The following is a 57,528-nucleotide window of genomic DNA, read 5'->3' on the forward strand; positions in this document are numbered from 1 at the left end:
AGGGACGCGTCGGCACCGAGGTGATCCGCCGCGTACGCGGGCGCTACGGTGAGGAGGTTCCCGCGCTGATCCTGACCGGGGAAACCGGCGCCGACACGTTGGCCGATGCCTCGGCCCATGGCGTCGCGGTACTGCATAAGCCGGTGACGCCGCGCCAGCTCCAGGCCGAGGTCGACCGCCAACTGCGGATCAAGCGCGAAAACGGCATTGCGCAGGCGGCGCAGTAGACCGACCTGAGAAGCCCCTTAAATCAGTGCGCCTTGCCGCGCATCCTCCTCCGCCTCGCCGGCCGGGGCGGCGTCGCTGCGGCTATGACCCTCCAGAGCTGTGCGGCCAGCCTCCGTCAGGCGGCAGACCAGCCAGTCCGGCTTCAGCGGGTTGTCGAACCAGCGCTCCGCCCATCCCGCCTTCAGGCAGGCTTCCACTGTCGGCTTCTTCACCCGCTGCCCACGCTCGTCGAACAGGGGCAGCTTGCCGCCCGGCTGGTCCAGACCGCGGCGCAGCCACGCCCCCTGGACGTCGGACGGGGTGCTGCGGGACGAGGAACGGCGGGGCTTGGCCATGGGACGGGCTGCTCTTGCGGATACGGGATCGGACAGAGGGTTGCCGGCCCCGGCAGGGGCTGTGGCAAAGTGCGGGCATCCTACGCGAAAGCGCAGCACAGGTGCATCGAAAAGGAGGGAGCCTTCCCCATGCCGGAAACCAATCCGGATGACAGCAAGGACGATCTGGTCTTCGCCTACATCACCGCCGCTTCGAAGGAGGAAGCCCTGCGCATCGGCCGCAGTCTGGTCGAGGAGCGGCTGGCCGCCTGTGCCAACGTGCTGGACGGCATGACCTCCGTCTATCGCTGGAACGGTGCCGTGGAGCAGGCCGAGGAAGCGGTGCTGATCGCCAAGACCCGATCCTCCCTGTTCGACCGCCTGACCGTCCGCGTGCGCGAACTGCACAGCTTTGACACGCCCTGCGTCGTCGAACTGGCGCTGGGGCGCGGCAACCCGGCTTATCTGGACTGGCTGCGGGTGGAGACGGCCTAAGGCGCCGAAATACGGGAATATCCAAACAGAGCCTTGACGCCGATCAAAGGCCTGGGCTGCATTTGACGATAGGAAGGCCGCCAACCTGCCTCATCCTGGCCCGCCCCATCCCGGCCCATTCATCAAGGACATCGAGATCATGGACGACTGCTCCGCACACGGCCCCATTCCCCTGTCGTTGGACGAGGCGGTCGCGCGCATCGCGCAGGGCTATGGTGCGGTGACCGGGACGGAGGAGGTGCCGCTGCGACAGGCGCTCGGCCGCGTGCTGGCGGAGGAGGTGGTGGCGCCGGTCAATGTGCCGCCGGCCGACGTTTCCGCCATGGACGGTTGGGCCTTCGCCGCCGAGGCGGGGGAGAGCTTCCGGCGGTTGGAGGTCGTCGGACGGGTGCCGGCCGGATCCAAGTTCGACGGCGCGGTCGTGGCGGGGCAGGCGGTGCGCATCTTCACCGGCGCGCCGGTCCCGGCCGGCGTCGACACCATTGCGATGCAGGAGGATTGCCGGTCCGACGGCGATGCGGTGCTGGTCCCGGCATCGCTGAAGCGCGGCGCCAACGTCCGGCTCGCGGGGGAGGACATGGTGGCGGGTGCGGTGGTGCTGCATCCCGGCCAGCGCATGCGCGCGCAGGAAGTCGGGCTGGCCGCTGCGGTCGGCCGCTCCAGCCTGACGGTGCGCAAGCGGCTGTCCGTGGTGCTGTTCTCCACCGGCGACGAGCTGCGGGAGCCGGGAATGCCCAAGCCCGACCACGCCATCTATGACGCCAACCGCTACACGCTGGCCGCCCAGCTCGACGCGTTGGGAGTGGAGGTGCGCGACCTCGGCATCCTGCCCGACCGGCCGGACGCCACCCGCGCCGCGCTGGCGGAGGCCGCCGGCACCGCCGACCTGATCGTCACCAGCGGCGGCGTGTCGGTCGGCGAGGAGGACCATGTCAAGGCGGCGGTCAATGCGCTCGGCTCCATCGATTTGTGGACGCTGGCGATCAAGCCGGGCAAGCCGCTGGCGCTCGGCCGGGTTGGCGACACGCCCTTCCTGGGGTTGCCCGGCAATCCGGTGTCGGCGATGGTCACCTTCCTGCTGGTCGGCCGGCCGCTGGTTCTGCGCCTGTCGGGGGCCAGCAGCATCGCCACGCCCCGCAGTCTGGTGGTCGCCGACTTCACCTTCACCAAGAAGCCCGGTCGCCGCGAGTTCCTGCGCGCCCGGCTGGAGCGGGGCGAAGATGGCCGTCCGGTCGCGATCAAATTCCCCAGCAACAGCTCCGGCGTGCTGACCTCCATGGTGGAGGCCGATGGGCTGGTCGACATGCCGGCCGAGGCCACCGTGGTGAATCCTGGCGATCTGGTCGATTTCCTGCCCTTCACCGGGCTGTTCGCGTGACGCTGGAGCAACTGCGCATCTTCGCCACGGTGGCGGAGATGCTGCACTTCACCCGCGCGGCGGAGGTTTTGCACCTGTCGCAGCCGGCGGTCAGCGCCGCCATCGCCGCCCTGGAGGCGGAGCATGGCCTGCGCCTGTTCGACCGCATCGGCCGCCGGGTGGAACTGACCGCCGCCGGGCAACTGCTCCATGGGCAGGCCCGCGCCATCCTGGCGAAGGTGGAAGAGGCCGGCACCATGCTGGCCGAGCTGTCCGGCCTGTCGCGCGGCGCGCTGCGGCTGGCGGCGAGCCAGACGGTCGGCAATCACTGGCTGCCGCCGCGGCTGCTGCGCTTCGCCGAGGCCTATCCCGGCATCCGCGTGGATCTGTCCATCGGCAACACCGAACAGGTGGCTGAGGCGGTGCGCGACGGCCGTGCCGAACTGGGCATCGCCGAGGGGGTGGTGACCGATTCGGCCTTGGTCAGCGAGCCGATCGACGGTGACCGGCTGCGGCTGGTGGTCGGAGCCCGGCATCCCTGGGCATCGCTCGGACGGGTGGATCGCGACACCCTGATGGCCGGCCGTTGGATCCTGCGCGAGTCCGGCTCCGGCACGCGCGCGCTGTTCGAGGCGGCGATTCGCGGTGTGGGGCTCGACCCCGGCGGGCTGGAGGTTGCGATGACGCTGCCGGGCGGCGGTATCATCCGGTCCGCACTGCTGGCCGGGGTTGGGGTGGGTGTGCTGTCCGACCTGATCCTGGCGGAGGATTTGGCGGCCGGCCGCATCGTCGCGCTGGAGGGGCTGGACCTGCCGTCCCGCCCCTTCCATCTGGTCCGTCACCGCGACCGCCATCGCAGTCTGGCGGAGCGGGCCTTCGTCCGCTCCGCGCTGGAGGCCGCTCAGGCCATGCGAAGTGAGCGGACGCCGTAGGCGGCGGCTTCGATGGCGGCGAAGGCAAGCATCGAAATCCCCACCATCGGGAAGAACAGGCCGGCCGCGACCGTCATAAGGATCAGCGTCTTCGGAACCGTGGTTCCGGCGGGCAGGCGCGGGGCGGCAAGGCTGCCCGCCGGGCGGCGCTTCCACCACATCACCGTTCCCGAAACCACCAACCCCACCATCGCCATCAGTGAAGCCAGCAGGATCAACTGGTTGGCAAGCCCGAAGGCCTGGCCCATGTGGATGCTGATGCCCCATTCCGCCAGCCTGCCGAATAGGCCGAGATCCTTCAGCCGCATGTCGAACAGCACCTTGCCCGAATACTGGTCGAGATGGACCACCCGCTCTCCGGTGATGTCGTTGGGATAGACGGATGCGGTGAAGACGCCATCGGGCGTGGCCGGGAAGACGATGGCATAGCCCGGCGCCATCCCCAGCCCGTCGACCGTGCGTACCACGTCGTCCAGCTTCGCCGGAACCCCGGACGTTGTCGTGGACAGCGGCGTCGGCTGATTCTCGACGATCCAGGGGGCATGGTCGATGGTGTCCTTCAGCGGGACGGTGGAGACCGGGTACTTGTCCCAATAGCCGTCCGGCATTCCCATGCCGACTGCATAGGAGAAGCTGTAGAAGGACTTGCCCCAGTAACCCGACCAGGGCAGGCCGGTCATCGCCAGGAAAACGATGGCGACGCTGACGAAGATGCCGGTGACGGCATGCAGGTCGCGCCAGAACAGGCGCTTGCCCGGCCGTCCGCGCACCGTGACGATACCGCCCTTCTGCTGACCGCGCGGCCACCAGAGATAGATGCCGGAGGCGGTCATCAGCACCATCCAGCCGGCGACGCCCTCGACGATGCGTTCCGCGAACCAGCCGACATATTGCAGGCTGTGCAGCTTGCGCACCACATACATGGACGGCGATCCAGCGAATCCGCCATCCCACAGGCTGCCCAGCACCCGGCCGTCATAGGGATCGATATAGACGATGTCCTTCAACCCGTCGGATCCGAGGATCCTCACCTCGGCGGCGCGGTCCGGTGCCGCCGGCGGGGCATAGCCCTTGAGCGTCCCCGGATGGGCCTCCAGCGCCCTGGCGACCAGGGCGGAGGGCGCCAGCCGCTCGGTGCTTCGGGGGGAAACGATGCGCAGGTCGGCATGCAGGCTGTCGTTGATCTGGTCCTTGAACAGATAGATGCCGCCGGTGACGGCGAGCAGGATGACGATGGGGGCGCAGATCAGCCCGGCGAAGAAATGCCAGCGCCAAATAGTACGATAGAGGGCAGAGCCGATCGCTCCGCCTTGCAGAGTTTGAGTCATGATTTGCCCAGTCGGTCGTCGCGACAAAGATCGCCCGGCGAGCGGGCGGTTCAGTGCTTCGGATGGCGATCAGATGGCGGGGCCTGGGAGTGGAAGGGCTTCAGACTCTGCGGGCGATATGTCTCGTCCGGCTTCGGCTGTTCCGGAGGCAGCAGGCCCTCGGTGGGCAGGAGGAGCAGCTGGAGGACCGGCAACACGACGACATACTGCCCGAGCCAGTTGCAGGGCAGATGAAGCGGGGAGAGGTCGGGCTGGTCGGGCGCCTTGCCGTCCGGCAACGGGACGCCGTCCTGGTCCACCGGCAGATAGACGAGTTCGCTGCCGGTACAGATCGCGACGTAGCCGTCATGGTCAGCCGCGCCGGCATAGGGTGCGGCAAGGCGGACGAACAGGCTCAGGGTCAGCGCGATCGCAAGCGCCAGCCCCCACCGTTCCTGCAGCCTGCGGCACCGTGCCAGCATCGGTTTGGATCATTATGCAGCCCCGAGGATCGGATCGTTACCCGATCCACCGGCTGTGGACAAGTGTTGGTGGAAAGGAATTAGCCGGCAAGCGTCCCGGGACCTATACGTTCGAACGGTGCATCGGCGGTTCGGCCTATCGCAACCCACTGATTATCGGCGTTATAACCGGAGCGCTCCTGCTTACGGTTGTAAGGCGATAAAATGGCACGGCTGCTGACGCTCTTCTGGGTTCTGGTGGTGATGGCTATCGCAGCCGGTCCGGTGCGGGCCGACTACACCCCGCCGGGGGCGCTGGCCGATGCCTCCGCCTATGCCAACAGTTTGCTGCTGAAATCGCCGCCACAGCCGAAGCCGCAGGTGATCGCCGATCTGCTGAAGCAGGCCCGCGCCGCCCGCGACCGCAAGGACATGGCCGGCGCCATCCAGGCCTATGAGAAGACCATCACCCAGGGTGGCGGATCGCCGTCGGTCTGGCTGGAACTGAGCGCCGCCTGGCAGGCCGCCACCCCGCCGAACAAGGACCGCGCGCTGCAAAGCGCCGTGATGGCCGGGCAGTTCAACCCGAAGGACGAAGAACGCGTCGCAATTCTCTGGCGCATCGCCACCCTGATGGACGAGGCGTTCGGCAAGCCGGACGAGGCGGTGAAGGCGCTGAAGGCGATCCAGGAAATCGCACCGAAGATGGAAGCGGCGACGCTGGACACCCAGGCGCCGAAGCTGGAGGAGCGCATCGTCGCGCTCCGCCGCAAGGCCGGGCTGGTGATGACCGGCGTCACCGTCAACCCGGAAGGCAGCAGCCCGCGGGTCTGCTTCCAGTTCAACGACCGGCTGAGCGGCAAGCAGGGCGTGCGATTCGACGACTATATCCGCATCGAGCCGCCGACCAAGATCGCGATCGAGACGCGCGAGAACAGCCTGTGCCTGCGTGGCGTCACCCATGGCGCCGGCTATGCCGTCACCTTGCGCCAGGGACTGCCCGGCGAGGACGGCGTGAACCTGAAGGCCGACGAGACCCAGCGCGTGCGCGTGCCCGACCGGCCGTCGATGGCTGCCTTCCGCGGCTCCGCCTACATCCTGCCGCGCAAGGGCGCCGATGGTATCCCGGTGGTCAGCGTCAATACCGACCGGTTGGACGTGTCGGTCTACCGCATCGGCGATAGGGCTCTGGTCTCCAACAAGTATGAAGGCAACATCTTCAACGAGCTGACCAGCTATTCCGCCGACCGGCTCGCCCAGGAGAATGGCGAGTTGGTCTGGTCCGGCTCGCTGGACGTGAAGGGGGAGCGCAACCGCGACACCACTGCGGCGATCCCGTTCCGCCAAGCCGTGGGCGACGATCCCAAGGCCGGCCTGTATGTCGTCACCGCCCGTCCGCATGATGTGGAGGACGCTGACCGCTGGGAGGCGCTGGCGACCCAGTGGGTCCTGCTGTCCGACATCGGCCTGACCAGCTTCCGTGGCGCCGACGGGCTGACCGTGTTCGCCCGCTCCTTCGGCAGCGCCAAGCCGCTGCCGGGGGTGGATGTCGCTCTGGTTGCCCGCAACAATTCCGAACTGGCCCGTGCCAAGACCGACGAGTTCGGCCGCGCCCGCTTCGCGCCCGGCCTGCTGAAGACCGGCGGCAACGCGCCCGAGATGGTGATGGCCTATCTCGGCACCGATTTCGCCATGCAGGATCTGACCGGCGCCGCCTTCGACCTCAGCGATCGCGGGGTTGGCGGTCGTCCGGCGCCGGGGCCGATGGACGCCTTCGTCTATGCCGACCGCGGCGTCTACCGTCAGGGCGAGACGGTGAACCTGTCGATCCTGCTGCGCGACGACAAGACCGAGGCGGTCGACAACTTCCCGCTGACGGTGAAGGTCCTGCGCCCCAGCGGCACCGAATATTTCAGCGGCGCCCTGAAAGGTCAGGAGGCCGGCGGCTTCTTCCTGCCGCTGAGCCTGACCCGCACCGCGCCGCTCGGCGGCTGGGAGGTGCTGGTCTACAGCGACCCGAAGGGCGAGCCGATCGGTCGCGGATCCTTCCAGGTCGAGGATTTCGTGCCGATCAAGCTGGCGCTCGACGTGACGGCCAGCGCGCCGATCCTGGTGCCGGGCCAGCCCTTCGAGGTGACGGCGCAGGGCCGCTTCCTCTACGGCCCGCCGGCTGCCGGTCTGGACGGCACCGCCGAGGTGGCGCTGAAGACGGACCCGATGCCCTATCCGGCCTTCAAGGACTATCGCTTCGGCCGGGTGCAGGACAATCCGACCGAGCGGCTCGACCCGCTGGAATTCCCGACCACCGACGAGCAGGGCGTGTCGCACGTCGCCGTGACCCTGCCGGAGGTGCCGGATACCAGCAAGCCGCTGCGTGCCGATATCCGCGTTACCCTGTCGGAGCCGGGCGGGCGCCCGGTTCGCAAGTCGGTCAGCGTGCCGGTGCGGCCGAAGACCCATGCGCTGGGTCTGCGCCCGCGCTTCTCCGATGGGCGCGTCGGCGAGGGCGGCGACGCCGCGTTCGATCTGGTTGCCGTGGCGCCGGACGGCAGCGCCATCGCCAAGCCTGGCATCAAGTGGGAACTGGTGGAGGAGCGGGTTTCCTTCGTCTGGTTCCGCCGCGATGGCCGCTACAGCTACAACGCCACGGTGCGTGACGTGCCGCTGGCCTCCGGCACTGTCGATGTCGGGGCTGACAAGCCGGCGCTGGTGGCGCTGGGCAAGCGCGACTTCGGCCGCTACCGGCTGGAGGTGACGGACAAGGCGGCGGGCGTCGCCAGTTCCTACCGCTTCTATTCCGGCTGGGCGAGCGGCGACGAGACCGCCGATATCCCGGACAAGCTGGAGGTTTCGACCGACAAGCAGTCCTACAGGCCAGGTGAGACCGCCCGTATCCGCGTGGCGCCGCCCTTCGCCGGCGAGATGCTGGTGACGGTGGCGACCGACCGCATCTTCGACGTGCGGACCATCTCGGTTCCGGCCGAGGGGGCGACGGTGGAAATCCCGGTCGATGCCGCCTGGGGGCCCGGCGCCTATGTCACCGCCACCGCTTACCGTCCGCCGGTCAAGGGCCGCGAGCGTCAGCCGGTGCGCGCCATGGGCGTCGCCTGGGTCGGCGTCGATCCGTCGGTGCGCACGATGACGGTGTCGCTCGACGCACCGCAGGTGATGCGGCCGCGCAGCCGGCTGGAGGTCGGGGTGAAGGTCGCCGCCGCCGATGGCGGATCGATTGAAGACACTTATGTCACGCTGGCCGCGGTGGACGAGGGCATCCTGCGCCTGACCGACTTTGTCAGCCCGCAGCCGGAGAAGCATTATTTCGGCAAGCGCCGGCTGGGGCTGGACATCCGTGACGATTACGGCCGGCTGATCGACCCGCTGGACGGCCCCTATGGCGCCATGCGCCAGGGCGGCGATTCCAGCGGCGCCGGGCTGCCGGTGGTGCCCTTCACCGTGGTCTCGCTGTTCCATGGGCCGGTGAAGGTCGGCGCCGACGGCACCGCCCGCATCGGCTTCGACGTGCCGGACTTCAACGGTGAGCTTCGGCTGATGGCGGTCGCCTACAGCCGCGGCCGGGTCGGTTCCGCCGCCGGGCCGGTGACGGTGCGTGATCCGCTGGTGGCTGATGCCATTCTGCCGCGCTTCCTCGCCCCCGGCGACGACAGCCGGGTCACCCTGTCCCTGCACAATGTCGAGGCGGCGGCCGGCACCTATGAGGTCGCCGTCACCGCCCAGGACGCAGTGGCGGTGGAGGGAGGCAACCTGTCCGTCCCGTTGGCGAAGGGCGAACGCAAGACGCTGATCGTGCCGCTGAAGGGCGTTGCCGCCGGCATCGGCCATGTCGCCGTGGCGGTGAAGGGACCGGAAAATCTGGCGCTGAACCATGACTACGGCATCACCGTGCGCCCGGCGCGCGCGGTGGAGACGCAGTTTGTCACCCGCCAGATCGCACCGGGCGAGAGCGTCCGTTTCGACGGGGCGGAGCTTGCCACCTATCTGCCGGGTACCACCAGCTGGTCAGCAAGCTTCACCACAGCACCACCCTTCGATGTCGCCGGCATCCTGCGGGCGCTCGACCGCTATCCGTTCGGCTGCCTGGAACAGACGGTCAGCCGCGCCCTGCCGCTGCTGGTGGTGCGCGACGTGGAACTGGCGCTGGGCAAGGACCGCAAGCCCGACGACGGGCTGGAGGCCCGCGTCCAGCAGGCGATCTCCCGCACGCTGGACAAGCAGCGCTTCGACGGCGCCTTCGGCCTGTGGGGCGCCAATGACGAGGCCGACGGCTGGCTGAGCGCCTACGCCACCGAGTTCCTGGTCCGCGCCAAGCAGAAGGGCGAGGCGGTTCCCGACAAGCCGCTGACCGACGCCCTGAACTGGCTGCGTCAGCGCGCGATCGCCAGCGCGTCGGAGCCGAACGAACTGGCGGTGCGCGCCTATGCTCTGCACACGCTGGCGCTGGCCGGCGTGTCGCTGCCGGGGCCGGCGCGCTACCTGCACGACACGGCATTGGAGAAGCTGCCGACGCCGCTCGCCAAGGGGCAGCTGGGGGCGGCACTGGCCCGCATGGGCGACCAGGAACGGGCGGCCAGCGCCTTCGACAGCGCGGTCGGCCATCTGGCGCGCGAGGAATGGCATGTCGATTACGGCTCCACCGTCCGCGATGCCGCGGCGCTGGTGGCGCTGATGACCGAGGTCAACATGGCCGGCAACCGCATTCCGGCCCTGATCGACCGCCTGCCGGCCTCGGCTACCGCCGCCAACCGCACCAATACGCAGGAAAAGGCGTGGTCGGTGCTGGCCGCCGATGCGCTGCTGCGCGGCGCGCCGGCCAAGGCGGAGATGACGCTGGGCGGTGCGAAGAAGGACGGCGCGCGGGTCGATCTGACCCCGACGCTGGCCCAGCTGAAGGCCGGCATCCCGGTCGCCAATTCCGGCAAGGCGGCGGTCTGGCAGGCGGTGTCGCTGTCCGGCGTGCCGGTGGCGCCGCAGCCGGCGGCGCGCGAAGGGCTGCGCATCAAGCGCAACTTCTTCACCCGCAAGGGCGAGGTGCTGAACCTCGACACCATCAAGCAGAACGACGTGTTCGTCGTCGTGCTGGAGGGCGAGGCCAACACCAAACTGTTCCACCAGGGCATGGTGACCCATGCGCTGCCCGCCGGCTGGGAGATCGAGAACGCCAAGCTGGGCGGCGGCACGCCGGAGGAGATGGCGTGGCTGGGCGACCTGAGCTACACCCGCACGACCGAGGCGCGCGACGACCGCTATGTCGCCGCGGTGGACCTGACGGAGGACCAGCAGACCTTCAAGCTGGCCTTCATCGTCCGCGCCATCACCCCCGGCACCTATGAACTGCCGGGTGCGACGGTGGAGGACATGTACAAGCCGCGCTTCTTCGCCCGCCAGACCACCGGGCGGATCACCGTCCGTCCGGCGGAGTGACGATTGGCGCGGGTTTGGGTGCGTAACGTCTGGGTAAGGCGGGTGGGACTGGCGGCGGCAGGTGTCGCCGCCCTGATGGGGACGGCGCTGCTGCTCGACCGGCTGTTCCCGCCGCCGCTCGACCGGCTGGCCGACCTGTCGGTGACGGTCACCGACCGCAAGGGCCAGCCGCTGCGCGTCTTCACCAACGGGGCGGGCGTATGGCGGCTGCCGGCGACGGTGGACGATGTCTCGCCGCTGTTCGTCGAGCTGCTGCTGGCTTATGAGGACCGGCGGTTCGAAAGCCATGCCGGCGTCGATCCGCTGGCGGTGCTGCGGGCGGCGGGGCAGAATCTGGGGGCGGGGCGGGTGGTCTCCGGTGCCTCCACCATCACGATGCAGGTCGCCCGCCTGCTGGAGCCGCGACCGCGTACCTTCGGCGCCAAACTGATCGAGGCGGCGCGAGCGGCGCAGCTGGAATGGCGTTACAGCAAGCGCGACATCCTCGGCATGTATCTGACGCTCGCCCCTTATGGCGGGAACATCGAGGGCATCCGTGCCGCCTCGCTGATGCTGTTGGGCAAGGCGCCGACGGAGCTGGACGCGGCGGAGGCGGCGCTGCTGGTCTCATTGCCGCAGTCACCCTCGCACCTGCGGCCTGACCGCTACCCGGAGCGGGCGCAGGCGGCGCGCGACAAGGTGCTGGACCGGGTGGCAGAGGCGAGCGCGCTGTCGCCCAAGGCGGTAGCGGAGGCCAAGACGCTGCCGGTTCCCTCGGCCCGCCTGCCGCTGCCGGCCTCCGCCCCGCATCTGGCCGACCGGTTGCGCAGTGCGACCCCCGGCCGGGCGGAGATCGCCACCACCATCGACGGCACCCTGCAACAGGCGGTCGAGGCGTTGGGGCGGCGTGCGGCGGAGACGCTGAACCCGCAGGCCGGGCTGGCGGTGCTGGTGGTCGACAACCGCGACCGCTCGGTGCTGGCCTATCTCGGCAGTCCGAATGCGCTGGACGAGACGCGGCAGGGTCCGATCGACATGGTGCGGGCGGTGCGCTCGCCGGGCTCGGCGCTGAAACCCTTCATCTATGGGCTGGGCTTCGACGATGGCATCATTCATCCGCTGACCCAGATCGCCGACGTCTCCACCCGCTTCGGCGACTGGGCGCCACGCAACTTCGACCGCAGCTTCACCGGCGACCTGACGGTGATGGAGGCCTTGCAGCGCTCGCTGAACGTGCCGGCGGTGCTGGTGCTCGACCGGGTCGGGCCGCTGCGCTTCGCCGAGGCTCTGCGCAAGGCCGGCGCCCGGCTGGTGCTGCCGGGCCGGACGGCGCTGCCGGGGCTGCCGGTGGCGCTGGGCGGGGCGTCGATCAGCCTGTGGGACATAACCATGCTCTACAGCGGGCTGGCGCGCGACGGGCTGGTGGCGCCGCTGCGCACCAGGCTTGACGAAGCCGGCGGGATGGAGCAGCGGTTGCTGTCGGCGACCGCGGCGCAGCAGGTGAGGGCGATCCTGGAGGGTTCCCCGCCTCCGCCGGGGGTGGTGCAGGCGCAGGAACTGCGCGGTAGCGGTCCGGTGGCGCTGAAGACCGGTACCAGCTATGGCTTCCGCGATGCCTGGGCCTTCGGCGTCACCGGGCGCTACACGGTCGGCGTGTGGGTCGGACGGCCGGACGGCACGCCCAGCCCCGACCATTACGGCCGCAATACCGCGGCGCCGTTGCTGTTCGAGGTGTTCGACCGGCTGCCGGCCGAGCGTGGCCGTCCCGCCGGCCCGGTCAGGAACGAGGCGCCGCCGGAACTGCTGCGCCGCCTGCGGCCCGGCGAGCTGGAGCTGGCCGGGCCGCGCCAGACCGACAGGCTGCACCTGACATTTCCGGTCAGCGACATGGTGCTGGAGGCGCTGGGACCGGACGGCAAGGGAGAGCCGATGACCCTGACCGCCAGCGGCGGGCGGCGTCCGCTTTCCTGGCTGATCGATGGGCGTCGCATCGCCCAATCGCCGATCGCGCGGGAAGTCGTGTGGCGTCCGGACGGGCCGGGGGTGGTGAGGGTCACCGTGCTGGACGCCGACGGCCGCAGCGACAGCGCGACCGTCGAGATACGCTAAGGACTAAGAAGCGCGGCGCAGGCCGAAGGGGGAGTCGTCGCGCTGGCTCCACACCCGCGTGCGGACGCGCATCTGCTTCTGGCAATCCACCGAGCAATAGAGCGGTGCCGGCCCCCGCGTGGATGGGCGGACGAAGGGGCGGCCGCAGCAGGCGCAATGCAGCTGGCGGGTCGCGGTGTGCGGGGTGGTTGCCGGACGGGCGGAGGCGGACATCTCGGAAACGGTCTGTTGGTTTCAGGTGAGCGCCAATATAGGGGCGGTGTGTTGCAGTTCCATGTTCGGGAAAACGCCTAGGACTGAATGGTTAGTGGCTCTGTCCGGCGGTTGGAAGCGGTTGACCGGCCCCACCCGAGGACCTATCTGAAAAGGCTGAGAACTAGCGGGAGCGGTGCGGGGCAGATGTGCGTCGTCGACTGGATGCGGAGGCTGAGCGGGATTGCGGGGGCGCTGGTCCTCGTGATGCTTGGCGTTCTGCTGTGGTCGGGGGACACCGCTGCTGCCTGTCCGCATGACGCGCCGGCTGCCGTCGCGATGCACGGCGTGTCGCACGCGACCGACATGGATGGAATGGATCACGGCCGTCGTCACACGCCGGGCCGGACGCATCATGCGATGCAGCCCTGCTGCGCCGGCATGGCCTGCGCCACCATGGTTGTCGGTTTGCCGAGTGCCGGGCTGTTGACGCCGGCCGGCTCTCTGGGGCTGCTGTTGCGCTGGGCAACCGGGCCTCTGCGTGAGGGGCTGGGGGTGCGGCCCGACCTGCCGCCGCCGCGTCTGGGATGATGCTTTTGCGCCGCTGAGCGTTCGCGGCGCCGTCCACCGTCCCCTCTGCATTCGATCATCCGGAGTCCGTCATGACTCTCGCGCTTTCGCGCCGTCATTTGCTGTCGACGGCGGTTGCCGGTGGCTGTGCCGCCTTGCTTCCCGCCTTTCCCCGCTCCGTCATTGCCGCCAACCCGGTGGACGAGACGGTCCGCCTGACCGTCGACCGCCGCACGCTTGAGGTGAACGGCAAGGCGGCCAGCGTGTTCGGCATCCGCCAGCCCGACGGCACCCCCGGACTGACCCTCGACCCCGGCCGGCGCTTTGTGGTCGATCTCGCCAACCGCGCGGGAGAGGATGCGGTCATCCACTGGCACGGCCAGACTCCGCCCTATGTCCAGGACGGCGTCATCGACCGGAATCGTCCGGCGATCCGCAACGGCGAGTCGGTCCGCTACGACTTCACGCCGCGCAGCGGAACCCATTGGATGCACTCCCACCATGGGATGCAGGAACAGCTTCTGATGGCGGCCCCGCTGGTGGTCCGCAGCGCCGAGGATCTGCGCGCCGACGAGCAGGAGGTGACCATCCTGCTGCATGACCTTACATTTCGCGACCCGGCTGAACTGCTGGCATCCCTGGGCGCGCCGGCCGGCGGAATGGCGCATGGCGGGCATGGCCAAATGGAGCATGGCCAGATGGGCCATGGTTCCATGGATCACGGCTCCATGGGCACGGGTTCGATGGACCATGGCGGGATGAACCACGGCTCCGCTCATGATATGTCCGGCGGTATGGCGATGGACCTGAACGACGTGGATTACGACGCCTATCTCGCCAATGACCGCACGCTCGCCGACCCGGAGGTGTTGCGGGTGGAGCGGGGCGGGCGGGTGCGGCTGCGCGTCATCAACGGCGCCACCTCGACCGCCTTCCATCTCGATCTCGGGCGGATGAGCGGGCAGGTGATCGCCGCCGACGGCAATCCGGTGCAACCGGTGACGGGCAGCCGCTTCGGGATGAGCATGGGCCAGCGGCTGGACATCCGCCTGACCATCCCGGCGGAGGGTGGCGCCTTCCCGATCCTGGCCTTGCGCGAGGGGGCGGTACAGCGCACCGGCATCATCCTCGCCACCCCCGGTGCCACGGTGGAGAAAATCGCCGCGACCGGACAGGCGGCGACCGAGCCGCTGGACCTGTCGCTGGAACGGCAACTGGTCGCCGTGACCCCGCTGGCGGCGCGGCCGACCGACCTGACGCGGCGGATGCAGCTGACCGGGTCGATGATGCCCTATGTCTGGAGCCTGGACGGACTGACCTTCGGCTCGCATCGGCCCCTGGTGGTCCGCCAGGGCCAGCGGGTCGAGCTGACCTTCGAGAATGCGTCGATGATGGCGCATCCCATGCACCTGCACGGCCATCATTTCCAGGTGCTGGCCATCGACGGACGGCCGGTGACGGGGGCGGTGCGCGACACCGTCCTGGTGCCGATGATGGGCAACGTCACCGTCGCCTTCGACGCCGACAACCCCGGCCGCTGGCCGCTGCACTGCCACAACCTGCTGCACATGGCGACAGGCATGATGACGGAGGTGGTCTATGAGGGGTTCGTCTGAAGGCTGACGTGGCGGGGGGCGCTCGCAACGCCCCCGTCCGGACCGTCGTCAGTAATGCGGCGGGGGCCGGTCGTCCTGCGGGGAGGCGATGGCATATTCAGCCGCTTCCATCCGGTCGCGCATGCGCCTCAACTGGGCGGTCAGGCGGTCGATGGTCTGGCCCTGGGCGAAGATGACTTCCGACATCTCCTCTGCCATGCGCTCGTGATGGGCAAGGCGGCTTTCCAGGTCGGCCAGACGCTCTTCGAAAAGGCGTTGTTCGGGGGCGGGATCCATAACGGTACCGATCACATGAGGGAAAGCGGGGAATGGCCCGCAAGATGGACCATTCCCCGCTCCGGGTCGAGGTGCCTTTCCGCTCACACCATCGCAGTGGTGCCGGCCAACCAGCCGGACAGGCCGGTCAGGACCAGAACGGTCAGGCTCGCCAGCCGCAGGGTCAGCGGTGCCATCGCCAGCCGGCCCATCAGCTTGTCATTGCGCAGCAGCAACAGCATCGGGATCAGGATGAAGGGCAGGGTCAGGGCCAGCACCACCTGGCTCAGCACCAGCAGCCCGTCCACCGCCCCGTCGCCGGCGCTGCCCAGCACCGCCAGCGCCGGGATCAGCGAGGCACCGCGGGTGATCAGCGCGCGGGTGACCGGACGCAGCCGCAGGTTCAGGAAGCCCTCCGTCACCATCTGCCCGGCCATCGTGCCGGTGGTGGTGGAGCTTTGGCCGGCAGCCAGCAGGGCGACGGCGAAGACCAGGGCGGCGACCCCGCCGATGCTGCTGCCCAGCAGGGCGTGGGCGTCCTCGATGCCGGGAGACGTGCTGGCCGCCGCTCCCTGGAATGCCACGGCGGCGACCGCCAGGATGGCGCCGTTGACCAGACCGGCCAGCGCCAGGGCGGTCGACAGGTCGATGGTCAGCCAGCGGGCGGCCTGCCGGCGCTCCTCCATCGTCTTCACCTCGGCCAGCCGGGCCTGCACCAGACCGGAATGGAGAAACAGGTTGTGCGGCATGACGGTGGCGCCGATGATGCCCAGCGACAGGTACAGCATCTCCGGATCGCGGGCCAACTCGACGCTCGGCATCAGGCCGGCCAGCAGGGCGGTGGGGTCGGGGCGGGCGATCACCAGTTCCCAGGCGAAGCAGATAACGACCACGCTCATCAGCGCGCCGACCACCAGTTCGGGGGCGCGGCCACGGGCGCCGGGCAGGGCCAGGATGCCGAAGGTCAGCACGGCGGAGATCACCACGCCGGCCATGATCGGGATGCCGAACAACAGCTTCAGCGCGATGGCGCTGCCCAGCAGCTCTGCCAGATCGGTGGCGATCATCGCCAGTTCCGACACCGCCCACACCAGCATCGCCACCGGCCGTGGGAAGCGCTGGCGGATCAGCCGAGCCAGATCAGTGCCGGTCGCGAGCGTCAGCCGGACGATCAGCCCCTGCAGAAAGATGCCAGCGAGACTGGCGATCAGCACCGCCGACAGCAGAGCGAAACCGAAGCTGGAGCCTGCCGCGATATCCGTCGCCCAATTGCCTGGGTCCATGTAGCCGACCGCCACTACGAAACCAGGGCCGAGCATGGTCCAGAATCGGCGTCCCACTGCAGAAGTGCGGGTGGGTGCAGGGGTGGGGACGGTGTCGGCCATGGTAGGGGATGCGGTCTTCACGCCGGTTGCTCCTGAACGGGACGGCCAGAGGCTTGGCCGCTGATGCAACAATGGCAGGGTCGTTTGATAGTGTCCAATCGACGTTTCCGAACGTCTCAATAGACAGTGGCTATCGATATGGTGGCGCTGCCAGGGCAGGTCCAGTTCAGAACAGCATGGCCCTCACTTCGTTCGCAGTGCAGCAGTGCCATGCGGACAAATTTCGCCGGGAACCAATTCTGCGCCCTCAGCGGCGACGCGGGCCGAAGCGCTTGCGGGGTGCGCCGCGGAAGCCGGCGGCGGGTGGAGGCTCGCGTCGGCGGGCGCGGGAGGCGAGCGCTTCTGACAGGCGCTGGCCGATGGCATCGCGGGCATTGCGTACATGGTCGCGGTCGGGCAGGGCATCGGGAAACTTGCGCGAGGCCCAGAAATAGAGGTCACAGGCCCGCGATGCGGCTTCCAGCACATCGGCCGCCAGCCCGTCGAAGCGCGCCGGGATCAGCCGGGCGAGCGGCAGGACCTCCCCGGCCTCCACCGCATCGAGGATGGCGGCAAAGACCTTGGCGTCCTCCGCATCCTCCAGGTCGGCGGGGGCGAGCAGCAGGTCGAGCCTGGCGGCCAGCGCCAGCCGGCGGGCGTCGAGCATCGGGGCGGCACGGCGCAACGCCGACAGGTCGGCCAGCCGGAAGGGGGAGCCACCGGTGGCGGCGCTGCCGAAGCACTCCACCAGCAGACGGGTTTCGTCGCTATCGATGTGGCTGGCGAGGCGGGCCAGCATGGCGCGGCTCGGGCGGACGGGCAGGGGAGCGTCGGCGCGCAGCCGCAGATCGGGCGCCTCCAGCAGGCGTTTCAGGGCGGCGGGAGTGCCGCGGGCGACGACGCCGAAATACCCCTCCTCGAACTGGCCGAAGCGACCGGCGCGGCCGGCGATCTGCTTCACCTCGGTCGCGGTCAGCGGGCGGACGCCGCTGCCGTCGAACTTCTCCAGGGCGGTGAACAGCACACGGCGGCAGGGCAGGTTCAGCCCCATGCCGATGGCGTCGGTCGCCACCACCACGTCGGCCTCGCCGGACAGGAAACGCGCCGCCTCACGCCGCCTTACCGCCGGGGCCAGCGCGCCATAGATGGCGGCGACCGACAGGCCATGGGCCAGCAGCGTGTCGCGGACGCTGTGGACCTCGCGGCGGGAGAAGGCGATCAGGGCGTCGCCCCGTTCCACCTCCGCCCACTCCAGTCGGCGGTCGAGCATCGACAGCGGGGTCTTACGGTCCAGCTCCACCACCTCCAGCGCTTCGCCGAGATGGGCGGCGGCACGCTCCACCAGAGGACGGACCTCCGGGGCGCCGAGGATATAGACGGTCTCGGCTGGGACGCCCATGAGGGCGGCGGTCCAGGCCCAGCCGCGTGCCGGGTCGGCCAGCATCTGGATCTCGTCGATCACCGCGACCTCGACCGGGCGGTCGGGGTCCATCACCTCGATGGTGGAGGCGGTGTGGCGTGCGCCGGAGATGCGGATTTCCTCTTCGCCGGTGATGAGCGTGGTGGGGGTGCCCTCGGCGTTCAGCCGCTCCATTACCTCCAACGCCAGCAGGCGCAAGGGAGCCAGATAGACGCCGTCGCGCGCCTCCCGCAAGGCGCTGATGGCGCGGTGGGTCTTGCCGGAGTTGGTCGGGCCGATCACCAGCACCAGCCTGCGGTTCATGCCGCGCGCTACCGGAAACAGCCGTTCGAAGCGGGAAAAGTCGAAATGGCGGTCGACATACAGCCGGCCGCGCGACTCCGCCCGGTCGCGGCGCCACTGGTCGTACTCGCGGTCCCAGCGGTCGAGCAACTCATCGGCGTCGGTCCGGTTGCGGGCGGCCTTGTTCAGGCGCTCGGTGAGGCTGGCGAAGCCCCAGTCGGGGTCGTCGCCGGCCCACTCCGCCAGATCGCGCAACCGGGCTGCGACGCGCGACAGCGCCTCGTCCAGGGCGGTGCGCAGGGCGGGGTCATGGTCAAGCCGCGACGACAGCTCGGCATCGGACAGGTCCGACAACTCCAGTGCGTCGAAGGTACGCGACACCTGCAAGCGGACGGCCGGGGACAAGCCGGACCAGGGCAGTTCGTCGCTGCGGACGGCACGGACTCGGGTGCGGTCCTCGCAGGACAGCAAGGCGGTGTGGCTGCCGGCCAGCGCCCGGCGGCCCTGGGCGAGCAGTTCGTCACGGCGCCGGGCGCGGTCGATGCGGCCGGTGATCTCCAGCAGAATGGCCTCGCGCCGCTCTGCCGGAACCAGCAGGTCGCGCTTGCCCTTCGGCAGCGGCAGGCCGAGCGGCACCAGACCGCGTGCCTCGGCGTCGGGCATCCGCAGCAGGCCGGCGGCCCCCAGCGTCGTTACCTCCGGATGGGCAACGGCGAGGTCGTGAACCAGATGCGGGTCGGCGGCAGGCGTGTCGGTATCGTCTGTCATGAAGCCTGTCCGGAGGCGATGTGGTGCAGCACGATGCCGCTGGTGGTCGCCACGTTGAGGGAATCGAAGCCGCCCGCCATCGGGATGCGCACGCCGCGGGCGCGGGCCAGCAGGGCCGGCGGCAGGCCCGGCCCCTCCGATCCGAACAACAGGGCGGCGCGGCGGGGCGGGGACAGGGCGGCCAGAGTCTCGGCACCGGCGGGGCTGAGCGCCACCGCCTCGAACCCGAACCGGTCGAGCAAGGCGAGCGGGTCGTCGTCCGGGGCGAGCCTTGCCGTCGGCACCAGCAGGGTTGCTCCCACCGAAACGCGGATCGCCTTGCGGTAGAGTGGATCGCAGCAGCCGGGATCGAGGATCACCGCATCGGCGCCGAAGGCGGCGGCGTTGCGGAAGATGCCGCCCATGTTGTCGTGGTTGCCGATGCCGAACAGCATCACCACGCGGGCGACCGGGCCGCAGGCGTCCAAGAGGTTGGCGACGGTCGGCACGGCAGTCTTCTCGCCCACAGCCAGGATGCCGCGGTGCAGGGGAAAGCCGGCGATGCGGTCGAGCACCGCTTGAGTGGCGGTGTAGACGGGGGTGTTCGCAGGCAAGGCGGTCAGCATCGGCTCCAGCGCCGCCAGCCGCTTGTCGGCGATCAGCAGGGAGCGGGGGCGATAGCGGGGGGACTGGACGAGACTGCGGATCACCACCGCCCCTTCGGCGATGAACAGCCCGTCACGGCCGACGAGGTCGCGCTCCCGCACCTCGCGGTAGGGTTCGATGCGGGGATCCTCGGGGTCGGTGATCGGGATGACTTGATAGAGGGGGGTGGGCAAGGGGCGGCTCGGCATTCGGGATGTGCGCCTAATTAGTGCACGTGGCCGCGGCTTTCCAATGCCGTTCCCTGCTTGCCTCCATGGATATAGCCCCTTGCCGATGCACAAGGCCCTGCTCATGTTGCGATGCAGCATCAGAAAGTTGGAGACGTGCCGGCCATGACCATGATCCGAAAGCTGTGGAACCGCATGCGCGGCAGGGTGACGCCGGCCCCGCGTGCTCTGCCGGCGGAACCGCTGGAACTGTCGGGGCCGGGGCCGATGCTGGCCCTGCCGCCGCCCAAGCCGACGCTGGCGCTGGCGTTGCAGGGCGGCGGTGCGCATGGCGCCTTCACCTGGGGCGTACTCGACCGGCTGCTGGAGGAGGATATCCGGCTGGTCGGGGTCAGCGGCGCCAGCGCCGGGGCGATGAATGCCGCCATGCTGGTGCAGGGCTGGGCACGGGGTGGCTCCCTGGGAGGACGAGAGGGAGCGCGTGCTGAACTGGCGAATTTCTGGGAGCGGGTCAGCGCCGCCGGGAGGCTGGGACCGATCCGGCCGAGCCTGACCGACCGGCTGCTCGGGCGCTGGAACGTTGACCATGCGCCGGGAACCCATCTGGTGGATTGGGCGCGGCGCTGGATCAGCCCCTATCGGACGCAGTCGGCGGACTTCCACCCGCTGCGTGGGCTGCTGGGCGAGATGGTCGAGCCGGAACTGATCCGGCGGAGCGGGCTGCGACTGTTCGTCAGCGCCACCAATGTGCGGACCGGAGCCCTGCGGCTTTTCGATGAGACCGAGGTGGAGGTCGATCACCTGTTGGCCTCGGCCTGTTTGCCGAACCTGTTCCGGGCGGTGCGGATCGACGGGCAGGACTATTGGGACGGCGGCTATCTCGCCAACCCGCCGCTGTCGCCGTTGGCGGAGGCCTGTCCCGGCACCGATCTGATGGTGGTGGCGATCAATCCGTTCACCTGCGCCACCACGCCGGAGGACCCGGCCGGCATCGCCGCCCGGCTGAACCAGATCACCTTCAATGCCGCCCTGTTGCAGGAGATGCGCTGCCTGTCCGCCCGCGCCGACGCCCCCCGCCTGCACCTGATCGGTGCCGACGAGCATTTGCAGGATCTGGGGCTCTATTCGAAGCTGATGACCGACTGGAGCTTCCTGAACTGGCTGCGCGACGCCGGGCGCGAGGCGGCGGGGCGCTGGGTCGAGGAGAACATGTGGGCCGTCGGCATCGGGAGTTCGGTGCGGTCGCCGGCCCTGGCCTGACGCTCACTCCGCCGGATGCTGCCCCGTCGGGTGTCGTTGGGCGTCGGGGTCGGTGCGGGCGAACCAGCGCTTCATCCGACGCGACAGCCCGTCGAGATAGGTCAGCGCCACCGGCACCACCAGCAGCGTCAGGATGGTGGAGGACAAAAGGCCGCCGATCACGGCATGGGCCATGGGCGCGCGCTGCTGAGCCCCCTCGCCGATGCCGAGCGCCAGCGGCAGCATGCCGAAGATCATGGCGGCGGTGGTCATCACGATGGGGCGCAGGCGGATGATGCCGGCCTCGACCAAGGCGTCGTGCAGGCCGGCGCCGCGCTTGCGCGCCTGGTTGGCGAAATCGACCAGCAGGATGGCGTTCTTGGTCACCAGACCCATCAGCATGATGAAACCGATGGCGCTGAAGATGTTCAGCGTCGATCCCGCCGCCAGCAGCCCCAGAAACACCCCGACCAGCGACAGGGGCAGCGAGGCCATGATGGCGAGCGGTTGCAGGAAGCTGCCGAACTGCGAGGCCAGGATCAGGTAGATCAGGATGACGGCCAGCGCCAGGGCCTGCGCGGCATAGCCGCTGGTCTCGGCGATGTCCTTGGTCGAGCCGCCGAAGACGATGCGGTAGCCGGGCGGCAGCTCGATCTTCGCGAGCGCCGCCTGCAGGTCGCGGCCGGCATCGCCGGCGGCTCGGCCCTGGACGTTGGCCTGGACGTTCACCTCGCGTTGCAGATCGCGCCGGTTGATCTGCGAGGCGCCGAGGGTGGTCACCACCTCCGCCACCTGGGAGAGCGGGACCATGCGCGGCGTGCCGTTGGCGTCCACCCCGCCGGAGAAATAGATGCGGTCGAGGTCGGCGCGGCCGGCGCGGTCGCCTTCCGGCAGGCGGACCAGCACATCGTAGCTCTCGCCGTCCGGCGCCTTCCAGCTCGACACCGTGTCGCCGGCGAACAGCGGGCGCAGCGTGTCGGCCACTTTGGCGGTGCCGATACCGAGATCGCTGGCGAGGTCGCGCTCCAGCCGCACAGCCAGCGTCGGCTTGGCTGCCTTCAATGTGCTGTCGACATCGACGAAGCCGGGGATGGCGCGCATGGCGCCGATGACCGTCTGCGACAGCCGGTCCAGTTCCGCGATGTCGCGGCCCTGGACCGAGACCTGGATCTGTTTCTGCACGCCACCGACGCCGGGGATGGCGATGCCGATGGTGACGCCGGGGATCGCCGACAGCCGTTGCCGCAGCAGCGGAGCGAGGTCGTTGGGGGAGCGCTTGCGCTGGTCGATCGGGGTGTAGCGCAGATAGATGCTGCCGCGGTTGTGGCCGATCGACACGCCGGTGTTGACGGTGCTGTAGGTGTAGGCGATCTCCGGAAACTCGCGGATCGCCGCCTCCACTTGCCGGGTCTTGGCGGTGGTGGTGGCAAGCGACGAGCCGACGGGAACCTCCACCTCCACGATCTGCTCGCCCAGGTCGGCGGCGGGCACGAACTCCACGCCGATGCGCGGCACCAGCAGGAAGCTGCCGAAGAAGATCGCCAGTGCCGCGATGACCACCAGCCAGCGCCGGCGCAGCCCCCAGCGCAGCAGGCGGCCGTAGCCGTGGGAGACGGCGTCGAACCCGCGTTCAAACCCCGCGGCGAAGCGGCCGAAGATGGAGCGGCCGTGCCTGCCGTGGGCGGCCGGGTCGTACCACAGGCTGGACAGCATCGGGTCGAGCGTGAAGGAGACGAACAGCGAGATCAGCACCGCCGCGGAGACGGTGATGCCGAATTGCAGGAAGAAGCGGCCGATGATGCCGCCCATGAAGGCGACCGGCAGGAACACCGCGACGATGGTCAGCGTGGTCGCCAGTACCGCCAGCCCGATCTCCGCCGTGCCGTCCAGCGCGGCCTGCCGGTGGCCCTGGCCGCGGGCGAGGTGGCGCATGATGTTCTCGCGCACGACGATGGCGTCGTCGATCAGGATGCCGATGGCGAGCGACAGCGCCATCAGCGTCATCATGTTCAGCGTGAAGCCCATCGCCGCCAGCATGCCGAAGGTGCCGAGCACCGCCACCGGCAGGGTCAGCGCGGTGATGACCGTGCTGCGCCAGGATCCCAGGAAGACCATGACGATCAGGATGGTCAGGATGCCGCCCTCGACCAGCGTTTCCTGCACGTTGCTGAGCGAGTTGGTAATGCCGCGGGAACTGTCGCGCACCACCGCCAGCGTCACGTCCGGCGGCAGGGAGCCGTTGGTCCGCAGATCCTGGATCGCCGTATGAAGGCCGCGGGCGACCTCCACCGTGTTGGCGCCCTGGACCTTCACCACATCGACGGCGAGCGCCGGATTGCCGTTCAGCAGGGCGGCCGAGTCCTGCTCCTCCTGCCCGTCGATCACCTCGGCGACCTGGGAGAGGCGCACCGGGCTGTTGCCACGCCGTGCGACGATCAGGTCCAAAAGGTCGCGTGGGTTGCGCACGCGGCCTTCCACCTGCACCACGCGCTCCCGCCCCTGACCGGTGACGGTGCCGGCGGGGACGTCCTGGTTCTCACCGGAGACGGTGGCGATCACCTCGTCGACGCCGATGGTCAGAGCCTCCAGCTTTTCCGGCTTCAGGCGAACCAGAATCTGCCGCTTCACCCCGCCGGCGATGGTCGCCTTGCCGACGCCGCGGACATTCTGCAGCCGCTTCAGGATGATCTGGTCGGTCAGCGTGGTGAGGTCGCGCAGACTGCGCAGGTCGGATGTGACGGCGATGGACAGGATCGGCTGGTCGTCCGGGTTGAAGCGGGTGATCTGCGGGTCCTTCACCTCGTCGCGGAAGGTGGCGCGGATGGCCGAGACCTTCTCGCGCACGTCCTGAAGCGCCTGGACGGAGGAGGTCTTCAGGTCGAACTCGGCGATCACCACCGACTGCCCCTCGTATGAGCGCGAGGTCAGCGTCTTGATGCCGGCGATGGTGTTGATCGCATCCTCGACCGGGCGGGTGATGTCGGTCTCCACCGTCTCCGGGCTGGCGCCGGAATAGGCGGTGCTGACCACCACCACCGGGAAATCGACGTCGGGAAACAGGTCGACGCCCAGCCGGTTGTAGGAAAAGAGGCCGAGCACCATCAGCGCCACCATCATCATGGTGGCAAAGACCGGATTGTCGACGCTGATGCGGGTGATCGGCATGGGGCTGGTCCGGGTCAACTGCCGGCAATCGAGACGCTGCGGCCGGCGGTCAGGCCGGGCAGGTTGCCGGTGACGACACGGTCGCCCGGCGCCAACCCCTCCACCTGCACCAGATCGCCGCGCGCCCATTGCGCCACCCGCGTAACCGGCTGCCGAACGGTATGTCCGTCGGCGATCACCAGGACGAAGTCGCCTTGGTCGTCATGGCGCACGGCGACCGGCGGCACGGCGATGGCGTTTGCCGCCTGCGCTACCAGAACTTCGCCGCTGGCGAACATGCCGCCGCGCAAGGCGCCGTCCCTGTTGTCGATCGTCACATAGACCGGGATGGCGCGCGATCCCGTTCGCGCCATGGGGTTGATGCGGGCGACGCGGCCGGCGAACTCCCGCTCGCCGAAGCCCTCCACCCGGAGGGCGGCGGTCTGGCCGACGGCGAGGCGCGCCACCTGCTCCGCCGGGACGGTTGCTTCCACCTCCACCCGCGACAGGTCGACGATGGTGAACATGGCGGCGTTCACCGCCAGATTCTCTCCCGGATTGACCGAACGCGTGGCGACCATGCCGTCGATCGGGCTGACCACCACCGCGTCACGCAGGGCCTTGCGCGCCAGTTCCACCTGCGCCGCCAGCGCATCGACCTGGGCGCGCTGGAAGCCGAAGCTGCTTTCGGCCTGATCCAGGCTGGTGTCGGAAACGATGTTGCTGCGGTTCAGCGTGCGGTTCTTGGTCAGCGTCTTTTCGGCCAGCACCAGCTGGGCGCGAGCCCCTTCCAGATTGGCCTGCTTCTCGTTCAGGCGGGCGGTCAGCTCCACTGTGTCGAAGCGGGCCAGTACATCGCCGCGGCGGACCGCCTGACCCTCGCGCACCAGCACCTCGGCCAACCTTGCCGCCACCTCGGCCTTCACCGCCGACTGTTCCATCGGCGAGACGGAGCCACTGAGCCGGACCGTTTCCGTCAGCGCGCGCGGGGCGACCGCCGTGACCTCCAGCGCCGTCAGTTCCACGGGACGCTCCGCCACCGGGACGGCCGGGGCGGAGGGGGCCGCCGGGCCGCGGACGCGCCACAGGGCGATCCCACCGCCAGCCACGAGCAGAACCAGCAGGACCAGCACCAGCCGGCCGATCCGCCGGTGCTGGCGGGGCGGGGGCGGTGCGTCGTCCTGCGGAGAGGGCCGCGGCGGCTGCACCGGCTCGGCCGGCTGAGGGGCCTGAGGGAAGGTCCGTTGTGGGGCGGTCATGATCGTCGATCCAGTTCGGCCGGCCCTGCGGAAACGGAGCGGCGTCGGTTGAGGGCGCAGCCGGCGCCTTCCATTAGGGGTGGCGTGGATGTTCCGTCAAGGTTCTCAGTGTCGCGCTTTGAGACGGCGGGATGATGCTCAGATGGGCAGCGAGGATTGGCATAGGGACATTTGACGAAAATCCTAATTGCCGACCTCTTCACAAGAGATAAATCGGGCAACTTTAGGGCATCTTCGGGACAGGAATCAGCAAACGGCCGTGATGTCGCTTGACAGGCGTGGCCTATACATTGAAAAGCGATCCATCTCTTGTCCCGCCTGCACCAACTGCACGGAAATCCCCTCGTGGTCAAACGGAACCTCGCGACGATCCACGCCGCCGGAGCAATGCTGTGCCTGGCTCTTGGTCTGGCCGGCTGCGCCTCCGAAGCGCCGCAGGTGCAGACGGCTCCACCGGTCGAAGCCGCCTATGTCCCGGACCCCAACGATCCGCTGTCGCGCTGGGTCCCGCATATCCGCGAGGCCTCCCAGAAATACGACATGCCGGAGAAATGGATCCGCGCGGTGATGATGCGCGAGAGCAATGGCCGGGCAACGACCAACAGCGGCAAGGTGCTGACCAGTTCCGCCGGGGCCATCGGCCTGATGCAGGTGATGCCCGGCACCTATGAGCTGATGCGGGTGCAATATGGCCTCGGCCCCAACCCGGCCGACCCGCATGACAACATCATGGCCGGCACGGCCTATCTGCGCGAGATGTACGACCTGTTCGGCGCTCCCGGATTCCTGGCGGCCTACAATTGCGGCCCGGCCTGCTATGCCCAGCATCTGGCTGGTAAACAGCGGCTGCCGCGCGAGACGAAGATGTATCTGGCCGCCCTGACGCCGGTGCTGCGCGGCACCGGTCCGCGCGAACCGTCGCAGGCGGCCGGCGCCTCTGCCATCGAGGTCGCGGTCGTGCCGGATGACGCGCCGAAGCCGCGCGGCGGCCAGCCGGCCGCCCCGGCGCCGCAGCGGTCGGAACCGGCGCCGATGGTCGTAGCTTCCGCCGCGCCGGAAACCCGCGCTCCCGAATCCCGAGCGGTCGAGCCGCGGCGGATGGAGCCACGTCCGGCCGAGCCGAAGGCCGCCGAACCGGCCCCGGCCCCTGCTCCGGTGGTCATGGCTTCGCTGCCTGAACCCGCCCCTGTTCCGGCCCCGGCTGTTGCTCCCGCCAAGCCGGTTCAGGTCGCCAGCCTCGAACCGCCAGCGACGACGCATCGGGTCAACCCGCAATTCACCACCCAGGTCGCCGAGGCGCTGCTTCCCCCACAGTCGGTCGGCAAGGGTGAGCGCGTGGTGATGCGCTTCGTTTCCCAGCGCGCAGACGGATGCGGCAGCCTTGCCGGCCGCGATCGCGCCTGCGTCACGCTGGCCGACGCGCGGTAGGAAGGACCGGCAACGGGCCCCATTCCCCGACCTGCAAGGGATGGGGCCGTCACCTTCCGTCGTTCCAGCTTGAGCGGAACAATTTTTTCTGCTCCTGCGGTCCGATTTGATCCGCATCACTTACGGATCGCCTCACCACTGGCATAATGGTGGGATGGACCGGTTCGAACACACATCCAGCCCATATCCGCCCTGCACCTGCTGCGGCGAAGAGGTTCTGCTCGGCGAGCCCATGTATTGGACGCCAGAGCGGCCCGGCCACGTCTGGCACGACCTGTGCGCGCAGAGGGAGGGCCTTCTGCCTGCCAGCCCCAAAGCTGTCCGCGGCAAACAGCGCAAACCCAAGACGCAGGCGGTTGAGTCACTGTTCTGAGCGGTCGCTGAATGGACAAAAGAAAAGGGGCGGTTTCCCGCCCCTTCGTCTTTGATCAGCGAAGCTTTTTCCCTGCCTCATTCCCACTCGATCGTTCCCGGCGGCTTCGACGTGATGTCGTAGACCACCCGGTTGACGCCGCGGACTTCGTTGACGATGCGGTTGGACACACGTGCCAGGAAGTCGTGGGGGAAGGGGTACCAGTCGGCGGTCATGCCGTCGGTGGAGGTCACGGCGCGGAGCGCCAGCACATGGTCATAGGTGCGGCCGTCACCCATCACGCCGACGGTGCGGACCGGCAGCAGCACGGCGAAGGCCTGCCAGATCGCGTCATAGAGGCCGGCGTTGCGGATTTCCTCCAGATAGATCGTATCGGCCTTGCGCAGGATCTCCAGCTTCTCCGGGGTGATCTCGCCGGGAACGCGGATGGCGAGACCCGGGCCGGGGAAGGGATGGCGGCCGATGAAGGCTGGCGGCAGGCCGAGTTCGCGGCCAAGCGCGCGGACCTCGTCCTTGAACAGCTCGCGCAGCGGCTCGACCAGCTTCAGCTTCATCCGTTCCGGCAGGCCGCCAACATTGTGGTGCGACTTGATGGTGACCGACGGACCGCCGGTGAAGGACACGCTCTCGATCACGTCGGGATAAAGGGTGCCCTGGGCCAGGAACTCCGCACCGCCGACCTTGGCGCTCTCCTCGTCGAAGACCTCGATGAACAGGCCGCCGATGATCTTGCGCTTCTGCTCCGGGTCGGTGACGCCGGCCAGCTTGCCCAGGAACAGGTCGGCCGCTTCACGGTGGACCAGCGGGATGTTGTAATGGTCGCGGAACAGCCGCACGACCTCTTCCGACTCGCCGGCGCGCATCAGGCCGGTGTCGACGAAGATGCAGGTCAGCTGGTCGCCGATGGCCTCGTGGATCAGCACGGCCGCAACCGACGAATCGACGCCGCCCGACAGACCGCAGATCACCTTGCCCTTGCCGACCTGGGCGCGGATCTTCTCGATCGCTTGGCTCTTGAAGGCGGCCATGGTCCAGTCGCCCTTGATGCCGGCGACGTGGTGGACGAAGTTCGCCAGCAGCTGGGCGCCATGCGGGGTGTGGACCACCTCCGGGTGGAACTGCACGCCGTACATGCGGCGGCTGTCGTTGGCGATGGCGGCGAAAGGTGCGCCGTCGCTGACCGCCACGGCACGGAAGCCGTCGGGCAGGGCGGTGACGCGGTCGCCGTGGCTCATCCAAACCTGTTCCTTCGACCCGACCTCCCACAGCCCGTCGAACAGGGCGCAGGGCTCCTTGATCTCGATGAAGGCGCGGCCGAATTCGCGATGGTCGGAGCCGGAGACGTTGCCGCCCAGCTGATGGCACATCGTCTGCTGGCCGTAGCAGATGCCGAGCACCGGGACCTTCAGGTCGAACACCGCCTGCGGCGCGCGCGGGCCGTTCGCCTCGGTGACGGAGGCCGGGCTGCCCGACAGGATGATCGCCTTCGGGTCATACTCGCGGATGCGCTCGTTGCTCATGCCGAAGGGGTGGATTTCGCAATAGACCCCGCTCTCGCGCACACGGCGGGCGATGAGCTGGGTCACCTGCGACCCGAAATCGAGAATGAGGACGCGTTCGGCGGAAAGGGAGGCGGCGCTGGACATCGGCGAATCCTGATGCGTGGGGACTCAGGGCCCCTCACTACCGCACCTCCGGCCCCGCCGACAAGCGTGCAAGCGGCGTCAGGTCGCGCCAGCCATAGGCGATCTCCACCAGATCGCTGCCGGCGAAGCGGATCGGACGTTCCGCCACCTTGATTCCGCCCAGCCGTTCATAGAACCAGCGTGACGGGTTGTCGCGCAGGCACCATACCGCGGCGGAGCGGATTCCATCCGCCAGGAAACGGTCGGCCATTGCCGCCATCAGCCGCCGGCCGATACCGTAACCCTTTGCATCATCTAGCAGATAGAGCGCGTGGAACTCCCCCGCATGGCCTTCCACCGCGACCCGTCGCGTGCCGAAGGAGGCGATGCCGACGATCGCGCCGGGACCTGCGATCCGGCCGGCGACATCCTCGGCGACGAAGGCACCCTGGCCGGGGCCGCGCGTCTCGGCGATGGCTGCCCAGCGCTGGGCGGCGGGCGGTTCTGACAGGTTGACCAGGAATTGCGCCGGGATCAGGCCGGGGTAGGTGGAGCGCCAGCTCTGCACATGGACTCGCGCCATGCCGGCGGCGTCCGACGCGCGCGCCTGGCGGATTGCGACCGTGGTGTCCGTCATCGACCGACCCTCCCGTGCAGCCTCTCCCCAACAGTTTGGAGTGCCGGCGCAGGAAGTCCAGACGGAAAAGGAGGGAGAGGTCCGACGCCGTCGATCCGCCGGAGGGTGGATGGGTGGGCGCTCTGCCACGGCTCCGGTCGCGGCTCCGGTTGTCATCGCGCCGCAACAGAGGTAAACAGCGGGACTTGTTCCGGCGGGGGCCCGCACCGATCCTATCGGGCGGGGCCGCGCCAGTCCGTCCCAGGCGCCATGGCGGCGCCGCGGGCGGGGCTCCGGAGACCGGACACCGCATGTATTCCTCGCCTACGCTTTCCCGTTACATCGGCCGGCAGTTCGTCGTCTGGTTCTGCCTGCTGATGGTGATCCTGCTCGCCATCGTGCTGCTGCTGGACACGGTGGAACTTCTGCGCCGAGCCGGCACCAAGCCCCACGTCACCTTCGGACTGGTGGTGGAGATGGCTCTGCTGAAACTGCCGGAGATCGGGCAGCAGATCTTTCCCTTCGTCATCCTGTTCGCGGGCATGTTCACCTTCTGGCGGCTGACTCGCAGCGCCGAACTGGTGGTGGCCCGCGCGGTCGGCGTATCGGCCTGGCAGTTCCTGATGCCGGTGATGTTCGCCGCCGCCGCCATCGGCGTGGTGAAGGTGACGCTGATCAACCCGGTCGGCGCCGTGTTCATCGCCAAGTACGAACAGTTGCAGGACCGGTACCTGAAGCTTCAGTCCAGCACGCTGAACATCTCCCGCTCCGGCCTGTGGCTGCGCCAGACCAACGAGACGGAGCAGTTCTTCATCCATTCGGAACTGGTGAACCCAGTGACCTTCGAGCTGTCGAACGTCATCGTCTTCCTGTTCGACGCCGACCAGAATTATCTCGGCCGCGTCGATGCGCCCAGCGCCGTTCTGAAGGACCGCAAATGGGAGTTGCAGGAAGCGATCCTGAACCGGGCCAAGAAGGATCCGGAGAAGCTGGACAGCTACACCATCCCGACCGAACTGGACATGGCGACCATCGAGGAGAGCTTCGCCCCGCCGGAGACGATCTCCTTCTGGGAACTGCCGCGTTTCATCCACACGCTGGAGACCACCGGCTTTCCGGCCGTGCGCCACCGGCTGCATTACCAGTCGCTGCTGGCCCAGCCCTTCCTGTTCCTGGCGATGGTGCTGTTCGCCGCCGCCTTCTCGCTGCGGTTGCCGCGCCGGGGCGGGACGATGGCGATGGTCACCGGCGGCGTGCTGACCGGCTTCGTGCTGTTCGTGATGACCGACGTCGTCCGCACCTTCGGCATGTCGGAGACCATCCCGATCCTCATGGCCGCCTGGAGTCCGGCCGGCATAAGCCTGCTGCTGGGTACCGCAGCGCTTCTGCATCTTGAGGATGGTTGAGGGAAAATAGCGGGGCGGGGTGAGGCCATTCGCCGCAAAGCAGGCGGTTATCCCCATCGGTCATAATTCCGCCCTCTTGGTTTAGCACTGGATTGCAGGGTCCGATTCCGTTTGCAAGGGGCACCGGCCCCACCGTAATAACGGGCGACCCGTTTTTGGAGCTTGAGCACCATGTCGAGTTTGCGAGCCGTCCGGACCACCGTCGCCGTGGCGACCGCCTGCGCGCTTCTGGCCCTGCCCGCCGTGGCGCAGTCGAGCAAGGCTGCCGCCGGTGCCGCCGCGCCGCGGACGGGGGACGAGGCCACGCGTCCGGCCCGTGCACCGGGGTCGGAGGGCATCGCCGCGGTGGTGAACGACGAGGTCGTCTCGGTTTCGGACGTCAATGCCCGCATCCGCATGGCGCTGCTGAACGCCGGCGCCGCAGCCAATCCGGAGACGGCCCAACGGCTTATGCCGCAGGTGATGCGGCTCCTGATCGACGAGCGCCTGCAGATGCAGGAAGCCAAGCGCCAGGGCGTCACGGTCTCGGCATCCGAGATCGACGATGCCGTCAAGCGTATCGCCGAGCAGAACCGGATGAACGGCCAGCAGCTTCAGGACATGTTGAAGCGCCAGAATGTGCCGTTTTCCACCCTGAAGGACCAGATCCGCGCCCTGCTCGCCTGGCAGAAGGTGATGCAGCGTCGCATCCGTCAGGAGGTCGTGGTCGGAGAGGACGAGGTCGACGCCGCGATGGAGCGGCTGAAGGCCAACATCGGCAAGCCCGAATATCTGGTCGCCGAGATCTTCCTGGCGGTGGACAGCCCCGACCAGGACGACGAGGTGCGCCGCAATGCCGAGCGTCTGGTGGAAGAGGTGAAGCGCGGCGGCAACTTCGCAGCGCTGGCCCGCCAGTTCTCGCAATCCGCCGGTGCCGCCTCGGGTGGCGACCTCGGCTGGGTGCGCAGCGGTGAGTTGTCGCCGGAAGTGGACAAGGCGCTGTCGGGCATGCGCGGCGGCCAGCTTTCCATGCCGGTCCGCACGGCCACCGGCTATCACATCCTGCTGGTGCGCGGTCAGCGGCCCTTCGGCAGCAGCGGCGGCGAGGTGCCGATGCCGGCGGCCCAGCCGGTGGCCCCTCGTCCGCAGCCTCGGCCCGACTTGGCCAAGGCCACGGTCAACATGAAGCAGATCATCCTGCCGATCGAATCCAAGGAGCAGGCCAAGGCCGTCAAGGAACAGGCCGAGAAGCTGCGCAAGTCGATCAAGAGCTGTGGCGACTTCCAGGCCCGCGCCAAGGAAAGCGGCATGCCGGAATCGGGCGACATGGGCACCATGCGCGTCAAGGACATGGCGCCCGGCCTGCAGAACCTAGCGCTGGGCATCCCGCTGGGGCAGGCCAGCCCGGTGCTGATGAGCCCGGCCGCGGCGGTCATCCTGATCGTCTGCAAGCGTGACGTGCCGATGATCCAGCCGCCGCCGGAAGCCCAGCCGGCTCCGCCGCCGCCACCGGCCCCGACACCGATCAAGGAAGCCAAGCTGCCCGGCCGCGACGAGATCGAGCGCGAGCTGGTCAACGAGCGGTCGGAACTGCTGTCGCGCCGTTACCTGCGTGACCTGCGCCGAACGGCCTTCATCGAGACCCGCCTGTGACCGCCGCCCCGCCGGACAGTCTGCCGCTGGCCCTCACCATGGGGGAGCCGGCAGGTGTCGGCGGGGACATCACCTTGAAAGCCTGGGCAGCCCGGCGCGAGGCCGCCCTGCCGCCCTTCGTCGTCCTGGACGATCCCGCAAGACTGGCTGCGCTGGCCGTTTCGCTTGGGCTGGCGGTGCCGGTGCAAACTGTTTCCTCTCCACAGGAAGGGGCGGCGCTGTTCGTCCGTGCCCTCCCGGTCCTGCCGGTCGCACTCGGCAACCCGGTCGCCGCCGGGCGCCCCGACCCGGCCAACGGTGCGGCTGTGATCGCCAGCATCGACCGGGCGGTGGCTCTGGTGCAGGGGGGACAAGCCGCCGCCGTGGTCACCAATCCGATCCAGAAATCCTCGCTCTACGCCGCCGGCTTCCGCCACCCCGGCCATACAGAATATCTGGCGCATCTGGCCGGTCTGACCGACGAACCGATCATGATGCTGGCTGCGGCCGATCTGCGGGTGGTGCCGGTGACGATCCATGTGTCGGTGCGCGACGCGGTGAACCAACTGACCACCGAAGCCATCATCCATGCCGGCCGCGTCACTGCGGCATCGCTGACGCGAGACTTCGGCATCGAGCGGCCGCGTCTGGCCGTTGCCGGTCTCAATCCCCATGCGGGGGAGGGAGGGGCGATGGGACGCGAGGAGATCGACATCATCGAGCCGGCTATCGCGGTTCTGCGCGCCGATGGCATCGATGTGTCCGGGCCGCGCCCGCCCGACACCATGTTCCATGCCGCCGCCCGTCGCGGCTATGACGCCGCGCTGTGCATGTACCATGACCAGGCGTTGATCCCGGTGAAGACGGTGGACTTCGACGGCGGCGTGAACATTACGCTGGGCTTGCCCTTTGTCCGCACCTCGCCCGACCATGGCACCGCGCTGGACATCGCCGGCACGGGCAAGGCCAACGCGACCAGTCTGATCGCGGCGCTGAAGACCGCCGACCATATGACGCGGAACCGGCAGCGGACCTCCGCTTCTTAAGGCGGGCATCCCCTGAAATGAAAAAGGAGCGTCAGTGCGCTCCCTTTTTCATGCCGGCTTCCTGTACGCTCAGCCCCGGTCATCGGGGTCGTACATGGTCGGGCCACTCTGATGGTCGTGGTGAGAGGGCGCCTGTTCGCGGTGATGGTGGGCACGGGCGATGAAGGGCGCCAGCTCCTGCAACTCGATGAAGTTGTCGGCCTGCCGGCGCAGTTCGTCGGCGACCATCGGCGGCTGCGAACGGACAGTGCTGACGACGCTGAAGCGCACGCCCTTGCGCTGAACCGCTTCCACCAGCCGTCGGAAGTCGCCGTCGCCGGAAAAGAGCAGGATATGGTCGACATGGTCGGCCATTTCCATCACGTCGATGGCAAGCTCGATGTCCATGTTGCCCTTGATCTTGCGCCGGCCAGAGGCGTCGGTGAACTCCTTGGTCGGCTTGGTCACCATGGTGTAGCCATTGTAGTCGAGCCAGTCGACCAGTGGGCGGATCGGGGAATATTCCTGATCCTCGACCAGGGCGGTGTAGTAGAAGGCCCGCACAAGCCGGCCTTCCCCGGCAAAGCCGTCACGCAACCTTTTGTAATCGATGTCGAAGCCCAATGAGCGTGCAGCGGCGTAAAGGTTGGCGCCATCGATAAAAAGGGCGAGACGCTCTTCTTTGTAAAACAACTTGCTGACATCACGCGGCAAAGTCGAACTGCGGTCCAATGTGAGGATCCTTTCGTCGCTGCTTGGTAAAAATTGACGGAACAAGCGCAAATGCCCGCGTTCCAATTTTGAAATCTAGTGTATCATGGGCAAACATACAAGAGGGCAACAGTTGCCTACTGTCCGCGAGGGGCATGCCGTCACGGATGGGAAAGCTTCTCGCGGCTTTCCCCTGGCGCAATGCAGCAACGCTGTGGTTCGCGCTTGCACCTATCGGGCCACATCCATATAGTCTAGAGCCTCCTTTGAATCCGGAGTTCGTCTGGCATGGCCCGCGTTACCGTTGAAGATTGCGTCCTGAAGGTTCCGAACCGTTTCGAGCTGGTCATGATGGCCGCCCAGCGCGCCCGCGAGGTTGCGAGCGGCGCTCCGCTGTCGATCGACCGCGACAACGACAAGAACCCGGTCGTGGCGCTCCGCGAAATCGCGGATGAAACGGTGTCGCTGGAGTATCTGAAGAACGCCCTGATCAAGGGCCATCAGAAGCATGTCGAGCCGGACGAGCCTGAGGAAGAGATCGTCGAGCTGATGGCCGGCGAGAATGACTGGGCTGCCCGCGGCAACAACTCGCTGGGCGACGAAGACGGCATGAGCGAGAGCGACGGCGAGGAGCTGGGCGAGGAAGACGACATCGCCGCCGACATGGATGCGGAGCCGGGCGCCGGTTTCGCCATGACCGAGGATCCCGACGGAGACCTCTAATTCTGGACAACGACCGCAGGACCCGGAGGGGGCGCAACGCCCCCTCGCCGAACAAAAGGGTGGGGAGCATCCTGCTCCGCTTTGGTTCGCTGAGAACCGCCCAGAATACTGCCACGCACACATTTGAGGCGCCGCGCGCGCCGGGTCGGGCTGCATGATCCGGCAGTATGAGCTTGTCGAGCGCGTCAAGGCGTATGATCCGTCCGCCGACGAGGATCTGCTCAACCGCGCCTATGTCTTCTCGATGAAGGCGCATGGGTCGCAGACGCGCGCGTCGGGCGATCCCTATTTCCTCCACCCGCTGGAGGTCGCCGGCATCCTGACCCAGATGAAGCTGGACGCCGGCACCATCGCCACGGCACTGCTTCACGACACGGTCGAGGACACCGTCGCCACGCTCGAAGACATCGAGCGGGTATTCGGCAAGGAAATCGCGCGGCTGGTCGACGGCGTCACCAAGCTGTCGCGGCTGGAATTGAACAGCGAGCAGGCCAAGCAGGCGGAGAATTTCCGCAAGCTGGTCATCGCCATGTCGGAGGATATCCGCGTCCTGCTGGTGAAGCTGGCCGACCGGCTTCACAACATGCGCACGCTGTTCCACCTGAAAAAGCCGGAAAAGCGCCGCCGCATCGCCCGCGAAACCATCGAAATCTACTCGCCCCTGGCCGAACGCATCGGCATGCACAAGATCAAGGACGAGTTGGACGATCTTGCCTTCGCGGAACTGAACCCCGACGCGCGCGACAGCATCCTGGCCCAGCTGGCCCGCCTGCGCAGCGAGGGCGAGAACCGCGTCCAGACCATCATCACCGAACTGCGCGAACTGCTGGCGTCTGAAGGGCTGCCCGACGTATCGGTGTCGGGGCGCGAGAAGTCCGCCTATTCGATCTGGCGCAAGCTTCAGCGCAAGAATGTAAGCTTCGAACAGCTGTCCGACATCATGGCCTTCCGCATCACGGTTGGCTCGGTCGGCGAATGCTATCAGGCGCTGGGCATCGTGCATGCCCATTATCCGGTCGTGCCGGGGCGTTTCAAGGACTACATCTCCACGCCCAAGCCCAACGGCTACCGCAGCCTGCACACCGGCGTGATCGGTCCCGGCCGCAACCGGATCGAGGTGCAGATCCGCACCCAGGACATGCACGAGATCGCCGAATTGGGTGTGGCCGCCCACTGGGCCTACAAGCAGGACCACCAGCCGCGTCCGAACGGCGGCGAATACCGCTGGCTGCGCGAACTGCTGGACATCCTGGAGCATGCGCAGAAGCCGGAAGAGTTCCTGGAACACACCAAGCTGGAGCTGTTCCAGGACCAGGTGTTCTGCTTCACGCCGAAGGGCGACCTGATCGCGCTGCCGCGCGGTGCCACGCCGGTCGACTTCGCCTATGCGGTGCACTCACAGGTCGGCGACCATTGCGTCGGTGCGAAGATCAACGGCCGCATGCTGCCGCTGCGCACGCAGTTGCAGAACGGCGATCAGGTCGACATCGTCACCTCCAAGGCGCAGACGCCGGTCCCGGGCTGGGAGCGCTTCGTCGTCACCGGCAAGGCGCGCGCCCGCATCCGCAAGTTCCTGCGCACCCAGCAGCGCGCCCAGTATATGGAACTGGGCCGCGGCATGCTGATGCGGCAGTTCAAGTCGGAAGGCTACGAGTTCGCTGAAAAGGCGCTGGAAAACGCCGCCAAGATTTTCCAGCAGCCGACCGTCGATGATCTGATGGCGGGTGTCGGCTCCGGCCTGCATTCGGTGCGCGAAGTCTTCCACGCCGTCTTCCCCGGCCATAAGGCCCAGGCCGCCCCCGCCGTCCGCGAGGCGGAGGAGAGCGCGCCGAAGCCGAAGGCGAAGGCCCGCAAGGAATCGGCCCTGCCGATCCGCGGCCTAATCCCGGGCATGGCCGTGCATTACGCCCGCTGCTGCCATCCGCTGCCCGGCGACCGCATCGTCGGTATCGTCACCACCGGCAAGGGCGTGACGATCCACACCATCGATTGCGAGACGCTGGAGAGCTTCCACGAATCGCCGGAACGCTGGATCGACGTGTCGTGGGAGACCGGTCCGGATTCGCCGGAGGAGCATGTCGGCCGCATCAGCGTCGTCATAGCCAATGAACAGGGCTCGCTCGGCACGCTGTTCACGGTGATCGGCAAGAATCAGGGCAACGTCATCCATCAGAAGATCACGAACCGCAGCACCGATTATTTCGAGCTGCTGATCGACATCGACGTGAAGGATGCCAAGCACCTGACCAACATCATGGCCGCCTTGCGCGCCACTCCGGCCATCCACTCGGTGGAGCGGGCGCGGGGGCGGTGATGCTCCCGCAGGCACGGAACAGGTTCGCAGCGCCAGGACACCCCATGGTGGTGTGCGATGGGAGAAGAGGACATGCAGCTCGATAAGCTGCTCCTGCGGTTTTCGGTTGCCGCCTTATGCTTGACGCCACTTCATGGTGCCCACGCGGACAACGGGGAAAGGTTGTTCGTGGAGAGATGCGCCATGTGCCACGGGGCGGATGCGAAGGGCTCGGGCCCGCTGGCGCACAAGAGCAACCCCCCGACTCCCGATTTGACGACGCCGGCCTTCAGGAAGCGCTTGGCGGACTATCCCGGCGTTATCGTGTCGTCGGTCATACTCCGCCCCAACGGGGATCTGATCCCGAAGACGCTGAAGGAAAACGGTTATCGGGTGCCGCCGCATGCATGGACCGTCAAGGATTTCCGCGATCTGAACGACTACATGAACAACCTGATCCGCAAATCCAGGTAAGGAAATCCGCCACCACCTGGGCTGCCTTTCCTGTCCGGCCATTCGGCCGGGTGGGTGTTGGGACGGTAAATTCCCTGTCATCCGCGATTGCGTCGGTCGGTTCGGCGTGACGGATGGCGGACGCACCGCTATATAGACGGAATCGCCCCCGCCCGTTCCGGCGGGCGGCGGCGCTTTGGAGTCCTTGCATGTCCCGTCTTCTCCGCCTCGGCGTGAACATCGACCATGTGGCGACCGTCCGCAACGCACGCGGCGGGACGCATCCCGATCCGGTGCGCGCGGCGCGGCTGGCCGTCGAGGCCGGGGCCGACGGGATCACCGCCCATCTGCGCGAGGACCGGCGCCACATCGTGGATCGCGACATCGAACGGCTGATGGCCGAGATCGACCGTCCGCTGAACTTCGAGATGGCGGCGACCGACGAGATGCTCGCCATTGCTCTGCGCCATAAGCCGCATGCCGCTTGCCTTGTCCCGGAAAAGCGCACCGAGGTCACCACCGAAGGCGGGCTGGACGTGATCGGCCAGTACGACCATCTGGTGCGCCGGGTGGGGGATCTCGGCTCCGCCGGCATCCGCGTCTCGCTGTTCATCGATCCAGAACCGGCGCAGCTTGATGCCGCCAAGCGTCTTGGTGCGCCGGTGGTAGAATTGCACACCGGCGCCTATTGCGATGCCCATGACCCAGCGGAGCGCGAAGTGGAACTGGCGCGCATCATCCGCGCAGCTGCCCATGCCGAGGCGATCGGGCTGGAATGCCATGCCGGCCACGGCCTGGGCTATGACACGGTCGGTCCGGTGGCGGCGATCCAGACCATCGTCGAACTGAACATCGGCCATTTCCTGATCGGCGAGGCAATCTTCGTCGGTCTGACCAACTCGATCGCCCGTATGCGCAAGGCGATGGACACGGCGCGAAACGCCGCTGCCTCCGCATGATGATATCCGGCACCATCCTTGGCATCGGCAACGACCTGATCGATATCCGGCGGGTCGAGAAGTCGCTGGAGCGCTTCGGCAAGCGTTTCATCGATCGTATCTTCACCGATGTCGAACAGGCCAAGTCCGAACGCCGCGCCGGCTCTGCCGCGAAGAACAATGCTCGCGCCTCCACCTATGCCAAGCGCTTCGCCGCCAAGGAGGCCTGCTCCAAGGCGCTGGGCACCGGCTTCCGCGACGGGGTGTTCTGGCGCGACATGGGGGTGGTGAACCTGCCGTCCGGCCAGCCGACGATGCGCCTGACCGGCGGGGCGCTGGCCCGGCTGGAGGCGATTACGCCGCCGGGCATGCGCGCCAGAATCCATGTGACGCTGACCGACGAATACCCGATGGCCGAGGCGTTCGTCGTCATCAGCGCCGAGCCGATCGAGCCCGCCTCCATCCAGTCCGAAATGCCCACCAAGACGGCGACCCCAGAATGACCTTTCAGAAAGAAGCGGCGCCCGGCGCCAAGACCAAGGAATCCGGGTTCGCCGAAACCGTCAAGACGGTGATCTTCGCCGTGCTGATCGCCTTCGGCGTACGGACTTTCGCCTTCGAGCCGTTCAACATCCCGTCGGGGTCGATGATCCCGACCCTGCTGATCGGCGATTACCTGTTCGTGTCGAAGTTCAGCTACGGCTACAGCAAATATACGGTCGGCTTCGGCCTGCCGCTCTTCGATGGCCGCATCCTGGGCTCCGAGCCGGAGCGCGGCGACGTGGCGGTGTTCAAGCTGCCGCGCGACAACAAGACCGACTACATCAAGCGCGTGATCGGCCTGCCGGGCGACAGCATTCAGATGATCGGCGGCATCCTGCATATCAACGGCCAGCCGGTGAAGCGGGAGCGGATCGAGGATTATGTGACCACGGATTCGCTGGGCCGCAGCATCCGCACCGCGCAGTTCATCGAAACGCTTCCCAACGGCCGCACCCACCGGATCATCGAGGAGTCGGACAACGGCCCGCTCGACAACACGCCGGTGTTCAAAGTGCCGCCGGGCCATCTGTTCATGATGGGCGACAACCGCGACAACTCGCTGGACAGCCGCGTGCCGTCGCAGGTCGGTTTCGTTCCCATCGAGAATCTGGTCGGCCGCGCCGAGTTCCTGTTCTTCTCGCTCGACGAGGGCACGCGCTTCTACGAGATCTGGCGCTGGCCGGTCGACCTGCGCTTCAGCCGCCTGTTCAACGGAGTCCGGTAAGTGTCCACCGTCACCAAGGCGCCTGCCGATCCGGGTGCTGGCTCTGATCCCCAGCCCGACGGTGCCGTCCAATCCGCGGACGTTGCCGGGCTTGCGCATGCACTGGGCTACGGGTTTTCCGACCTGTCGCTGCTGCGCGATGCCGTGACCCACCCCAGCCTGATGGGGCTGGAGCGGACCGGCCGCAAGTCGCACAAGGGGCCGGGCATCGCCTATGAGCGGCTGGAGTTCCTGGGCGACCGCGTCGTCGGGCTGGTCGTCGCGCAGTGGCTGCTGGAGCGCTATCCGAACGAACGCGAGGGGGCGCTGGCCAAGCGGCACGCCGCGCTGGTGCGCCGGGAGTCGCTCGGCCGCGTCGCCGACGCCATCGGGCTGGGCGCCTATCTGCGCCTGTCGCCGGCGGAAGCGCAGAGCGGCGGACGCGAGAACCGCACCATCCTGGGCGACGCCTGCGAGGCGGTGCTGGGGGCCATGTATCTTGATGGCGGTCTGGAGCCGGTGACGCGCTTCGTCCGGCAGGCGCTGGCCGGCGAGATCGACAAGGCGACGCCGCCGCCGCTGGACAGCAAGACGACCTTGCAGGAATGGGCGCAGGGGCGTGGCAAGCCGCTGCCCCGTTATGAACTGATCGAACGCAGCGGCCCGGCGCACGAGCCGCTGTTCGTGGTTGCGGTGCATGTGGCGGGCATGGAGCCGGTCTCCGGGTCGGGCTCGTCCAAGCGCATCGCGGAAAAGAAGGCGGCCAGCGCTTTGCTGCGCCAGGTGGGAGTGCAAGTCGATGACTGACGGTCGCGACGACATCGACAAGAACAAGATTCAGCCTGGATCCGAGGCTGCGGAGCCGACTCCGGAGTCCGTGACGGACGACGAGGCGCTTGAAAATGAGGAAGCCGATCTCGAAGGCGAGGACGCCGAAGAGGGCGACTTCGACGACGAAGACGGCGAGTACGAGGACGAGGAGTTCGACGATGAGGATGTCCCGCGCGGGCAGTCCATCTCCGTCCTGCCGCCCCTGCCTGCGATGCCGGAGCATCCGCGCTGCGGCTTCATCGCCCTGGTGGGGGCGCCGAATGCCGGCAAGTCGACGCTGCTGAACGCGATGATCGGCAGCAAGGTGTCGATCGTCAGCCCGAAGGTGCAGACCACGCGCACCCGCGTGCTGGGCATCACCATCCAGGGCGACGCCCAGATGATCTTCGTCGACACCCCCGGCATCTTCAAGCCGAAGCGCCGGCTGGATCGGGCCATGGTGGCGGCGGCCTGGCAGGGTGCCGAGGACGCCGACGTGATCGGCGTGCTCTATGACGTGTCGCGCCGCTCCATCGATGAGGACACCCGCAGCATCGTCGCCCGCCTGAAGGAGCAGGGGCGTGAGGCGATCCTGATCCTGAACAAGATCGATCTGGTGAAGCGCGACGTCCTGCTGGGTATCGCCGACGCCTTCCGGCAGGAAGGCATCTTCTCCGACATCTTCATGGTGTCGGCCTTCACCGAGGACGGCGTCGCCGATCTGAAGCAGTTCCTGGCCGACCGGCTGCCGGAAGGGCCGTGGCATTTCCCGGAGGACCAGATCTCCGACATGCCGATGCGCCTGCTGGCGGCGGAGATCACCCGCGAGAAGCTGTTCCTGCAGCTTCACCAAGAGCTTCCCTATTCCGCCACGGTCGAAACCGAGGTGTGGGAGGAGTTCGAGGACGGCTCGGTCAAGATCTCGCAGGTCATCTTCGTGCAGCGCGAGAGCCAAAAGGCCATCGTGCTGGGCAAGGGCGGCCAGCGGATCAAGGCTCTCGGTTCCGCCGCGCGGAAAGAGCTGACGGAGATGCTGGAACGCCGCGTCCACCTGATCCTGTTCGTGAAGGTGCGCGAAGGCTGGGTCGATGATCCGGAACGTTATTCGGCCTGGGGGCTGGATTTCGGGGCGTCTTGACAACGAAAAGGCCCTCTCCCGCGGGAGAGGGCCTTTCACTTTTGAAGGGCTTCGCCGGCCTTATGCGGCCAGCAGGCGCAGATGGCCGTCGAAATCGTCGAGCGCACGCATCAGGTCCATCATCGCCTGATCGGCCTGGGCACGGGCGAAGGGCCAGGCGTCGTCGTCGGCCAGATGGGCGGCCTCGATGCGGGCGATGGCGCGATTGTTCAGGCCGCGAAGACGGTCGAGCGTGCGTTCCCACGTCTCTCGCCGGTCGCTGTCCGCACGTTCCACCATGGACCGCAGGGTTTCCATGCGGTCGGTGGCGCGCAGCACCAGATCACGGCTCAGCGTGTCGAAGGCTTGCCGGTTGCGGCGGCTCATGAAGTGTCCTCCTTTGATCCTCAACCGTTTTTGACCTCTCGGCCGATTGGCAGGATAGCCCCGTGCCGATACTGCGAAAACGCACCCGAAGCGCAGTTGGCACAGCCCGATTGGGAGATGCCGTCCTGTTCTTGCAGTGCGATTTAGCAATTGCGGAATGCCAGCCTGAATCCAAATCCCGCCGGGCTGCCCGATCCGTCAAGGACAAGGCAAACCCGGAGGCCAAGGAAGTCTTCCTGGTTGGATTGCGTTTCCTCCAGGGCTGGTTTCACCCGGCCCATTGGCGTTCTTATACGCCGTCATTTTGACGGCGTTCTTTTGTTTTGGTGACGCTTTTGTGCCGGATTGGCGGGGCCGGGTCAATCCGCCCAAAAATCATAGACGGCGCGCAATCTGTCGCAGCCTAAAGGCGAGGTTGTAGACCCGATATTGAGCGGAAAGTCGGAAGTGGTAGAGCCGGAGGAGAGCAGTCCTAGACTGATGTGCGCGCGGTCACTCGGCCGCGACGGCATAGGCGGGAATGGCCTCGGCGTTGGCGGCTTCCGGGATCGCGGTGGTGCAGCAGGGGGCTGACACCGGTGTCGCAGTGACGGTGGCGGCGGCCTGCTGGGCGCAGACGGCGCGGTGTTCGCTGGCCATGCTGCGCATGGTGGACACGCATTTGCCGCACTGAACCTGGCAATTGTGATGGCGGAACACCGAGGCCGGGGTCGTGGCGCCCTGATCGAACGCAGCCTTGATCTTCTTATCGTTCAACGCGTGGCAGATGCAGACGTACATAAGCCCTCGGCGACGGTCGGTTTCAGAAAGATGTCCCGAGCCCAGCAATAGCTGAGAGTGAGAATCGTTGTCAATGCAGCAATTGCGAGCCAATCGCATATAAGAGTTTCCGAGACGCTTTGTCACAGCCCCCTTCGCGTGACGCCGAAAGGGGTGGTCGGGGAAGGCGGTCGCATCCTTGCGCTTGCATTCGCCGGCCGGCGGCGGTAGCCCGTGTGGCATGGACGACAGCAGCCCCCAAAACGCACCCGGTACCGCTCCGCAAGCCCCTCCCGGCGCGGCGGTGACCCCGCTCGGCCAGACGGTCTATCTGGCGGCGGACGGCTTCCTCGACGATCTGGTGGCGGAACTGGGGGACGTCGCGACGGTCGACGGCCGGCTGGTCTTCGTCGACGGGCCGGCGCGGCCGGCGGCCTGGGCGCAGAACATCTGGTACGACCCGGTGCGCATCGAATTCGCCTCGATCAAGGGCGGGGCCAAGGCCTTGCGCGGGATCCAGCGCAATTGGGCGCTGTGGTCGCAACGGTATCACCGTCGCGCGGCTCTCATTCAGGAAAATCTGCCGCACGTCTCGGCAAAGCCGGTGGTCTTCCCGTCGCCGCTGCCGACCGCGCCTCTGGGGTCCTGGACGCTGACCGACGAGTCCACCATCATCGCCGCAGCGCGCTGCTCCAGCCCCTTCCGCAACGGTGAGGTGACCTTCGTCGAGAACCGCACCGCCCCGCCCAACCGTGCCTATCTGAAGCTGTGGGAGGCGCTGACCCTGTTCGGGGAGCAGCCGGGGCCGGGCGACCGCTGCCTCGACCTCGGTGCCTGCCCAGGTGGCTGGACCTGGGTGCTGCACGAGCTGGGGGCGTCGGTGGTCAGCGTCGACAAGGCGCCGCTTGATCCGGCCATCGCGGCCTTGCCGCGGGTGGAAATCCGCCAGGAGAGCGCCTTCGGCCTTAAGCCGGCGACGGTCGGGCCGGTGGATTGGCTGTGCTGCGACGTGATCTGTTATCCGACCCGGTTGCTGCGGCTGGTGAAGGAGTGGATGGACAGCGGGTTCGCCAAGCGCTTCATCTGCACGCTGAAGTTCCAGGCGGAAACCGACCATGAGACCGCCCGAGCCTTCGCCGAGATCCCCGGCGGCCGGGTGCTCCACCTGCACCACAACAAGCACGAGTTGACCTGGATATGGCCGGCGAAGTGACCGGCGCTCAGGCCCGTCTGTTCAGGCCACCGCCCGTCCCTCGGCATAGCCGAAGCTGACGTAATGCTGCTTGGCGGCGGTCAGGTTGCCGCCGACGGCCGTGTTGACGTCCGGGTTGGCGGCCAGATAGGCGGCGGCGTTGAAGCGGGTCAGCGAGCGGCCCTCCAGTCGGCCGCTGACGATGTAATGCAGCTCCGCCGCCTCGCGGTTGCTGCCGAAGGCGGCGATCAGGTCGGGGTTGCTGGCCTGGTAGGACAGTGTGTCGAACAGGGAGGAACTGCGGCCTTCGCGGTTGCCGACCTCGATGTAATGGCGGGTCGCGGCGGTGACGTCGCTGCCGAAGCTGCTCAGCAGGTCGCCATAGCCGGCGAGATAATTGTAGGGGTCGAAGCCGGTCAGGCTGCGCCCCTCATAGACGCCGGCGCCGACGAGATGCTGCGTTGCCGCTGCCGCGTTGGTGCCCAATGCCGCGATCAGGTCGGTGTTGGAGGCGACGTAGCGCAGCGCGTCGAAGCTGCCCGACACCATGGACGACAGCGCGGTGCTGCCGTCGGAGAAGCGTAGATACTCGATGTTGGTCAGCAGGTCGTTGCCGTCGGCGCCGCTGACGATATAGCGGCCGGCGTCCAGCAGTTGGACGCGGTACTGCGCCCGGCTGCCGCTGAAAACGGCGGTGTCGGTTCCGGCGCCGCCATCCAGGACATTGCCCAGATTGTTGACGGTGAAGCTGTCGTTCCCGCTGCCGCCGGTCGCCAGCTGTACCCTGGTGCCATAGGCCAGCGCCAGGAAGGTGGTGCTGCCGGCGCTGCTGAACTGGCCGGTGCGGAGGTCCAGCGACAGGGACAGCGTCTGGGCGCTGCCGTTCAGGCTGTTGTGGCCGTTGGGGTCCCACAGGGTGGTGAAGGTTCCGGTGTTCAGCGTGTAGCCGGTGTCGCCGGCTCCGGTCGCCATGTTGGCGCCGTAGAGATACTGGATCGCGGCGATGTCGTAGAGGCTGGGGCCGGTCAGGTAGGTGCCCGAGGGCAGCGCGTCGTTCTCGTTGTAGGACATGATGCTGTAGGCATAATTGTCCGTCGCTGCCGGCAGATAGGGGCCCTCCGTCCCGTCGTCGCTGCCGGCATTGTAGTCGCCGGGATGCTTCAGGCCCAACGCATGGCCGATTTCATGGATGACGGTCATGTAGCTGTAGCTGCCGACCGTCGGGTTGGCGTTGCCCGCGCTGTCGTTGGCCAGGAACACCTGACCGCCCTGGGTGCTGGTGGACGGATAATAGGCGTAGGCCGCCGACTGGCCGCTTTGCCGGTTGGTTCCGAAGGCAACCGCGGCGCTGGCGGCGTCGGAGATCTCCACGAAGCTGATGTTGGCGACGGCACTCCAGGCCGCCAGCGCCTGCCGGACGGCGGTGCGCTGGGCGGTGTTCATGGCGGCGAAGCCGGTAGAGTCGGTGGAGGAAACCTGCCGCGAACTCGTCAGGAACCCATAGGTGACGGTAACGGCGCCGCCGACGGAACTGCCGTCCAACACCGTGCCGTTGCTGCCCCAATGCGGCGTCCCGCTGGCGAGAAGGGTGGCGACGGTGTCGGACGGCGCAGATTGGCTCATGGGCGCTGGCTCTCGCGGCAGTCGGGGAGGGTGCCCGGGCGGACGCCGGGTCACTGCGGATATCGGACTGATACGGAAGACCAGAACGGTCTCCAGCGCAACCGGTCAGGCGCGGCGCAGGGCCAGTTCGATGGAGGGGCGCAGCATGGAGGCGGCGGCATGGCCGATCTCCACCGCTTCGGCGGCGCGGTCGAATTCCAGGATGCCGATATGGGCCAGCCGCGGCGCGATCAGCACGTCCGGCGGTTCGCCGGCCAAACGGGACCGGGTGATGCGGTCCTGCATGATATCGATGGAACCGGCCATCACCTCCAGCGCGTTGGGCATCTGCTTGTGGGCCTGGGCGTCGTCGATCTGGTCGGCCAGGAACTGGGTGCGCCGGCTGGGCTTGCGGCCGAGCCAGGTGGAGATCTGGCTGGTCAGGTGCGACAGGGCGGGGGAGGTGGCATCGCCGCCGGCCACCACCGGCTCCGGGGCCTTGGCCGTCACTGTCTTGCCATTGCCGCGGCCATTCGGCCGGCCCAGCGGCGACAGTTCGCTGTTCAGGTTGACCGCGACCACCACATCGGCGCCCAGCGCCCGGCAGAGCGAAACCGGCACCGGGTTGACCAGCGCGCCGTCCACCAGCAGGTGGTGGTCGCGCCGCACCGCCGGGAACAGGCCGGGCATTGCGGCCGACGCCAGCACCGCCGACATCAGGGGCCCGTCGCGCAGCCAGATCTCGCGCCCGGTCGACAGGTCGGTGGCGACCGTGGCGAAGGGGAAGGGCAGATCCTCGATCAGGACGTTGCTGCGCTCGTTGTCGAAACGCCCGAACGCCTTCTCCGCCGCCACCAGACCGCCGCGGCGGAAGGTGAGGTCGATGATGCCCAGCATGCCGAGCCAGCCCATCTTCTGTGCCCAGGCCTGAAGCTCGTCCAATTGGTCGGTCAGATAGGCCGCCCCCACCGCAGCGCCGATGGAGGTGCCGCAGATGACGTCGGGCCTGATCCCGATCTCCTCGAGCGCGCGCAGGACGCCGATATGCGCCCAGCCGCGCGCCGCACCGCTGCCCAGCGCAAGCCCGATCTTCAGGTCGGTTCCCTTCGCCATCCGCATCTCCCATCGGCGCCCCCGGCATCGGAGGCCAGATGCCTCCGGCATCGGAGGCTTGATCTAGAGCTTATCATCTAGGCATCGCCGCCCGGTATCGGAAGCGGCCGTAAGTGGCACGCCGCCGGAGACGGGCTCATCGCCGCCCGCGAGATGGGAAATATAAAAAATTTGACCGATGTTTGACCTGGATCAGGAGTCTCACCCCCGTGACTGTGGCATTTCTGTGCCAGTGGTCAGGGATGATCGCACCGGATGGCGATTTTAACCATGCGTCAACTGGACCCGATGCAGTTTCGTTGCGTTGCAATGTAGTTCTCGAACCCCGGAAGGTTTGTCATGGCCGACGAACTGAAAAGCTTCAGAAAGGACTGGAAACGCTGGTCGACGACGGAGCGGCTGATTGCCGTCACCGTGCTGGTCCTGATCGCGCTTCTTGGTGCGCCGGCCGCCGCCGGTCTGTTCTGATCCAGGTCCCCGGCGATGCCCGCGCCGATGCGGTCGCGCGGGCCACAGTGTGACGCGCTGGCAACTCAGGCGCTGTGACAGGACCATCGGCAGGGTCATCTTTACGGGCTCTTAACCCTCCCGCCATAGGCTTGGACGGCTCGGACAGTTCCTGGGACGGTTGGGCGCCACAAGCGGTCGGAGCATCGAACCTCCGGCCACGAAAGGCACCGACGGTGCGCTCGCTGGAGGGCGCGGACCGGGGAGGTTCCGGCATATTCCGCCAAGGCTTTGCCCCTCTCGCTGGACACGCCCGATGACCTTCTCCGCCCAATCCGCCGTGACGGAACAGAAGCTCCTGAGACAGCGCCTCGACACCGCTTTCGCCGAGGCTGCGCAGCCGCTGTCGCGTGAGGAGGTGACGGACATCGTCCGCAACATCCTGGGCAGCCTGGACGGCGACATCTCCGCCACCGACCTGCGCCTGTACAAGGAGGTCGTCGACCTCGCCAAGTACATCGAGACGGCCAAGCAGGAGATCGCGGCGCTCCAGCCGGCCGAAATCCGCGACGAGCACATCCGCACTGCGACGGACGAGCTGGACGCAGTGATCGGTGCGACGGAGAAGGCGACCTTCGCCATCTTCGATGCCTGCGACGCCATCGGTGCCATCGCCGGCCAGTCGGACGCCGACACCTCGGCGAAGCTGAACGAGCAGATCACCGCGATCTACGAAGCCTGCAACTTCCAGGATATTACCGGCCAGCGCATCAGCAAGGTGGTGCGCACGCTGAAGCACATCGAATCGAAGGTCGACATGATCGTCGCCGCCTTCGGCAGCGAGGTGCGGCAGAACCACGCCCCGCGGCTGGCCAAGCTGGCGGCGGAAGAGGCGGAGGCCGCTGCCCATTTCGAGCCGATGAGTGCGGAGGAAGCGGATCAGCAGCTTCTGCACGGCCCGCAGCTGCCCGGCAACGCCATGGACCAGGACGAGATCGACCGTCTGCTGGCCAGCTTCGACTGACGCCATGCTGCCCGGCTCCCTCATCAGCAGGTCCGGCGGCCACGCGGCCCAAGGTGCTGGAACCGGCACCGGGACCACCGCTGGCCCGGGGGCGGGGAATGCCGGGCTGCCGCTGCCGCTACGGGCCGGGCGTGCCGCAGGTGCGGATGGGCATGCCAACCCGAACAACGGCAGCATTCTCCTTCTGCTGTCGCTGTTCCTGCTGCTTCTGGTCTTCTTCATCGTGCTGAACGCCCATTCGGTGCAGACGGTGCAGAAGGTGAAGGCGGTCGCCGCCTCGCTGGAGCGGACCTTCCCCAGCTTCGTCATCGATCCGCGCCTGCGCGAGGGATCCGAACCGGTGGCCTCGCGTGCCGGGACCGTCTTCGCCGTACAGCGGCTGGAGGATGTCGGGACCCTGTTCGCCACGACCGTCGCGGTGTCCAAGGTGGAGGTGGTCGCCCCCGGCCAGTTGCTGGAGGTACGTCTGCCCGCGGACGACCTGTTCCTTCCCGGTACCATGACCCTGCGGGCGGACCGCCAGGGGCTGATCGACCGCATCGCCGATGCGTTGCGCCAGTCGCGCCAGGGCGAGCGGGTGGAACTGGACGCGCTGCTCGGCATCGGCCCGACGGGAACGCCGAGCCAGCCGCCGGGGCCGGTCGCCCGTGCCGGCGTGCTGGCCCGCGCGCTGGTCGAGGATGGGGCGCCGGCCCGCAACGTCACCGTCGGGATCGAACGTGGCGAGCCCGGGGGGGTACGGCTGCTGTTCTCCCTGCGCTGGGACGATGAGGGGGCAACCCGGCCGGCCGCAAAGCCGGCAGCGGCGAAGATGGCTGCGGCGAAGACGGCACCGACTGGTGGCGAGGTGCGGAAATGATCCGTGTTCCCGGGATCGCCGGCAAGGCAGGATCGGATGATCGCGGTGGCCATCGCAAGACGCTGTGGCTGATCAGCTTCACCGACCTGATCTCCTTGATGCTCGCCTTCTTCGTGCTGATGTATTCGATGAGCGAGCCGGAGGCCGAGCGCTGGACCCGTCTGGCGAAGGGCGTGTCGGAGGCGATCCCCGCCGCGCGGTCCACCGCCAGCACGCCGTCCGACCGGCCGAACGACCCCGGTGCCGCCTTCAACGCCATGGCGGTGGAGGCAAGGGCGGCCATCGACCTGCATTATCTGGCGGCCTTGTTGGGAAGTCACCTGCGGTCGAATGCGGAGCTGGCGGTGGTCGATGTCCGGCGCGAGGATGACCGGGTCGTCATCCGCCTGCCCGGCGAGCGGATGTTCGATCCCACCGGCGCCGCCTTCACCGAGGAGGGGCGACGGGTTCTGTTCCTGCTGGGCGCCGTCATCGGCCGCATCGGAAACCGCATCGAGCTGGTCGGCCATGCCGAGCACGAGGATGCGACCGGTGGCGTCGCCTGGGAACGGGCTCTGACCCGGGCGGTGGCGGTATCCGCGGCTCTGCGCGAGACCGGCTATCGCCGCGATCTGGTGGCGCGGGCGGTGATGATGCCGGTGGACAGGGCGGGAATTGCCGGTGGTGGGCGCCTGCCGGTGGACATCGTGGTGCGAGAGGAAGGAGCTGATTGAGGTGACGGACCGGTCGGCCCATCGAAGGAAGCGCTGGCTGCGCGGCTGTGCCGCCGCGGTGGCGCTGCTGGCCGTGCCGGTTTTGCTGTCGCCCATGGCTGCTGACGCCGCCTCCGTGCCGGTGCGGGGCGGCACCCACAAGGATTTTGGCCGCTTGGTCTTCGACTGGCCGGGCAAGGTCGATTTCACTGCGGCGGTAGAGGGCGACCGGCTGGTCATCAGCTTCACCGAGCCGATCGACGCCCCGCTGGACCGGCTGGTGCGGGCGCTGCCCGACTATCTCGCCTCCGGACGGGTGGAGGCCGACGGCAAGACCGTCTCCTTCGACCTGAAGCGTCCGGTCGCACTGAAGAGTTTCCGCAACGGCAACGCCGTCGCCATCGACCTGTCGCCCGCGGCGGCGGGAGCCGCGTCGCAACAGGCCGCGGCGGCCGCCAAGAGTGAGAGTGCGACACCCGCGCCTGCGCCTGCGAAGGCGGATTCCGCGAAGCCGGTGGCGTCCGCCGGCCGGCTGCGGGTGCAGGGGACCGACCAGCCCGACCAGAGCCGCCTGAGCTTCGATTGGCCGGCACCGGTCGGATACAAGGTGAGCCGTGACGGCGCCGCGGTGACGGTCGCATTCGAGAAGGGCGGCACCGCCGACCTGTCGGCCCTGTCGAAGGCGCCGCTGCGCAACATCCGGAACATCGAATCCTACCGCCAGCCCGACGGGTCGCTGGCGGTGACGCTCGCCGTGCCGCAAGACGCCGAGGTGGCCGACAGCGTGTCCGGCAAGTCGATGGTGCTGTCCGTCGGCAATCCGGGCTCCCGCGCCGGGTTGCCCAAGAGCGAAGGGGCGTCCTCCCAGGGCGCTCCGACCGGGCCGGGGAATGCCGGGGGGAACGCTGGGGCAAGCCAGGGGACCAGCCAGCCGGTCCCGGCGAAGGATGTGGTTAAGGAAGGTGGCAAGGACGCACCGACGGTGGCGTCGGCGACTTCCGGCCGCTCGGCCGCAACGGCGAATGCCGCCGCAGCCACCCCGGCCGCCACCCCGGCAACTCCGCCCGCCGCCGCGCCGCCGGCCGACGTCAAGGCGGCGCCCGCGGTGTCTGCGGATGCGAAGGCCCAGCCGGCGGCCGGTCTGAAGGGGCCGGTTCTGACCTTCGACACCGGGGGGCCGGCCTCCATTGCCGTCTATCCGCGGGCGGGGCAGCTGTATATCGCGTTCGACCGGCCGATGCCGATCGGCGCCGGCAAGCTCAGCGGCCCCGGTTCCGAACTGATGGGGGCGGTGGAGCCGGTTCCAGCGACCGGCGGCAGTGTCTTCCGCACCAAGATCGGCCCGATGGTATGGCCGACGGTGGAGCGGCAGGGTACCACGTGGCGCATCCTGTCCTCCGCCCGCCCCGCCAACATGGGCAGCGCCGGCGATCTGCGGGTGGAGCCCGACCCCGATTTCCTGCTGGGTGCCCGGCTGCTGGTACGGGCGCCCGACGCAGCCAACGTGGTGCAGTTCGCCGATCCCGACGTCGGCGACCGCATCCAGGTGGTGCCGCTGCCCAGCCCGGGGCAGGGTGTGCCCGAACCCCACCGCTACCCCGATCTGGAGGTCATGGCTTCCTATCAGGGCGTGGTGGTGCGGCCGATCTCCGACAATGTGACGGTGCGGGCGATCAAGGAGGGGGTGGAACTGACCACTGCCGGCGGCCTGCACATCTCGCCTGCCGCCGATGCCGGCAACCCGGCCGTTGCACCGCCGCCCGCCCAGGCGTCCGCTCCGCCGCAGGCGGCGCCCCAGCCGGTTCCGGCGCAACTGGCTGCGGCTCCGGTTCCGGTCCCGCCGACCGGCGGCGCATCGGCCGCGATGGAACCGCCCAAGGCGCAGCCGGCCCAGATGCAGGGCCGCCGGCTGTTCAACCTGCCGGCCTGGAAGCGCGGCGACCTCGACCATTTCACCGAGGCGCGGCAGGATCTTCAGCTTGCCGTCGTCAATGCCCCGGAATCGGAGCGGGCCAAGGCGCAGCTCGACCTCGCACGCTTCTATTTCGCCAACGGGTTCGGGCAGGAGACGCTCGGCCTGCTGGACGTGCTGCAACAGAACCAGCCCGACCTGGAAGGCTGGCCGGAGTTCCGGGCGTTGCGCGGTGCCGCCCGCGTGCTGACCGGCGATCTGGATGGCGGCGAGGCCGACCTGTCGATCTCCGCGCTGGCCGGCAATCCGGAGGCCAACCTGTGGCGCGCCGCCATCGCCGCCGACCGCCGCGACTGGCCCAAGGCGATGGCTGGATTCAAGGCGTCCGGCCAGATCCTGAACAGCTACCCCGACCCGATGCTCGGCAAGCTCGGGCTGCGGGCGGCGGAGGCGGCGCTGGAAACGCGCGATACCGCCACCGCCAAACGGCTGTTCGACCGCGTCATCGAGCATGGCGGCCCCGATCAGGAGGAGAACCCGCAGACCCAGTATCTGCGCGGCCTGCTCTATGCCCAGACCGGCGAGATCGATCAGGCGCGCCAGCAACTGACTGCCGCCTATAACAGCTATGACCGGCTGTACCGCGCCAAGGCCGGGCTGGCGCTGACCAATCTGGAACTGTCGGAAGGCAAGATGTCGCCGACGGCGGCGGCGGAGCAGCTGGCCGGTCTGACCTTCACCTGGCGCGGCGATGATCTGGAGATGCAGATCCGCTCGCGCATGGGCGAGGTGCTGATCGCCGGTGGCGAATATGCCAAGGGCTTCAACACGATGAAGGAAACGGCGGCCCTGGTCGCCGACACGCCCAGGGCGGAGGCGATCACCAAGGAGATGTCGCGCATCTTTGCCGACCTGTTCAAGGATGGAGCGCAGCGCCTGCCGACGCTGGACGCCATGCAGCTCTACGACCAGTTCCGCGAGCTGACCCCGGTGGGCGAGGCCGGCGACGAGATCATCCGGCAGCTGGCCGAACGGCTGATTTCCATCGACCTGCTGAACCGGGCGGCCGACCTGCTGCAGCATCAGGTGGAATACCGGCTGTCCGGGCTGGACAAGGCGCGGGTCGGCACACGGCTGGCCTCCGTTCGGCTGCTCGACAACAAGCCTGATGAGGCGTTGAAGGCGCTGGAGCTGTCGAACGTCGCCGGACTGCCGGCCGATCTGGCGGCCGAACGCCGGCTGATGCAGGCCAAGGCGCTGGCGGAGCTGAACCGCGGTGACGAGGCGATGCAGCTTCTGGCCCAGGACGACAGCACCAACGCCAACCTGCTGCGCGTCGACATCGCCTGGAAGGGGCAGAAGTGGGATGCGGCGGCACTGGCGCTGAACAAGGTGATCGGGCCGCCGCCTTCGCCCGGCAAGCCGCTCGACCCCAACATGTCGCAGCTGGTGCTGAACCGGGCCGTGGCGCTGGCGCTGGCCGGCGACGGCAACGGGTTGAACCTGTTGAAGAAGGACTTCGAAGGGTCGATGAAGGGCGGGCCGAACGAGGATGCTTTCCGCATTCTGACCCGCCCCGAACAGGCGATGGGCCTGATCGACGTCGGCACGATCCGCTCCCGCGTCGCGGAAGTGGATATGTTCAAGAAGTTCTTGAAGCAGTATCGCGGCGGCAAGCAGTCAGCCGACAAGCCGACTTCATAAGGCAGCGGCATGCCAAGCGGGGGATTGCTGCACCCTGCCGCCCGCTCGCCGTAACGCGCCTTGGGCCGTCACTTCGGCAGCAGAACCTTGTCGATGACATGGACGACGCCGTTGGACTGCTGGACGTCGGCGATGGTCACGCGGGCGGTGTTGCCCGACGCATCGGCGACCGTCACGGTGTCGCCGGACTGGGTGAAGGTCAGCGGCATCCCTTCCACCGTCTTCAACATCGCCTTGCCGTTGCCCTTCCTGATGTCCGCCACGATGTCCTTGGCGTCCAGCTTGCCGGGAATGACGTGGTAGGTCAGCACCTTGGTCAGCTGGCCCTTGTTCTCCGGCTTCAGCAGGGTGTCGACCGTGCCGGCGGGCAATGCAGCGAAGGCCTCGTTGGTCGGGGCGAAGACGGTGAAGGGACCCTTGCCGCTCAGCGTGTCGACCAGCCCGGCGGCCTTTACGGCGGCGACGAGCGTGGTGTGGTCCTTCGACTGGGACGCGTTCTCCACGATGGTCTTGCTGGGGTACATCGGCGCGCCTCCGACCATCTTTTCCATGGCGGCATTGGCGCAACCGGCAAAAAGAAGGGTGGCGATCGCCACGGTGGCAACCTTCTTCATAGCATTCCCTCTTGTCGGTGAAGGTCCGCTTCCCGCGGACACATCACCGTTACGGGGGAGCCTTTCGTTCAGATCACCACCGTTTCTGTGCAGGACACCAATTTTTGCCTGCTCGGAGGGGCTAATTCCTCAGTGGTAGCGTGAGACGACCACTACAGCTGTACCTGTGTGCCGAGTTCCACCACGCGGTTAGGCGGCAGCTTGAAGAAGTCGGTGGCGCTGACCGAGGTGCGGGACATCACCACGAACAGTTTCTCCCGCCACAGTGCCATCTGGGAGTTCATCTGCGGGATCAGCGTCTCGCGGCCCAGGAAGAAGGAGGTCGCCATCACGTCGAACTCCAGGCCGAACGCCTTGCACAGGCGTAGCGCCTTGGGAATGTTCGGCTCCTGCGAGAAGCCGTAGCGCACGGTGATGCGGTAGAAACCATCGGCCAGCCCCTCCACCAGCACGCGGTCCTTGGCGGGAACGCGCGGCACGTCGTCGACCACCACGGTGACGAAGACGACGCGTTCGTGCAGGACCTGATTGTGCTTGAGGTTGTGCAGCAGGGCGATCGGCACGGTGTTGGAACTGGAGGTCATGAAGACCGCGGTTCCCTTCACGCGATGGATCTCGCCTTTTTTCGCCTGCCGCTGGATGAAGGCGTCGAGCGGCAACGATTCCTCGGCCAGCCGCCTGGTCAGCACGGCGCGGCCGCGGCGCCAAGTGGACATCAGGCCCAGCGTGATGCAGGCGATCACCAGCGGCACCCAGCCGCCATGGGGGATCTTCACCGCATTGGCGGCGAAGAAGGAGATTTCCACCGTCAGGAAGGAGGCGCCGACGGCGAAGCAGAGCGGCAGGCTCCAGTTCCAGCGGCGGCGCGCCACCACCAGGAACAGGCTGGTGGTGATGATCATGTCGCCGGTTACCGCGATGCCATAAGCGGCGGCAAGGCGGCTGGAGGATTGGAAGACCAGCACCAGTCCCAGCACCGCGGCCAGCAGGCCCCAGTTGGCGCGGGGGATGTAGATCTGCCCCTCCTCCTCGTTGGAGGTGTGGCGGATGTCAAGCCGTGGGCAAAGCCCGAGCTGAACCGCCTGCCGGGTCAGGGAGAACACGCCGGAGATCACCGCCTGGCTGGCGATGACGGCCGCTGCGGTGGACAAGCCGATCAGTGGATAGAGCGCCCAGTCCGGAGCCAGCAGGTAGAAAGGGCTGCGCACCGCCGTCGGGTCGTTCAGCAGAAGCGCGCACTGGCCCAGATAGTTCAGCAGCAGCGCCGGAAGCACGACCGCCAGCCAGGCCACCTGGATGGGGCGGCGGCCGAAATGCCCCATATCGGCATAGAGCGCCTCGCCGCCGGTCACCGCCAGCACCACCGCGCCCAAAACCAGGAAACCGGCAACGCCATGATTCCCGAAGAAGGAGATGGCGTAGAAGGGGTTGAAGGCGACCAGCACGCTCGGCTGTTCGATCACTTCCAGCAGCCCCAGGACGCCGAGCGTGGTGAACCAGGCCAGCATGATCGGACCGAACAACGCCCCGACACGCGAGGTGCCGTGGCTCTGGATGGCGAACAGGGCGATCACGATGGCAACGGTCAGCGGCACCACCGCCGATTCCAGCGCCGGTTCCGCCACGCCCAGGCCCTCCACCGCCGACAGCACGGACATCGCCGGGGTGATCATGCCGTCGCCGTAGAACAGCGAGGCACCGAAAAGCCCCAGTGCGGTCAGCAGGGTCAGCCGGCCGGACGCATCCGGCCGCGTCTTGGACGCCAGCGCCAGCAGGGAGAGGATGCCGCCCTCGCCCTTGTTGTCTGCCCGCATGACGAAGCCCACATATTTGACGGTGACGACCATGACCAGCGCCCAGAACACCAGGGACATGATGCCGAGCACGTTGTCATGGGTCAGCGGCAGCCCATGTTCGCCGCCGAAGCATTCGCGCAGCGTGTAGAGCGGGCTGGTGCCGATGTCGCCAAAGACGACGCCCAGCGCACCCAGGGTCAGCGTCGCGAGCTTGCCGGTGTCGGGCTGCGCGGCCTTCAAAGCGGTATCAGTCATGCAGTGGTTGCGGTCCGAAGTTGGTCCGTCGTTCGATAACGCGCCGTTCGATGGCGCCCGTCGATGACGCCCGACGGGCCGCGATGTCCCGGGCTGCTCATCCCGTCGACGCGCATCGTCTTTCCTCATACGCGTTTACGGCGCCCAACGCCAGCGTGGGCTTGCACCCCTGTCCGCCGGCCTGGGGGATGCGACGAAGTGCGCAGGGCTTTTCGCGTCCGGCGTGTGGTGTCAGAGCGTTCCGAAGCTGCGGGCCAGCGATCCGGCGATCAGATACCACCCGTCGACCAGAACGAAGAAGATGATCTTGAACGGGATGGCGACCATGGTCGGCGGCAACATCATCATGCCCATCGACATCAGGATCGACGACACCACCATGTCGATGATCAGGAACGGCAGGAACAGCAGGAAGCCGATCTCGAAGCCGCGCTTGATCTCCGAGATCATGAAGGCCGGGACCAGCACGTGCAGCGGCATGTCGTTCGCCTCGGGCACGGACTGGATGCGGGCCATGTCCATGAACAGGCGGAGGTCCTTCTCGGCCGTGTGATGCAGCATGAAGTCGCGAAGCGGGGCCACCGTGCGGCGGAACGCCTCCATCTCGTCGATTTCCTGGTTCATCAGCGGCTGGATGCCCTGGGTGTAGCTGCGTTCGAACACCGGAGCCATGACGAAGAAGGTCAGGAAGAGGGCCAGCGACATCATCACCGTGGTCGGCGGCACCTGCTGCACGCCCAGCGCGTTGCGCAGGAAAGACAGCACGATGACGATGCGGGTGAAGGCGGTCATCATGATCAGGATCGACGGCGCCAGCGACAGAACCGTGATCAGCCCGATGGTCTGAACGATTCGGCCGGTGGCGGTGCCGCCGGCATCGCCCAGGTCGAAGGTCAGGCTCTGCGCCAGCGCCGGCCCGGCGCTCAGGCCCAGCGCCACGCCGACGGCGAGCGCCAACGCCAAGCCGGCGGCGGCCGGCTTCCAGAAGGATCCGAGACGGCGGAGGATGACCCGCATCATCGCGGCTCGCTCCCCACCGCAGCGGTATCGGCGGGTGCAGCCTCGGCTCCGGCGAGTGCGGTGTCGAACCCGCCGGCCGGGGCGCTGTCGACCAGCAGGTCGCCATTGGCGCTCAGCAGGATCAGATGCTCGCGATCGTCGCGGCGGACCAGGACCAGCCGGCGCTTGGCGTCGATCGGCAGAGCCTCCACCATGCTCAGCCGGCGCTGACGGGCGCGTCCACGCACCGCGCCGC

The 57,528-nt window shown here is 67.8% G+C and carries 48 protein-coding genes (2 of these 48 running past the window's edge); 27 read left to right on the plus strand and 21 right to left on the minus strand.

Annotated features, from left to right (window positions below):
* A protein-coding gene (locus J2848_RS02205; RefSeq protein ID WP_149230806.1) for an ATP-binding response regulator crosses the window boundary here: on the plus strand, positions 1-227 show its final stretch. Its footprint begins 985 nt before the window's first position; the window shows 227 of its 1,212 coding nt (coding positions 986-1,212); the start codon falls outside the window, past its left edge; it ends in the stop codon at positions 225-227.
* 18 nt (positions 228-245) lie between these two features.
* Here J2848_RS02205 and J2848_RS02210 read toward each other — a convergent pair whose 3' ends face one another.
* Positions 246-563, minus strand: coding sequence for a hypothetical protein (locus J2848_RS02210; protein WP_149230807.1), 318 nt, complete (start codon positions 561-563; stop codon positions 246-248).
* Between the two features lie 129 nt (positions 564-692).
* Between J2848_RS02210 and cutA the strand changes: the two genes are divergently transcribed.
* The 3 genes from cutA to J2848_RS02225 all read left to right on the plus strand — a co-directional run bounded on the left by cutA (position 693) and on the right by J2848_RS02225 (position 3,326).
* Entirely contained in the window at positions 693-1,037 is a 345-nt protein-coding gene (gene cutA / locus J2848_RS02215) for a divalent-cation tolerance protein CutA (protein WP_149230808.1), read from the plus strand.
* Between the two features lie 139 nt (positions 1,038-1,176).
* Positions 1,177-2,415 carry a molybdopterin molybdotransferase MoeA gene (locus tag J2848_RS02220; RefSeq protein WP_149230809.1) on the plus strand — a complete coding sequence of 413 codons (1,239 nt, stop codon included), beginning with the start codon at positions 1,177-1,179 and terminating at the stop codon, positions 2,413-2,415.
* Positions 2,412-3,326 (plus strand): LysR substrate-binding domain-containing protein, encoded by a 915-nt coding sequence (locus J2848_RS02225; protein ID WP_149230810.1) that lies wholly within the window; start codon positions 2,412-2,414, stop codon positions 3,324-3,326. Before J2848_RS02220 ends, J2848_RS02225 begins: the two co-directional genes overlap by 4 nt.
* On the opposite strand, the gene J2848_RS02230 is transcribed toward J2848_RS02225, so the two are convergent.
* Both J2848_RS02230 and J2848_RS02235 read right to left on the minus strand, forming a co-directional pair.
* On the minus strand, positions 3,296-4,654 hold the full coding sequence (locus tag J2848_RS02230; protein ID WP_149230811.1) for a PepSY-associated TM helix domain-containing protein: 1,359 nt from the start codon (positions 4,652-4,654) through the stop codon (positions 3,296-3,298). The genes J2848_RS02225 and J2848_RS02230 overlap by 31 nt on opposite strands.
* A 50-nt stretch (positions 4,655-4,704) precedes the next feature.
* Positions 4,705-5,115: a hypothetical protein gene (locus J2848_RS02235; RefSeq protein WP_149230812.1), complete on the minus strand. Its 411-nt coding sequence runs from the start codon at positions 5,113-5,115 to the stop codon at positions 4,705-4,707.
* Between the two features lie 204 nt (positions 5,116-5,319).
* Here J2848_RS02235 and J2848_RS02240 point away from each other — a divergent pair, with 204 nt between their 5' ends.
* Both J2848_RS02240 and pbpC read left to right on the plus strand, forming a co-directional pair.
* The gene (locus tag J2848_RS02240) at positions 5,320-10,533 is read left to right on the plus strand and encodes an alpha-2-macroglobulin family protein (protein WP_149230813.1); all 5,214 of its coding nucleotides are present in this window, start codon (positions 5,320-5,322) and stop codon (positions 10,531-10,533) included.
* Positions 10,534-10,536: 3 nt separating this feature from the next.
* The gene (pbpC, locus tag J2848_RS02245; protein ID WP_170307004.1) at positions 10,537-12,621 is read left to right on the plus strand and encodes a penicillin-binding protein 1C; all 2,085 of its coding nucleotides are present in this window, start codon (positions 10,537-10,539) and stop codon (positions 12,619-12,621) included.
* A gap of 3 nt (positions 12,622-12,624) precedes the next feature.
* On the opposite strand, the gene J2848_RS02250 is transcribed toward pbpC, so the two are convergent.
* Entirely contained in the window at positions 12,625-12,834 is a 210-nt protein-coding gene (locus J2848_RS02250) for a hypothetical protein (RefSeq protein ID WP_149230814.1), read from the minus strand.
* 186 nt (positions 12,835-13,020) lie between these two features.
* On the opposite strand from J2848_RS02250, the gene J2848_RS02255 reads away from it, so the two are divergent.
* Complete coding sequence (locus tag J2848_RS02255) at positions 13,021-13,404, plus strand: hypothetical protein (RefSeq protein WP_149230815.1); 384 nt, start codon at positions 13,021-13,023, stop codon at positions 13,402-13,404.
* A gap of 71 nt (positions 13,405-13,475) precedes the next feature.
* On the plus strand, positions 13,476-14,999 hold the full coding sequence (locus J2848_RS02260) for a multicopper oxidase family protein (RefSeq protein ID WP_149230816.1): 1,524 nt from the start codon (positions 13,476-13,478) through the stop codon (positions 14,997-14,999).
* Between the two features lie 48 nt (positions 15,000-15,047).
* On the opposite strand, the gene J2848_RS02265 is transcribed toward J2848_RS02260, so the two are convergent.
* The 4 genes from J2848_RS02265 to J2848_RS02280 form a co-directional block, all read right to left on the minus strand.
* Positions 15,048-15,275 (minus strand): SlyX family protein, encoded by a 228-nt coding sequence (locus tag J2848_RS02265; RefSeq protein WP_149230817.1) that lies wholly within the window; start codon positions 15,273-15,275, stop codon positions 15,048-15,050.
* A gap of 83 nt (positions 15,276-15,358) precedes the next feature.
* The gene (locus J2848_RS02270) at positions 15,359-16,660 is read right to left on the minus strand and encodes an Nramp family divalent metal transporter (RefSeq protein WP_149230818.1); all 1,302 of its coding nucleotides are present in this window, start codon (positions 16,658-16,660) and stop codon (positions 15,359-15,361) included.
* A gap of 226 nt (positions 16,661-16,886) precedes the next feature.
* Complete coding sequence (locus J2848_RS02275) at positions 16,887-19,088, minus strand: helicase-related protein (protein WP_149230819.1); 2,202 nt, start codon at positions 19,086-19,088, stop codon at positions 16,887-16,889.
* Positions 19,085-19,921, minus strand: a complete 837-nt coding sequence (locus J2848_RS02280) for a TrmH family RNA methyltransferase (protein ID WP_149230820.1) — start codon at positions 19,919-19,921, stop codon at positions 19,085-19,087. The genes J2848_RS02275 and J2848_RS02280 overlap by 4 nt, the downstream gene beginning before the upstream one ends.
* Positions 19,922-20,065: 144 nt before the next feature.
* Between J2848_RS02280 and J2848_RS02285 the strand changes: the two genes are divergently transcribed.
* A complete protein-coding gene (locus J2848_RS02285) occupies positions 20,066-21,160 on the plus strand; it encodes a patatin-like phospholipase family protein (protein WP_246193776.1) in 1,095 nt (364 codons plus the stop codon).
* A 3-nt stretch (positions 21,161-21,163) separates the two neighbouring features.
* On the opposite strand, the gene J2848_RS02290 is transcribed toward J2848_RS02285, so the two are convergent.
* Complete coding sequence (locus tag J2848_RS02290) at positions 21,164-24,304, minus strand: efflux RND transporter permease subunit (RefSeq protein ID WP_149230821.1); 3,141 nt, start codon at positions 24,302-24,304, stop codon at positions 21,164-21,166.
* A gap of 14 nt (positions 24,305-24,318) precedes the next feature.
* The gene (locus J2848_RS02295; protein ID WP_149230822.1) at positions 24,319-25,542 is read right to left on the minus strand and encodes an efflux RND transporter periplasmic adaptor subunit; all 1,224 of its coding nucleotides are present in this window, start codon (positions 25,540-25,542) and stop codon (positions 24,319-24,321) included.
* A gap of 345 nt (positions 25,543-25,887) precedes the next feature.
* On the opposite strand from J2848_RS02295, the gene J2848_RS02300 reads away from it, so the two are divergent.
* On the plus strand, positions 25,888-26,970 hold the full coding sequence (locus J2848_RS02300) for a lytic transglycosylase domain-containing protein (protein WP_246193777.1): 1,083 nt from the start codon (positions 25,888-25,890) through the stop codon (positions 26,968-26,970).
* A gap of 450 nt (positions 26,971-27,420) precedes the next feature.
* On the opposite strand, the gene guaA is transcribed toward J2848_RS02300, so the two are convergent.
* Positions 27,421-28,989 carry a glutamine-hydrolyzing GMP synthase gene (gene guaA / locus J2848_RS02305; protein ID WP_149230823.1) on the minus strand — a complete coding sequence of 523 codons (1,569 nt, stop codon included), beginning with the start codon at positions 28,987-28,989 and terminating at the stop codon, positions 27,421-27,423.
* A 37-nt stretch (positions 28,990-29,026) separates the two neighbouring features.
* Complete coding sequence (locus tag J2848_RS02310) at positions 29,027-29,605, minus strand: GNAT family N-acetyltransferase (RefSeq protein WP_149230824.1); 579 nt, start codon at positions 29,603-29,605, stop codon at positions 29,027-29,029.
* Positions 29,606-29,895: 290 nt separating this feature from the next.
* Here J2848_RS02310 and lptG point away from each other — a divergent pair, with 290 nt between their 5' ends.
* From lptG to pdxA, 3 genes are all read left to right on the plus strand, one after another.
* Positions 29,896-30,990, plus strand: coding sequence for an LPS export ABC transporter permease LptG (gene lptG / locus J2848_RS02315; protein ID WP_149230825.1), 1,095 nt, complete (start codon positions 29,896-29,898; stop codon positions 30,988-30,990).
* A gap of 171 nt (positions 30,991-31,161) precedes the next feature.
* On the plus strand, positions 31,162-32,622 hold the full coding sequence (locus tag J2848_RS02320; RefSeq protein ID WP_149230826.1) for a peptidylprolyl isomerase: 1,461 nt from the start codon (positions 31,162-31,164) through the stop codon (positions 32,620-32,622).
* Complete coding sequence (gene pdxA, locus J2848_RS02325) at positions 32,619-33,647, plus strand: 4-hydroxythreonine-4-phosphate dehydrogenase PdxA (RefSeq protein WP_149230827.1); 1,029 nt, start codon at positions 32,619-32,621, stop codon at positions 33,645-33,647. The genes J2848_RS02320 and pdxA overlap by 4 nt, the downstream gene beginning before the upstream one ends.
* Positions 33,648-33,716: 69 nt before the next feature.
* Here the strand turns inward: pdxA and J2848_RS02330 are convergent, their stop codons facing one another.
* Entirely contained in the window at positions 33,717-34,319 is a 603-nt protein-coding gene (locus J2848_RS02330; RefSeq protein ID WP_149230828.1) for a LabA-like NYN domain-containing protein, read from the minus strand.
* A 306-nt stretch (positions 34,320-34,625) separates the two neighbouring features.
* On the opposite strand from J2848_RS02330, the gene rpoZ reads away from it, so the two are divergent.
* The 8 genes from rpoZ to era all read left to right on the plus strand — a co-directional run bounded on the left by rpoZ (position 34,626) and on the right by era (position 41,938).
* The gene (rpoZ, locus tag J2848_RS02335; protein WP_149230829.1) at positions 34,626-35,060 is read left to right on the plus strand and encodes a DNA-directed RNA polymerase subunit omega; all 435 of its coding nucleotides are present in this window, start codon (positions 34,626-34,628) and stop codon (positions 35,058-35,060) included.
* Between the two features lie 154 nt (positions 35,061-35,214).
* On the plus strand, positions 35,215-37,374 hold the full coding sequence (locus J2848_RS02340; RefSeq protein ID WP_149230830.1) for a RelA/SpoT family protein: 2,160 nt from the start codon (positions 35,215-35,217) through the stop codon (positions 37,372-37,374).
* Positions 37,375-37,446: 72 nt separating this feature from the next.
* A complete protein-coding gene (locus tag J2848_RS02345) occupies positions 37,447-37,827 on the plus strand; it encodes a c-type cytochrome (RefSeq protein ID WP_149230831.1) in 381 nt (126 codons plus the stop codon).
* Positions 37,828-38,015: 188 nt separating this feature from the next.
* On the plus strand, positions 38,016-38,765 hold the full coding sequence (locus J2848_RS02350; RefSeq protein ID WP_149230832.1) for a pyridoxine 5'-phosphate synthase: 750 nt from the start codon (positions 38,016-38,018) through the stop codon (positions 38,763-38,765).
* Positions 38,762-39,247, plus strand: a complete 486-nt coding sequence (acpS, locus tag J2848_RS02355) for a holo-ACP synthase (protein ID WP_149230833.1) — start codon at positions 38,762-38,764, stop codon at positions 39,245-39,247. The genes J2848_RS02350 and acpS overlap by 4 nt, the downstream gene beginning before the upstream one ends.
* The gene (gene lepB, locus J2848_RS02360; RefSeq protein WP_149230834.1) at positions 39,244-40,011 is read left to right on the plus strand and encodes a signal peptidase I; all 768 of its coding nucleotides are present in this window, start codon (positions 39,244-39,246) and stop codon (positions 40,009-40,011) included. Before acpS ends, lepB begins: the two co-directional genes overlap by 4 nt.
* Entirely contained in the window at positions 40,012-40,797 is a 786-nt protein-coding gene (rnc, locus tag J2848_RS02365; RefSeq protein WP_149230835.1) for a ribonuclease III, read from the plus strand.
* Entirely contained in the window at positions 40,790-41,938 is a 1,149-nt protein-coding gene (era, locus tag J2848_RS02370) for a GTPase Era (RefSeq protein WP_318604910.1), read from the plus strand. Before rnc ends, era begins: the two co-directional genes overlap by 8 nt.
* A gap of 60 nt (positions 41,939-41,998) precedes the next feature.
* Here the strand turns inward: era and J2848_RS02375 are convergent, their stop codons facing one another.
* Together J2848_RS02375 and J2848_RS02380 are read right to left on the minus strand one after the other, a co-directional pair.
* On the minus strand, positions 41,999-42,304 hold the full coding sequence (locus tag J2848_RS02375) for a hypothetical protein (RefSeq protein WP_149230836.1): 306 nt from the start codon (positions 42,302-42,304) through the stop codon (positions 41,999-42,001).
* Between the two features lie 492 nt (positions 42,305-42,796).
* Positions 42,797-43,084 (minus strand): (2Fe-2S)-binding protein, encoded by a 288-nt coding sequence (locus J2848_RS02380; protein WP_149230837.1) that lies wholly within the window; start codon positions 43,082-43,084, stop codon positions 42,797-42,799.
* Between the two features lie 220 nt (positions 43,085-43,304).
* Here J2848_RS02380 and J2848_RS02385 point away from each other — a divergent pair, with 220 nt between their 5' ends.
* Positions 43,305-44,276, plus strand: a complete 972-nt coding sequence (locus J2848_RS02385) for an SAM-dependent methyltransferase (RefSeq protein WP_246193778.1) — start codon at positions 43,305-43,307, stop codon at positions 44,274-44,276.
* Positions 44,277-44,297: 21 nt separating this feature from the next.
* Here the strand turns inward: J2848_RS02385 and J2848_RS02390 are convergent, their stop codons facing one another.
* Together J2848_RS02390 and J2848_RS02395 are read right to left on the minus strand one after the other, a co-directional pair.
* A complete protein-coding gene (locus J2848_RS02390; protein WP_149230838.1) occupies positions 44,298-45,878 on the minus strand; it encodes a matrixin family metalloprotease in 1,581 nt (526 codons plus the stop codon).
* A gap of 105 nt (positions 45,879-45,983) precedes the next feature.
* Entirely contained in the window at positions 45,984-46,970 is a 987-nt protein-coding gene (locus J2848_RS02395; protein ID WP_149230839.1) for a patatin-like phospholipase family protein, read from the minus strand.
* Positions 46,971-47,309: 339 nt separating this feature from the next.
* On the opposite strand from J2848_RS02395, the gene J2848_RS35840 reads away from it, so the two are divergent.
* From J2848_RS35840 to J2848_RS02415, 5 genes are all read left to right on the plus strand, one after another.
* The gene (locus J2848_RS35840; RefSeq protein WP_281288553.1) at positions 47,310-47,438 is read left to right on the plus strand and encodes a hypothetical protein; all 129 of its coding nucleotides are present in this window, start codon (positions 47,310-47,312) and stop codon (positions 47,436-47,438) included.
* Positions 47,439-47,733: 295 nt separating this feature from the next.
* Positions 47,734-48,441 (plus strand): protein phosphatase CheZ, encoded by a 708-nt coding sequence (locus tag J2848_RS02400; protein WP_149230840.1) that lies wholly within the window; start codon positions 47,734-47,736, stop codon positions 48,439-48,441.
* 4 nt (positions 48,442-48,445) lie between these two features.
* Positions 48,446-49,300 (plus strand): flagellar motor protein MotB, encoded by an 855-nt coding sequence (locus J2848_RS02405; RefSeq protein ID WP_149230841.1) that lies wholly within the window; start codon positions 48,446-48,448, stop codon positions 49,298-49,300.
* Entirely contained in the window at positions 49,297-50,013 is a 717-nt protein-coding gene (locus tag J2848_RS02410) for a flagellar motor protein MotB (protein WP_149230842.1), read from the plus strand. The genes J2848_RS02405 and J2848_RS02410 overlap by 4 nt, the downstream gene beginning before the upstream one ends.
* A 1-nt stretch (position 50,014) precedes the next feature.
* Positions 50,015-53,608, plus strand: coding sequence for a tetratricopeptide repeat protein (locus J2848_RS02415; protein WP_149230843.1), 3,594 nt, complete (start codon positions 50,015-50,017; stop codon positions 53,606-53,608).
* Between the two features lie 68 nt (positions 53,609-53,676).
* Here J2848_RS02415 and J2848_RS02420 read toward each other — a convergent pair whose 3' ends face one another.
* The 4 genes from J2848_RS02420 to J2848_RS02435 all read right to left on the minus strand — a co-directional run.
* The gene (locus tag J2848_RS02420; protein ID WP_149230844.1) at positions 53,677-54,222 is read right to left on the minus strand and encodes a fasciclin domain-containing protein; all 546 of its coding nucleotides are present in this window, start codon (positions 54,220-54,222) and stop codon (positions 53,677-53,679) included.
* 152 nt (positions 54,223-54,374) lie between these two features.
* Positions 54,375-56,273 carry a potassium transporter Kup gene (locus J2848_RS02425; protein ID WP_149230845.1) on the minus strand — a complete coding sequence of 633 codons (1,899 nt, stop codon included), beginning with the start codon at positions 56,271-56,273 and terminating at the stop codon, positions 54,375-54,377.
* A gap of 231 nt (positions 56,274-56,504) precedes the next feature.
* Positions 56,505-57,293 (minus strand): flagellar type III secretion system pore protein FliP, encoded by a 789-nt coding sequence (gene fliP, locus J2848_RS02430; protein ID WP_149230846.1) that lies wholly within the window; start codon positions 57,291-57,293, stop codon positions 56,505-56,507.
* Positions 57,290-57,528: the 3' portion of a FliO/MopB family protein gene (locus tag J2848_RS02435; RefSeq protein ID WP_149230847.1), read on the minus strand. The gene runs 100 nt beyond the window's last position; only the last 239 of its 339 coding nucleotides appear in the window; its start codon lies off the right edge, out of view; its stop codon occupies positions 57,290-57,292. Before J2848_RS02435 ends, fliP begins: the two co-directional genes overlap by 4 nt.

Source organism: Azospirillum lipoferum (assembly GCF_024170005.1).
Taxonomy (GTDB): Bacteria; Pseudomonadota; Alphaproteobacteria; order Azospirillales; family Azospirillaceae; genus Azospirillum; species Azospirillum lipoferum.

Excerpts from the sequence above, each read along its gene's own strand:
- J2848_RS02210 (WP_149230807.1), bottom strand. The coding sequence starts at position 563 with ATGGCCAAGCCCCGCCGTTCCTCGTCCCGCAGCACCCCGTCCGACGTC.
- J2848_RS02410 (WP_149230842.1), top strand. The coding sequence starts at position 49,297 with ATGATCCGTGTTCCCGGGATCGCCGGCAAGGCAGGATCGGATGATCGC.
- lepB (WP_149230834.1), top strand. The coding sequence starts at position 39,244 with ATGACCTTTCAGAAAGAAGCGGCGCCCGGCGCCAAGACCAAGGAATCC.
- cutA (WP_149230808.1), top strand. The coding sequence starts at position 693 with ATGCCGGAAACCAATCCGGATGACAGCAAGGACGATCTGGTCTTCGCC.
- J2848_RS02260 (WP_149230816.1), top strand. The coding sequence starts at position 13,476 with ATGACTCTCGCGCTTTCGCGCCGTCATTTGCTGTCGACGGCGGTTGCC.
- J2848_RS02275 (WP_149230819.1), bottom strand. The coding sequence starts at position 19,088 with ATGACAGACGATACCGACACGCCTGCCGCCGACCCGCATCTGGTTCAC.
- J2848_RS02390 (WP_149230838.1), bottom strand. The coding sequence starts at position 45,878 with ATGAGCCAATCTGCGCCGTCCGACACCGTCGCCACCCTTCTCGCCAGC.
- J2848_RS35840 (WP_281288553.1), top strand. The coding sequence starts at position 47,310 with ATGGCCGACGAACTGAAAAGCTTCAGAAAGGACTGGAAACGCTGGTCG.
- lptG (WP_149230825.1), top strand. The coding sequence starts at position 29,896 with ATGTATTCCTCGCCTACGCTTTCCCGTTACATCGGCCGGCAGTTCGTC.
- J2848_RS02425 (WP_149230845.1), bottom strand. The coding sequence starts at position 56,273 with ATGACTGATACCGCTTTGAAGGCCGCGCAGCCCGACACCGGCAAGCTC.
- J2848_RS02280 (WP_149230820.1), bottom strand. The coding sequence starts at position 19,921 with ATGCCGAGCCGCCCCTTGCCCACCCCCCTCTATCAAGTCATCCCGATC.
- J2848_RS02380 (WP_149230837.1), bottom strand. The coding sequence starts at position 43,084 with ATGTACGTCTGCATCTGCCACGCGTTGAACGATAAGAAGATCAAGGCT.
- J2848_RS02220 (WP_149230809.1), top strand. The coding sequence starts at position 1,177 with ATGGACGACTGCTCCGCACACGGCCCCATTCCCCTGTCGTTGGACGAG.
- J2848_RS02345 (WP_149230831.1), top strand. The coding sequence starts at position 37,447 with ATGCAGCTCGATAAGCTGCTCCTGCGGTTTTCGGTTGCCGCCTTATGC.
- J2848_RS02420 (WP_149230844.1), bottom strand. The coding sequence starts at position 54,222 with ATGAAGAAGGTTGCCACCGTGGCGATCGCCACCCTTCTTTTTGCCGGT.
- J2848_RS02400 (WP_149230840.1), top strand. The coding sequence starts at position 47,734 with ATGACCTTCTCCGCCCAATCCGCCGTGACGGAACAGAAGCTCCTGAGA.
- J2848_RS02340 (WP_149230830.1), top strand. The coding sequence starts at position 35,215 with ATGATCCGGCAGTATGAGCTTGTCGAGCGCGTCAAGGCGTATGATCCG.
- J2848_RS02405 (WP_149230841.1), top strand. The coding sequence starts at position 48,446 with ATGCTGCCCGGCTCCCTCATCAGCAGGTCCGGCGGCCACGCGGCCCAA.
- J2848_RS02255 (WP_149230815.1), top strand. The coding sequence starts at position 13,021 with ATGTGCGTCGTCGACTGGATGCGGAGGCTGAGCGGGATTGCGGGGGCG.
- guaA (WP_149230823.1), bottom strand. The coding sequence starts at position 28,989 with ATGTCCAGCGCCGCCTCCCTTTCCGCCGAACGCGTCCTCATTCTCGAT.
- J2848_RS02290 (WP_149230821.1), bottom strand. The coding sequence starts at position 24,304 with ATGCCGATCACCCGCATCAGCGTCGACAATCCGGTCTTTGCCACCATG.
- J2848_RS02375 (WP_149230836.1), bottom strand. The coding sequence starts at position 42,304 with ATGAGCCGCCGCAACCGGCAAGCCTTCGACACGCTGAGCCGTGATCTG.
- J2848_RS02285 (WP_246193776.1), top strand. The coding sequence starts at position 20,066 with ATGACCATGATCCGAAAGCTGTGGAACCGCATGCGCGGCAGGGTGACG.
- acpS (WP_149230833.1), top strand. The coding sequence starts at position 38,762 with ATGATGATATCCGGCACCATCCTTGGCATCGGCAACGACCTGATCGAT.
- J2848_RS02385 (WP_246193778.1), top strand. The coding sequence starts at position 43,305 with ATGGACGACAGCAGCCCCCAAAACGCACCCGGTACCGCTCCGCAAGCC.
- J2848_RS02320 (WP_149230826.1), top strand. The coding sequence starts at position 31,162 with ATGTCGAGTTTGCGAGCCGTCCGGACCACCGTCGCCGTGGCGACCGCC.
- J2848_RS02310 (WP_149230824.1), bottom strand. The coding sequence starts at position 29,605 with ATGACGGACACCACGGTCGCAATCCGCCAGGCGCGCGCGTCGGACGCC.
- J2848_RS02265 (WP_149230817.1), bottom strand. The coding sequence starts at position 15,275 with ATGGATCCCGCCCCCGAACAACGCCTTTTCGAAGAGCGTCTGGCCGAC.
- era (WP_318604910.1), top strand. The coding sequence starts at position 40,790 with ATGACTGACGGTCGCGACGACATCGACAAGAACAAGATTCAGCCTGGA.
- J2848_RS02230 (WP_149230811.1), bottom strand. The coding sequence starts at position 4,654 with ATGACTCAAACTCTGCAAGGCGGAGCGATCGGCTCTGCCCTCTATCGT.
- J2848_RS02235 (WP_149230812.1), bottom strand. The coding sequence starts at position 5,115 with ATGCTGGCACGGTGCCGCAGGCTGCAGGAACGGTGGGGGCTGGCGCTT.
- fliP (WP_149230846.1), bottom strand. The coding sequence starts at position 57,293 with ATGATGCGGGTCATCCTCCGCCGTCTCGGATCCTTCTGGAAGCCGGCC.
- J2848_RS02350 (WP_149230832.1), top strand. The coding sequence starts at position 38,016 with ATGTCCCGTCTTCTCCGCCTCGGCGTGAACATCGACCATGTGGCGACC.
- J2848_RS02250 (WP_149230814.1), bottom strand. The coding sequence starts at position 12,834 with ATGTCCGCCTCCGCCCGTCCGGCAACCACCCCGCACACCGCGACCCGC.
- J2848_RS02395 (WP_149230839.1), bottom strand. The coding sequence starts at position 46,970 with ATGGCGAAGGGAACCGACCTGAAGATCGGGCTTGCGCTGGGCAGCGGT.
- J2848_RS02295 (WP_149230822.1), bottom strand. The coding sequence starts at position 25,542 with ATGACCGCCCCACAACGGACCTTCCCTCAGGCCCCTCAGCCGGCCGAG.
- J2848_RS02240 (WP_149230813.1), top strand. The coding sequence starts at position 5,320 with ATGGCACGGCTGCTGACGCTCTTCTGGGTTCTGGTGGTGATGGCTATC.
- rpoZ (WP_149230829.1), top strand. The coding sequence starts at position 34,626 with ATGGCCCGCGTTACCGTTGAAGATTGCGTCCTGAAGGTTCCGAACCGT.